Annotated in this window: 52 protein-coding genes (2 of these 52 cut by a window edge); 2 read left to right on the top strand and 50 right to left on the bottom strand. The window is 40.1% G+C overall.

Annotated elements, in window-relative coordinates:
* From hemW to I6N95_RS19940, 14 genes are all read right to left on the bottom strand, one after another.
* A protein-coding gene (gene hemW / locus I6N95_RS20005) for a radical SAM family heme chaperone HemW (protein WP_209531122.1) crosses the window boundary here: on the bottom strand, positions 1-560 show its start. The gene continues 619 nt to the left of window position 1, outside the view; only the first 560 of its 1,179 coding nucleotides appear in the window; the start codon lies at positions 558-560; the stop codon falls past the left edge of the window.
* A gap of 236 nt (positions 561-796) precedes the next feature.
* Positions 797-1,630, bottom strand: a complete 834-nt coding sequence (msrA, locus tag I6N95_RS20000; RefSeq protein ID WP_209531121.1) for a peptide-methionine (S)-S-oxide reductase MsrA — start codon at positions 1,628-1,630, stop codon at positions 797-799.
* 162 nt (positions 1,631-1,792) lie between these two features.
* A complete protein-coding gene (gene ribF / locus I6N95_RS19995; protein ID WP_209531120.1) occupies positions 1,793-2,743 on the bottom strand; it encodes a riboflavin biosynthesis protein RibF in 951 nt (316 codons plus the stop codon).
* Between the two features lie 18 nt (positions 2,744-2,761).
* Positions 2,762-3,673, bottom strand: coding sequence for a tRNA pseudouridine(55) synthase TruB (truB, locus tag I6N95_RS19990; RefSeq protein ID WP_209531119.1), 912 nt, complete (start codon positions 3,671-3,673; stop codon positions 2,762-2,764).
* Positions 3,674-3,853: 180 nt separating this feature from the next.
* Complete coding sequence (locus I6N95_RS19985; protein ID WP_209531118.1) at positions 3,854-5,287, bottom strand: 6-phospho-beta-glucosidase; 1,434 nt, start codon at positions 5,285-5,287, stop codon at positions 3,854-3,856.
* A gap of 18 nt (positions 5,288-5,305) precedes the next feature.
* On the bottom strand, positions 5,306-6,628 hold the full coding sequence (locus I6N95_RS19980) for a PTS sugar transporter subunit IIC (RefSeq protein WP_209531117.1): 1,323 nt from the start codon (positions 6,626-6,628) through the stop codon (positions 5,306-5,308).
* A 152-nt stretch (positions 6,629-6,780) separates the two neighbouring features.
* Complete coding sequence (locus I6N95_RS19975; protein ID WP_209531116.1) at positions 6,781-7,515, bottom strand: MurR/RpiR family transcriptional regulator; 735 nt, start codon at positions 7,513-7,515, stop codon at positions 6,781-6,783.
* Positions 7,516-7,591: 76 nt separating this feature from the next.
* Positions 7,592-7,942, bottom strand: coding sequence for a 30S ribosome-binding factor RbfA (gene rbfA / locus I6N95_RS19970; protein WP_209531115.1), 351 nt, complete (start codon positions 7,940-7,942; stop codon positions 7,592-7,594).
* A 69-nt stretch (positions 7,943-8,011) separates the two neighbouring features.
* On the bottom strand, positions 8,012-10,783 hold the full coding sequence (infB, locus tag I6N95_RS19965; protein ID WP_209531114.1) for a translation initiation factor IF-2: 2,772 nt from the start codon (positions 10,781-10,783) through the stop codon (positions 8,012-8,014).
* A 12-nt stretch (positions 10,784-10,795) separates the two neighbouring features.
* Positions 10,796-11,101, bottom strand: a complete 306-nt coding sequence (locus I6N95_RS19960; protein WP_209531113.1) for a YlxQ-related RNA-binding protein — start codon at positions 11,099-11,101, stop codon at positions 10,796-10,798.
* The gene (gene rnpM / locus I6N95_RS19955) at positions 11,098-11,391 is read right to left on the bottom strand and encodes an RNase P modulator RnpM (protein ID WP_209531112.1); all 294 of its coding nucleotides are present in this window, start codon (positions 11,389-11,391) and stop codon (positions 11,098-11,100) included. The genes I6N95_RS19960 and rnpM overlap by 4 nt, the downstream gene beginning before the upstream one ends.
* Before the next feature lie 19 nt (positions 11,392-11,410).
* Complete coding sequence (gene nusA / locus I6N95_RS19950; RefSeq protein ID WP_209531111.1) at positions 11,411-12,685, bottom strand: transcription termination factor NusA; 1,275 nt, start codon at positions 12,683-12,685, stop codon at positions 11,411-11,413.
* A 27-nt stretch (positions 12,686-12,712) separates the two neighbouring features.
* Entirely contained in the window at positions 12,713-13,186 is a 474-nt protein-coding gene (rimP, locus tag I6N95_RS19945) for a ribosome maturation factor RimP (protein WP_209531110.1), read from the bottom strand.
* Positions 13,187-13,344: 158 nt separating this feature from the next.
* The gene (locus I6N95_RS19940) at positions 13,345-14,286 is read right to left on the bottom strand and encodes an L-lactate dehydrogenase (protein WP_209531109.1); all 942 of its coding nucleotides are present in this window, start codon (positions 14,284-14,286) and stop codon (positions 13,345-13,347) included.
* A 447-nt stretch (positions 14,287-14,733) separates the two neighbouring features.
* Here I6N95_RS19940 and I6N95_RS19935 point away from each other — a divergent pair, with 447 nt between their 5' ends.
* Positions 14,734-15,579, top strand: a complete 846-nt coding sequence (locus I6N95_RS19935; RefSeq protein ID WP_209531108.1) for a metallophosphoesterase — start codon at positions 14,734-14,736, stop codon at positions 15,577-15,579.
* Positions 15,580-15,624: 45 nt separating this feature from the next.
* Here I6N95_RS19935 and I6N95_RS19930 read toward each other — a convergent pair whose 3' ends face one another.
* The 6 genes from I6N95_RS19930 to uppS all read right to left on the bottom strand — a co-directional run bounded on the left by I6N95_RS19930 (position 15,625) and on the right by uppS (position 26,075).
* Positions 15,625-19,962, bottom strand: coding sequence for a PolC-type DNA polymerase III (locus I6N95_RS19930; RefSeq protein ID WP_209531107.1), 4,338 nt, complete (start codon positions 19,960-19,962; stop codon positions 15,625-15,627).
* Positions 19,963-20,153: 191 nt separating this feature from the next.
* Positions 20,154-21,869 (bottom strand): proline--tRNA ligase, encoded by a 1,716-nt coding sequence (locus I6N95_RS19925; RefSeq protein WP_209531106.1) that lies wholly within the window; start codon positions 21,867-21,869, stop codon positions 20,154-20,156.
* Positions 21,870-21,901: 32 nt separating this feature from the next.
* Positions 21,902-23,188 (bottom strand): RIP metalloprotease RseP, encoded by a 1,287-nt coding sequence (gene rseP / locus I6N95_RS19920; protein ID WP_209531105.1) that lies wholly within the window; start codon positions 23,186-23,188, stop codon positions 21,902-21,904.
* Positions 23,185-24,345: a 1-deoxy-D-xylulose-5-phosphate reductoisomerase gene (locus tag I6N95_RS19915; protein ID WP_209531104.1), complete on the bottom strand. Its 1,161-nt coding sequence runs from the start codon at positions 24,343-24,345 to the stop codon at positions 23,185-23,187. The genes rseP and I6N95_RS19915 overlap by 4 nt, the downstream gene beginning before the upstream one ends.
* A gap of 93 nt (positions 24,346-24,438) precedes the next feature.
* Positions 24,439-25,245, bottom strand: coding sequence for a phosphatidate cytidylyltransferase (locus tag I6N95_RS19910; RefSeq protein ID WP_209531103.1), 807 nt, complete (start codon positions 25,243-25,245; stop codon positions 24,439-24,441).
* Between the two features lie 2 nt (positions 25,246-25,247).
* Complete coding sequence (gene uppS / locus I6N95_RS19905) at positions 25,248-26,075, bottom strand: undecaprenyl pyrophosphate synthase (protein ID WP_209531102.1); 828 nt, start codon at positions 26,073-26,075, stop codon at positions 25,248-25,250.
* A gap of 496 nt (positions 26,076-26,571) precedes the next feature.
* Between uppS and I6N95_RS19900 the strand changes: the two genes are divergently transcribed.
* Positions 26,572-26,712 (top strand): hypothetical protein, encoded by a 141-nt coding sequence (locus I6N95_RS19900; protein WP_209531101.1) that lies wholly within the window; start codon positions 26,572-26,574, stop codon positions 26,710-26,712.
* A gap of 90 nt (positions 26,713-26,802) precedes the next feature.
* Here I6N95_RS19900 and frr read toward each other — a convergent pair whose 3' ends face one another.
* The 30 genes from frr to prfB all read right to left on the bottom strand — a co-directional run.
* Positions 26,803-27,360 carry a ribosome recycling factor gene (gene frr / locus I6N95_RS19895; RefSeq protein WP_209531100.1) on the bottom strand — a complete coding sequence of 186 codons (558 nt, stop codon included), beginning with the start codon at positions 27,358-27,360 and terminating at the stop codon, positions 26,803-26,805.
* Between the two features lie 4 nt (positions 27,361-27,364).
* A complete protein-coding gene (pyrH, locus tag I6N95_RS19890) occupies positions 27,365-28,087 on the bottom strand; it encodes a UMP kinase (protein ID WP_209531099.1) in 723 nt (240 codons plus the stop codon).
* A 142-nt stretch (positions 28,088-28,229) separates the two neighbouring features.
* The gene (gene tsf, locus I6N95_RS19885) at positions 28,230-29,108 is read right to left on the bottom strand and encodes a translation elongation factor Ts (RefSeq protein WP_209531098.1); all 879 of its coding nucleotides are present in this window, start codon (positions 29,106-29,108) and stop codon (positions 28,230-28,232) included.
* Between the two features lie 156 nt (positions 29,109-29,264).
* A complete protein-coding gene (gene rpsB, locus I6N95_RS19880; RefSeq protein ID WP_209531097.1) occupies positions 29,265-30,053 on the bottom strand; it encodes a 30S ribosomal protein S2 in 789 nt (262 codons plus the stop codon).
* Positions 30,054-30,302: 249 nt separating this feature from the next.
* A complete protein-coding gene (gene tsaD / locus I6N95_RS19875) occupies positions 30,303-31,334 on the bottom strand; it encodes a tRNA (adenosine(37)-N6)-threonylcarbamoyltransferase complex transferase subunit TsaD (RefSeq protein WP_209531096.1) in 1,032 nt (343 codons plus the stop codon).
* Between the two features lie 20 nt (positions 31,335-31,354).
* The gene (gene rimI, locus I6N95_RS19870; RefSeq protein WP_209531095.1) at positions 31,355-31,804 is read right to left on the bottom strand and encodes a ribosomal protein S18-alanine N-acetyltransferase; all 450 of its coding nucleotides are present in this window, start codon (positions 31,802-31,804) and stop codon (positions 31,355-31,357) included.
* Complete coding sequence (rimI, locus tag I6N95_RS19865) at positions 31,801-32,349, bottom strand: ribosomal protein S18-alanine N-acetyltransferase (protein ID WP_209531094.1); 549 nt, start codon at positions 32,347-32,349, stop codon at positions 31,801-31,803. The genes rimI (I6N95_RS19870) and rimI (I6N95_RS19865) overlap by 4 nt, the downstream gene beginning before the upstream one ends.
* Positions 32,333-33,049, bottom strand: a complete 717-nt coding sequence (gene tsaB / locus I6N95_RS19860) for a tRNA (adenosine(37)-N6)-threonylcarbamoyltransferase complex dimerization subunit type 1 TsaB (RefSeq protein WP_209531093.1) — start codon at positions 33,047-33,049, stop codon at positions 32,333-32,335. The genes rimI (I6N95_RS19865) and tsaB overlap by 17 nt, the downstream gene beginning before the upstream one ends.
* A 119-nt stretch (positions 33,050-33,168) precedes the next feature.
* Positions 33,169-33,732 carry a YdeI/OmpD-associated family protein gene (locus tag I6N95_RS19855; protein WP_209531092.1) on the bottom strand — a complete coding sequence of 188 codons (564 nt, stop codon included), beginning with the start codon at positions 33,730-33,732 and terminating at the stop codon, positions 33,169-33,171.
* A gap of 301 nt (positions 33,733-34,033) precedes the next feature.
* Positions 34,034-35,026, bottom strand: coding sequence for a LacI family DNA-binding transcriptional regulator (locus I6N95_RS19850; protein ID WP_209531170.1), 993 nt, complete (start codon positions 35,024-35,026; stop codon positions 34,034-34,036).
* 29 nt (positions 35,027-35,055) lie between these two features.
* Positions 35,056-36,534 carry a UDP-glucose--hexose-1-phosphate uridylyltransferase gene (gene galT / locus I6N95_RS19845; RefSeq protein WP_209531091.1) on the bottom strand — a complete coding sequence of 493 codons (1,479 nt, stop codon included), beginning with the start codon at positions 36,532-36,534 and terminating at the stop codon, positions 35,056-35,058.
* A 15-nt stretch (positions 36,535-36,549) separates the two neighbouring features.
* Complete coding sequence (gene galE / locus I6N95_RS19840) at positions 36,550-37,539, bottom strand: UDP-glucose 4-epimerase GalE (protein ID WP_209531090.1); 990 nt, start codon at positions 37,537-37,539, stop codon at positions 36,550-36,552.
* 89 nt (positions 37,540-37,628) lie between these two features.
* Positions 37,629-38,792: a galactokinase gene (locus I6N95_RS19835; RefSeq protein WP_209531089.1), complete on the bottom strand. Its 1,164-nt coding sequence runs from the start codon at positions 38,790-38,792 to the stop codon at positions 37,629-37,631.
* A 241-nt stretch (positions 38,793-39,033) separates the two neighbouring features.
* A complete protein-coding gene (locus I6N95_RS19830; RefSeq protein ID WP_209531088.1) occupies positions 39,034-40,284 on the bottom strand; it encodes a sensor histidine kinase in 1,251 nt (416 codons plus the stop codon).
* A gap of 132 nt (positions 40,285-40,416) precedes the next feature.
* Positions 40,417-41,727, bottom strand: a complete 1,311-nt coding sequence (locus I6N95_RS19825) for a hypothetical protein (RefSeq protein WP_209531087.1) — start codon at positions 41,725-41,727, stop codon at positions 40,417-40,419.
* A gap of 283 nt (positions 41,728-42,010) precedes the next feature.
* Positions 42,011-42,721: a glucosamine-6-phosphate deaminase gene (locus tag I6N95_RS19820; RefSeq protein WP_209531086.1), complete on the bottom strand. Its 711-nt coding sequence runs from the start codon at positions 42,719-42,721 to the stop codon at positions 42,011-42,013.
* A gap of 353 nt (positions 42,722-43,074) precedes the next feature.
* A complete protein-coding gene (locus tag I6N95_RS19815; RefSeq protein ID WP_209531085.1) occupies positions 43,075-43,437 on the bottom strand; it encodes a phage holin family protein in 363 nt (120 codons plus the stop codon).
* Positions 43,437-43,775, bottom strand: a complete 339-nt coding sequence (locus I6N95_RS19810) for a PspC domain-containing protein (RefSeq protein WP_209531084.1) — start codon at positions 43,773-43,775, stop codon at positions 43,437-43,439. The genes I6N95_RS19815 and I6N95_RS19810 overlap by 1 nt, the downstream gene beginning before the upstream one ends.
* 90 nt (positions 43,776-43,865) lie before the next feature.
* Entirely contained in the window at positions 43,866-45,488 is a 1,623-nt protein-coding gene (gene liaX, locus I6N95_RS19805) for a daptomycin-sensing surface protein LiaX (protein ID WP_209531083.1), read from the bottom strand.
* A gap of 378 nt (positions 45,489-45,866) precedes the next feature.
* Positions 45,867-47,141: a murein hydrolase activator EnvC family protein gene (locus tag I6N95_RS19800; RefSeq protein ID WP_209531082.1), complete on the bottom strand. Its 1,275-nt coding sequence runs from the start codon at positions 47,139-47,141 to the stop codon at positions 45,867-45,869.
* 341 nt (positions 47,142-47,482) lie between these two features.
* Positions 47,483-48,163 carry a phosphate signaling complex protein PhoU gene (gene phoU / locus I6N95_RS19795; RefSeq protein ID WP_209531081.1) on the bottom strand — a complete coding sequence of 227 codons (681 nt, stop codon included), beginning with the start codon at positions 48,161-48,163 and terminating at the stop codon, positions 47,483-47,485.
* Positions 48,164-48,177: 14 nt separating this feature from the next.
* Positions 48,178-48,963 (bottom strand): phosphate ABC transporter ATP-binding protein PstB, encoded by a 786-nt coding sequence (pstB, locus tag I6N95_RS19790; RefSeq protein ID WP_430727552.1) that lies wholly within the window; start codon positions 48,961-48,963, stop codon positions 48,178-48,180.
* The gene (pstB, locus tag I6N95_RS19785; protein WP_209531079.1) at positions 48,941-49,750 is read right to left on the bottom strand and encodes a phosphate ABC transporter ATP-binding protein PstB; all 810 of its coding nucleotides are present in this window, start codon (positions 49,748-49,750) and stop codon (positions 48,941-48,943) included. Before pstB (I6N95_RS19785) ends, pstB (I6N95_RS19790) begins: the two co-directional genes overlap by 23 nt.
* A 181-nt stretch (positions 49,751-49,931) precedes the next feature.
* The gene (gene pstA / locus I6N95_RS19780; protein ID WP_209531078.1) at positions 49,932-50,816 is read right to left on the bottom strand and encodes a phosphate ABC transporter permease PstA; all 885 of its coding nucleotides are present in this window, start codon (positions 50,814-50,816) and stop codon (positions 49,932-49,934) included.
* Entirely contained in the window at positions 50,816-51,736 is a 921-nt protein-coding gene (gene pstC / locus I6N95_RS19775) for a phosphate ABC transporter permease subunit PstC (RefSeq protein ID WP_209531077.1), read from the bottom strand. Before pstC ends, pstA begins: the two co-directional genes overlap by 1 nt.
* Positions 51,737-51,896: 160 nt before the next feature.
* Positions 51,897-52,748 carry a phosphate ABC transporter substrate-binding protein PstS family protein gene (locus I6N95_RS19770; protein ID WP_209531076.1) on the bottom strand — a complete coding sequence of 284 codons (852 nt, stop codon included), beginning with the start codon at positions 52,746-52,748 and terminating at the stop codon, positions 51,897-51,899.
* A 781-nt stretch (positions 52,749-53,529) separates the two neighbouring features.
* Positions 53,530-54,978 carry a cardiolipin synthase gene (gene cls, locus I6N95_RS19765; RefSeq protein ID WP_209531075.1) on the bottom strand — a complete coding sequence of 483 codons (1,449 nt, stop codon included), beginning with the start codon at positions 54,976-54,978 and terminating at the stop codon, positions 53,530-53,532.
* A gap of 212 nt (positions 54,979-55,190) precedes the next feature.
* Complete coding sequence (ftsX, locus tag I6N95_RS19760; RefSeq protein ID WP_283809001.1) at positions 55,191-56,075, bottom strand: permease-like cell division protein FtsX; 885 nt, start codon at positions 56,073-56,075, stop codon at positions 55,191-55,193.
* Positions 56,068-56,754 (bottom strand): cell division ATP-binding protein FtsE, encoded by a 687-nt coding sequence (gene ftsE, locus I6N95_RS19755; protein ID WP_209531073.1) that lies wholly within the window; start codon positions 56,752-56,754, stop codon positions 56,068-56,070. Before ftsE ends, ftsX begins: the two co-directional genes overlap by 8 nt.
* 169 nt (positions 56,755-56,923) lie before the next feature.
* Positions 56,924-57,671, bottom strand: a protein-coding gene (prfB, locus tag I6N95_RS19750; protein WP_209531072.1) for a peptide chain release factor 2 (it continues 375 nt past the right edge of the window). Within the gene, positions 56,924-57,671 belong to an annotated coding region that runs on past the window's edge; the region does not span the whole gene.

Below are 57,671 nucleotides of genomic sequence, written 5' to 3'. Positions count from 1 at the left end.
GCTTTTTCTAAGGTGTCTTGAAAGCTCTCCATACTTTGGCCTGGTAAAGCATAGATCAAATCAATGCTCACATTATCCATGCCCCCTTGTTCCACTAACCGCATGGTCTCAAAGACATCTTCAGCGGAATGCTTGCGACCAATTTTCTTCAACAAACGATCATCAAAGGACTGAACCCCCATTGATAGACGATTGACGCCATGATTTTTAAGGACCTTAATTTTATCGAGAGTTAAATCACCAGGATTGGCTTCAACGGTGAATTCATTTTCTGGATTAAATGGCAACTCCTGACGAATCCCTGCTAGTAACACATCAAGCTGATTAGCTGACAAAGAGGTCGGTGTCCCCCCGCCAATGTAAATCGTCGGCGTATCATCTGATGGGTACTGTTCTTTTGTTAAACGAATTTCTTTAATCAACCCTTGAATGTAATCATCTACAGGCTGACCTTGAATAAAAACTTTATTAAAATCGCAGTAAAAGCAAATGTGCTCACAAAAGGGAATGTGAATATAAGCACCAATTTTACCCGTACTGGTCGTTTTCTTATTTATCATTTCTTACGTTCCTTTCAAAATACAAAGCAGACCATCTGATCGACCAGATGTCTGATTATCTACAATAACTAAATTGCCATCTCAAAGATCAAAGTCACTTTTTCAACGCTCTCTAACAGCAGTCTCAAAAACAACAATCAGCGGCAGCGCTTGACTCACACCGCAGAATCGCCTTAACTATTTTAACATAGTCCACCATCATCTCCTACTCGAGTCACTTTTTCAGATCAGCTAACTTACTTTTTAGGCTTGGGTTTTCTTAATGGCACTTTATCTTTCAAGCTTTGAAACCTCACCAATTGTTGACGCGCTCGCTTAATGCGGCGATATCTCTTCGGCTGTTTCTGATAAAATTGCTGATGGTAATTTTCAGCTGGCCAAAATGGACTGGCTAAACGAATCTCCGTAACAATAGGCCGAGTGTACTTACCAGAAGCGATGACTTGCGCTTTGGCTTGTTCTGCCACCTGCTTTTGACTCTCATTTTGAACAAAAATAATGGAACGATATTGACTTCCTCTATCTTGAAATTGACCAAACGCGTCTGTTGGATCAATCAGCTGCCAGTATAGTGCCAACAATTGAGCGTAACTTACTAAACGAGTGTCGAAAATTATTTCGACTGCTTCAACATGGTTTGTATAACCGCCACTGACTTGGTCATAAGTGGGCGAAGCTAGCTCTCCGCCAGTATAACCTGATAATACGGAAATAATCCCTGGCCGTTTTTCAAAAGGCTCCACCATACACCAAAAACAACCGCCAGCAAAAATAGCTCGTTCTTGATTTTTCAGGTCACTTAGGAGGTGTTTCTCGAAATCAAAGGCAATGTGGCCTTCTGGTTCGTCCTTAATTTTTAAATAAAAATCCGCTACATCCGGTGTTAAATTATTTCTACTAGCTAAAGGCCGTAATTGAGCCTCTAGAATGGCGAGTTGCTCCTTGAGCTTCCCACCACTCTCAACAGCCTCTTTGGTTGTGTTTAACTGTCCCCGTTCCCACTCTCTGGTACCTTTATTTAATAGTAAGTTATAGAGCTCTCCTAAGACCTCTTCTTGATCTAACTTCATCTTACACCACCTTCTATTTCCCCTAAAGTCAGCAAATTACCAATGTCAAAAACCACCTAAAACTTACCATACTCTCTCTGAAATAGCCAGTGACTGAAATCACCATTTGTGATAAAAATCCAAGGACCCTCAGTTAGAAAGGGTCCTTGGATTGTTCTGTTATTAATCGTCTGACTTTTCCTTAAAATAGTCTAAAGTATCTTGCTGATCTTGCTTAAGTTGAGCAATTAAGCCTTCAACACCTGTAAACTTAACTTCATCTCTCAAGTAATGATGCCATTCGACCGCAACTTGCTCGCCATAAATATCTTGATTGAACGCTAAGATATTCACTTCCACTGTTACATCTCGACCTGGTTCGAAGGTAATGTTACGGCCGATTTGAGCCATTCCTAAATACCAAGTTTTCGCAACTTTAATTTTAACCGCATAAACTCCTTTGCGAGGCAGACGGACGCTAGATGGCACTTTAATATTAGCCGTTGGAAAACCTAAAGTTCGTCCGCGAGCGTCACCATGAACCACGGTTCCTTCAATTTCATAAACGTAGCCTAAATAACTGGCGACTTCTTCCATCGCACCGGCTGCCATTAATTCACGAATCTCACTGGAACTGATTTTCTTATCGTTCGTCATTTGTTTCGGCACCGTTATAATCTCCACACGATTGCGAGTATACTTGGGCAAATTCGCCATTGTCGCGATTTCCCTTGGACCATAGGTATAGTCAAATCCCGCTACCGCTACTTTCCCGTGAAGCCCCACAATGTACTGATCAACAAACTCTTGCGGAGCTAAACTAGCAAATGCCGATGTAAACTCAACAATGTACAAATAATCAACGCCTAGGTCAGCCATTCGCCGCTCTTTTTGTTCAATCGTGGTCAGATATTTCATCGTCTCAGGTTGAATTTTTTGAAAGACGATCGAAGGGTGTTGATTAAAGGTCATCACAGCTAATTTTAGGCCTCTTTTCTCAGCTTCAGCTTTCCCTCGACGGATAACTTCCTGATGGCCACAATGGACACCATCAAAAAAACCTAAGACTAATACCACGTCTTCTTGAGGAATTTGCTCTAATTTATAAGGATGATGAATTTCAATTACTTTCATTGGTAAACTTCCTTTTCTCTAGTCGTTTCGTAACACTTTGACTGGTTTTAAAAATGCTTGTTTCGTTGGGTGTTGGGCATAAATACTGATCAGACGCTCTTGATAAAATAAAGCAATCATGCCTGATTCATCTGTTACCTCTAATTCATCTAAAGCTAAAAAACCGCCATTGCGAACAATTTGATACTGTTGATCACTGATGTCCAAACGTTCGAACATGGTGACTGATCGTTCAATTGGCAACAGAAAAGAATGGTCAGCTTTTTCCATTAATTCCGCTACCTCTTGCAACGTGACGCATTCATTCGCTGTAAACCCAGCACTGCCAGTTCGCGTTAAATCCGACATATGCGCCTGATACCCTAGTTTAGCGCCAGTATCGACTGCCAGTGTTCTAACATAAGTCCCTTTGCCACAGCCCACTTCAAAAGTCCACGATAAAGTGCCAGCTTGTTTGACCACCGGTTCAGATGTTCGTTTAAAATAGTGAATCTCCGCCTGTCGCTTAGGTCGCTCGACTGCCAGTCCTTCCCGAGCATATTCATAAAGACGCTTGCCATTCACTTTAACCGCTGAATACATCGGCGGAACCTGAGTGATCGTCCCAACCATTTGTTCCATTATTTCATCGATTTCTGCCAGTGTCGGTGCTGTTTCAACAACTGATTGAGCCACTATTTCACCGCTGGCATCTTCTGTCGTCGTAGAAAAACCTAAGGTAATCTCACCGACATAAGTCTTGCCACTATCTTGTAAATATTCAATTATTTTAGTGCCTTTGCCAATACAAATCGGCAATACGCCATCAACATCAGGATCTAATGTCCCCCCATGGCCTACTTTTTTTGTATGTAAAATTTTACGCAACTTAAAGACACAGTCATGACTGGTCATTCCACGTTCTTTCCACAATGGTAAAATACCGTCCATCCTCTTACCTCTCATTCATAAGATAACTTGTACATTATAGCATATTACTGCCATCTTTTCTGTTTATTGACTCAAAAAGTTCTATCATAAACTTGACTGCTCATTTTCTTCACTTAACCTAACTGACTGGACTCAATTGAAAAGAAAAAAGACTAGGTTTCCCTAATCTCTTTTACTTGATTATTTATTAGATAAACTGCCACCATTGGTCGCGATCACTTCTTGATACCAAGCAAATGATTTCTTTTTGCTTCTAGCCAAGGTCCCCTTGCCTTGATTGTCTTTATCCACATAGATAAAGCCGTACCGTTTTTCCATTTCACCGGTCCCAAAACTAACAATATCGATAATTCCCCACGGGGTATAACCAATTAAATTCACACCATCCTCATTAATTGCCAGGGCCATTTGCTTAATGTGTTCTGTTAAATAATTAATTCGGTAATCATCGTTGATACTGCCATCTTCTTCCAGAGTGTCATAAGCACCAAAACCATTTTCAACAATCATCATTGGCAGATTATAGCGTTGTTCCAATACATTTAAAACGTAGCGCAAGCCAACTGGATCAATTGGCCAGCCCCAATCACTTGCTTTGATATACTCATTTTGAGTAATCTTAAGCCCATCACCAATTAGATGTCCCTCAACTTCCGGATTCGCCGTAACAGTTCCAGACATGTAGTAACTAAACCCGATAAAATCTACCGTTCCAGCTTTTAACGCTGCCAGATCTTCCGCTGTGTATTCGATCTCATAACCCTTGCGTTGCCACTCGTTCAAAGTATAAGCAGGAATTTCACCTCGTGCATGAACATCATTGTAGAAAAAGCGTAAGTTCATTCCTTTAACAGAAGCCATCATATCTACTGGATTGCAAGAGTAAGGATAAACCGGAACATACGCCATCATACATCCGATTTGAAGGTTACTGTTAATTTGATGACCTAAGGCAACTACTTTGGCGCTTGCAATTAATTCATACAGGGAGGCTTGATAAATAATTTCTTCGGCATTTTCACCTTCGGCAACGATAACCCCTGAATTCGTCCAATTGTGTAATGCCTCATGGCCGCCCGCTTGATTATTGATCTCATTAAAGGTCATCCAATACGTCACCTTTTTTTGATAACGCGTCATGACAACTTCAGCAAAGTTCACAAAAAAATCAATCAGTTTTTTATTTTTAAAACCACCATATGCCTCGTGAAGATGATAAGGCATTTCAAAATGAGATAAGGTAATAATCGGCTCAATGCCATGTTTCAACAATTCATCAAATAAATCATCGTAAAACTGCAAACCAGCTTCATTTGGTTCCTTTTCATCGCCTTTTGGAAAAATACGACTCCAAGCAATCGACGTCCTAAAAGCCTTTAATCCCATCTCAGCTAACAGGGCAATATCCTCTGGGTAACGATGATAAAAATCGATTGCTTCGTGATTCGGGTAATTTTTACCCGGAATAACTCCGGCAGTAATCTCTCTGGCAACACCATTGGCGCCAGCAGTCATTACGTCGGCAATACTAACTCCCTTGCCTCCTTGATCCCAGCCCCCTTCAATCTGGTGAGCAGCAACAGCGCCCCCCCATAAAAAATCGGATTTAAACATATTTTTACCTTCTTTCTTTTATTGTGCTTGTCGCTCTTTTTCAGCCGCTTTATTTGCCGCTATAACAAATGGTAAGTAGATCAAAATAGAAATTCCTAAACAGACAAAACCGATGATTAACGCTAAGAAATTACCGCCTGTTCCAAGGAAAGGAATCAAAGGTCCTGGTGTTGTCCAAGGCACACCGATCGCTGGCGAAGGAATAATCTTGAGAACGATCGTCGCAAAGTAACCAACCATTATATTAACCATTGGCGTAAGCACAAAGGGCACCACTAATATCGGATTTAAGACAATAGGTAAGCCAAAAATTAACGGTTCGTTAATATTGAACAAGCCAGGAATAAAGGACATTTTAGCGATTTCTTTATATTCCGGTCGCCGTGAAGCAATAAAAATGGCGATGATTAACCCCAAAGTCATACCACTTCCACCCATATTAGCAAAAGCGTCATTTAGCATTCCCCAAGTCTCTGGATAAGGAATATCACTCAGACTTCCAGTATCATTTATATGAGCCAAATTCGCCATGTCAGGCTCTGTAAAAATCGCAGCACGAACAGCGTTTAGTGTATTTGGTCCGTGAATACCGATCGCCCACAATAAATTTTGCGTAAAGGCAATCATTAGAACTCCAAATAAATTACCGCCGATATTTCGTAATGGGGTTTGAATGGTATTGTAGATCACCTCATTAATCCCATTAGGGGCAAATAAGGAGATAGCATAGCTGAGGATCGACGCCAACATAATCATGATCACAATCGGAATCAAACCTGAAAATGAACGCGAAACCGCCGGCGGTACCATTTCTGGCATGTTGATTTTTAAGCGCTCATTCTTAAAGAGCTTAGGTAAAAATTCACCGATTAAACACCCAACTAACATGGCAACAAATAGCCCTTGGGCACCTAGATAGGTGGTTTCCATGACGTTCGGTCCGTTTTTCAAACCAAATGGTGCCGGATACAATATGACAAAACAGGCAATACTCGTCAATCCCGCTAACATATCATCCGCTTTAAAATGTTTTGCTAGTAAACTTGCCACTAAAAAAGCAATAAAAATCGACATAATGTTAATCGTTCCATTAGCAGCTGAAGCCAAGACTTTTTGAGCCGATTCTAAGTTAGGGAAAAACTTTGGTAAAAAAAGAATTTTAGCTAAAAATCCTTCTTTCGAAAAAATTAAATTATTCAATAATATCACGATTGACGATGCCATGGTCAAAGGGAAAATAAACATAAAAGCATCCCGAATTGCCGCCACATGTCGTTGATTATTCAGTTTTGTTGCGACCGGCACCAACGTTCTTTCCATAAAAGCATTAAACTTATCCATCTCTAATCTCCTTGCACATTTTAGTCTTTTTCATCTATCAGTTATCACTACCTTAGTATAACGATATCCAAGACAAAATATGCATCTGTTAATGAAAATGGTCCGTATGCCATAAAAAAGAAACAAGCACCTTGACGGTACACTATGTACCATCAAGCTTGTTTCGCTCTAATACGATTAATAATCAACTCCAAAATAAACACACAAGGGATTTGGCTGGATAGATCATGATACACATGCGATCGATCACTGTGACTCACATAATCCACGTAATGATCCGCCTTGCAAGCTAAGGGACTAGTTGAATCGCTGGTGATCACCACTACTTTTGTACGATCATCAGGTCTCATCTGATGGATCACATCTAACATCTCCACGGTATTTCCTGAAACACTTAAAATAAACATGACATTTTGCTTATCTGAGCTAAGACGAGTCTTAAAAGGATAAGTCCGATCGGTTAACGAAAAAGAATTAAACCCCAGATTAGCAATTTTGCGACTGGCATAACTGCCGATTGCACCAGAAGCACCGATCCCCATAAAAATACTAGTACCAGCTTCCATGATGAGGTCCGCACACAAATCAATTTTAAGTTCTAAATCATTTTTAAAATTTTTTCGATTTAAAATATCAAAATAGTCATCTAAAGCACTTTCGCCGTAGGGTTGTTTTGTTACCATTTGCTTAATCGCCAACTTAAACTCAGGAAAAGAATCGTAGCCACTCTTTCGGATAAAGCGCATGACAGAAGTCGGCGATGTATGAGACCCTTCAGCAATATCGCGAACGCGCATAAATGCAATTTTATCGTCATTGGCTAAAATGAAATGATAAATCGCCATCTCAACTTCAGATAACTCACTAAAATCTTGACCATTAAACATCACTGCCCCTCCATTCTCCACTTATTATATCACAGCGCAAAAAGAGGAAACAACCATTGGTCATTTCCTCTAATGCTTAATCTTTTTTATTCAAATTACGAATCAATTCATCAATATGACTGCCATAAGCAACAGAGGCGTCACGTTCAAAGATTAATTCTGGTGTTTTATAAATTTGAAGTCTCTGGCCTAATTCACTACGAATCAATCCAGTTGCTTTCTCCAATCCAGCTTGCGCCTTCGCAACATCAGAGGCGTTTTCAGACAAGGTACTATAATAAATCGTTGCTTGCTGCAAATCACCTGTCACACGAACATCTGTGATAGTAATGTCTTGAACACGAGGATCACGAACGCGTTTTTGGAGAATATCATTCACTTCACGCTGAACTTCTTGTGCCACACGGCGGTCACGAAATTTTGCCATGATATTTCCTCACTTTCTATTGATAGCCAGCAACAGTTCGAGCTTTTGCTCAAACTGTTGCCTCAAAACTTATTTTCGTTTGATTTCAACCATTTCAAAGCCTTCAATCACATCGTCCACTTTAATGTCATTATAATTTTCAATGGTAGCACCACATTCAAATCCCATTTTAACTTCTTTAGCGTCATCTTTAAAGCGTTTCAAGCTTGAAAGCTTGCCTTCGTGAATGACGATATTATCACGAATCAGACGAATGCCGCTATCTCGTTTAATAGAACCTTCAGTAACATAACAACCAGCAATGGTACCGACTTTAGAAACCGTATATGTTTCACGAATCATCATTTGACCTGTGATTTTTTCTTCGAATTCAGGATCTAACATCCCCTTCATCGCAGTCTCAATCTCATCAATGGCATTATAAATAATACGGTGTAGACGGATATCTACTTCTTCGGCATCTGCTTGTTGTTTTGCTTGAACTGTTGGACGAACGTTAAAGCCAATCACAATCGCGTTACTTGCTGCGGCCAAAGTGATATCACTTTCGTTGATTGCACCAACTGCAGAGTGAACGATTTTAACTCGAACACCTTCAACTTCAATTTTCTGTAAACTGGCCGCCAAAGCTTCGGCAGACCCTTGTACATCGGCTTTAATGATCACATTAACTTCTTTCAATTCGCCTTCTTTCAAGCTCTCGAATAAGTTATCCAATGTGACACGGCTACCGAGAGCACGATGCTCTAACAAGGCGCGTTTTGCACGCTCTTCACCTGCAGCACGAGCTGTTTTCTCATCTTCCAAGACAACAAAACGATCACCAGCTTGTGGCACATCATTTAATCCAGTAATCTCAACTGGAGTTGCTGGACCAGCTTCTTTATCGCGACGACCGATGTCATTGGTCATCACACGAACACGCCCAAAGGTATTCCCAACAACAATTGGATCGCCAACACGAAGGGTTCCTTGTTGGACAAGCAGGGTTGCCACAGGTCCTTTTCCTTTATCTAGACGAGCTTCAATCACGCTACCGATAGCATTTTGAGTTGGATCTGCTTTTAACTCTTGAACTTCAGAAACTAAGATGATCATTTCTAGTAAATCATCAATGTTCTGTCCAAACTTGGCTGAGATAGGCACAAAGATCGTGTCACCACCCCAGTCCTCTGGAATTAGTCCTTGTTCACTCAATTGTTGCATCACATGATCTGGATTTGCACCTGGTTTATCGATTTTATTAACCGCCACAATAATTGGCACATCAGCCGCTTTCGCATGGTTGATCGCTTCAATCGTTTGCGGCATCACCCCATCATCCGCTGCCACAACTAAAATTGTCACATCAGTAATACTGGCGCCACGAGCACGCATGCTCGTAAAGGCCGCATGTCCTGGAGTATCGAGGAAAGTAATCGTTTTGTCATTCACTTCAATTTGATACGCCCCAATATGCTGGGTAATCCCACCAGCTTCACCTAAAGAGACTTTGGTATTTCTCAATGTATCCAATAAGGTTGTTTTACCATGGTCAACGTGTCCCATGATCGTAACAACTGGCGGACGAGTGACCAAGTTTTCTTCTACGATGGCTTCTTCTTCAAAGAATTTATCGATATCAGCAACGTCCACTTGAATTTTCTCTTCAGCACCAATGCCATAATCAGCTGCTAAAAGTTCAATCGTATCTTTATCAAGGGCTTGGTTTTGGTTAACCATCACACCCATCATAAAGAGTTTTTTAATAATTTCCGCTGGCTCACGGAAGATTTTTTTAGAAATTTCAGCTACGTTCATGCCTTCAGAATAAACTAAGACTTCTGGTAGCTCCTTAAACTTACGTGGTGGCACCGCAGGTTTAGTTGACTCTGGGTATCGTTTGCCCTTCTTACCACGTTTGTTAAACCTGTTTCTATTTTGATTGTTGTAGCCACCCTGTTGGTTACCACGGTAATTACTGTTGCTGCGGTTTTGATTGCCTCCTTGGCTTGTACCACCGCGATTAGCGGCTGTAGTAGACCCTTGGCTTTGGCCTTGTGGACGATTGCCCTGGCTTTGCCCTTGCGGACGGTTGCCCTGGCTTTGACCTTGCGGACGATTGCCTTGACTTTGACCTTGCGGACGATTGCCTTGGCTCTGACCTTGTGGACGATTGCCTTGGCTTTGACCTTGCGGACGATTGCCCTGGCTTTGGCCTTGCGGACGATTGCCCTGGCTTTGGCCTTGCGGACGGTTGCCTTGGCCTTGACCTTGCGGACGGTTGCCCTGGCTTTGACCTTGTGGACGATTGCCTTGGCTTTGACCTTGTGGACGATTGCCCTGGCTTTGACCTTGTGGACGATTGCCCTGGCTTTGGCCTTGCGGACGGTTGCCTTGGCTTTGATTACTTTGGCCCTGCGGGCGTTGTTTTGATGTGTTTTGTGGACGACTTGCGCCACTTTGGTTTGTTTGCGTATTTCCATTTGTAGGTTTATTTGTCATATTTTTAGTTTGGTTTTCAGTACCGCCTGATTGCTGCGATGTCGTACTTCCTTTTCTTTTATCTAGATTTTTTTGTTGTGTTTGTGGTTTATTTCCAACAGTTTGTGGCCGCTGGTTGCCATTTTGACTAGGCTTTGATGCCACATATTTATTTTGGGCTGGCTTGTTGGACTGCGCTGGCTGCGAGCTTGTCTTTGGCTGACCTCCGAATGCACTACGTAATTTGGTTTCTTGATCAGCACTAATAGAGCCCATATGATTTTTTACGTCAATGCCAAGAGAATGTGCCCGATCAATTACCGCCTTGCTTGGTTGATCGATTTCCTTGGCTAATTCATAAATTCTTTTGTTACCCATGCAATCACCTTCCTAACTTGATAATAATTCTTGCAATTTCTTCGCAAATCCCTTATCACGAACCCCAATAATCATCCGGCTTCGGCCAATCGCATGGCTAAGTTCCGCCTGACTAAACTCAGTCAAACAGGGAACATGATAATAGGAACTTTTATCTTGAATCTTTTTTATGGTATTTTCGCTAGCATCCGTTGCCACAAAGACAAGGTTAACTTTCTGAGCGCGAATGTCGGCAATGGTCAGTTCTTCACCAGAAATGAGTTTCCCCGCACGCATTGCCATACCTAATAAGTTGAGCGCCTTCTGTCGATTCATCATTTACCAAGCAATTCCTGTCTGGCTTTTTGATGTGTCACATAGTCCAAAAGCTCTTGGTAAAACTGATCCGTCAAGCTAGCGTCCAAGACTCGATTCAAGGTTTGTTTATCCCAAGCTTTTTGCACCACTGCTGGCTCAATAGAAACATACGCTCCACGACCTGGCATCTTACCTGACGGATCAATGGCCACCTCGCCTTCTTTCGAGCGAACAACACGGATCATTTCTTTTTTAGGTTTCATCTCACCTGAAACCACACATTTTCTTAAAGGAATTTTTCGCTGTTTCATCTCTATTGCCTCCTAGGATTTAGTCGTCTTCGTTGGTAATATCTTCCGCAACCTGATCAGCAGATTCATAAAGGTCAGTATCAACCTCTTCTTCATACTCTTGTTCTTCTTCGATTGCTTCCGTAATATTATCACCATCTAAAACCAATTCTTCATTGTACTGATCAACAACGTAATCGTCAGCGAGATACTCGTCAGTCATCACATCGTCAACCAATTCATCAGACACCAAGTCTTCTTCAGGCATTTGGCTACGAATCGCTTCCATATCTGATTCAGACTTAATATCAATTTTATAATTTGTTAATTTTGCAGCTAAACGGGCATTTTGCCCCCGTTTTCCAATCGCCAGTGATAATTGATAATCAGGTACCACAACCGTACATGATTTTTCATTTTCAACAAAAAAGACATCAACGACTTGAGCTGGATTTAAGGCATTGGCGATAAAGATCGCTGGATCTTCACTCCATTCCACAATATCCATATTTTCCCCTTTTAATTCGTTAACAATTGCTTGCACACGTTGACCTCGGGGGCCGACACAAGTACCGACTGGGTCAACGTTCTCATCACGAGAGCGGACTGCTACTTTTGCACGGTCGCCTGCTTCACGAGCAATGCTGACAATCTCAACAATCCCATCGTAAACCTCTGGAATCTCTTGTTCAAATAATCGTTTTAGTAAATCAGGATGGCTACGACTAACGAAAACTTGTGGACCCTTCGAAGTATTTTCGACTTTCGATACATAAACTTTAATTCGATCATGAGGTTGGTAAACTTCATTAGGAATTTGATCTTGACGAGAGAGAACCGCTTCGATTTTCCCAAGGTTGACATAAATATAACGATTATCTTGACGCTCGACAATGCCTTGCATGATGTCATTTTCATAAGCACTGAATTCGTTATAAATGATTGTTCTCTCAGCCTCACGTACACGTTGCAAGATAACTTGCTTAGCTGTTTGAGCGGCAATCCGTCCAAAATCTTTAGGAGTTACCTCAAAGCGAATTTTATCCCCTAATTCATATGCCCCATTCAGTTGTAAAGCCTCTTTCAGACTAACCTCTAATTGGGAGTCCATGACTTCCTCTGTCACTTCTTTAACCGCGTAAACATGAATATTGCCTTTTTTGTGATCAAAATCTACTTCCACGTTTTGAGCTTGTCCGTAGTGACGTTTATAAGCAGAGACTAAAGCTGCTTCCAAGGCGTCGATGACGATTTCTTTCGAAATGCCTTTTTCTACTTCCAATGCTTCTAGGGCATTCAACATTTCTTTACTCATTTTTACTATGCCTCCGTTTGTCTTTATCTAGAACTGAATTGCTAATCTTGCCTTGGCAATATTTTTCCGTTCGAATGTAATATCTTTTACTCTTGTTTTAATTTTAACTGTTAAGGTCAATTCGTCGGCTGTTAATTCTTTCAGCGTACCGTTGAATTGTTTTTCCTTTTCAACCATTGAATATAAAGAGATATGAATGTATTCGCCAAGGGCGTTTTCATAATCTTCTTCTTTCTTTAATGGCCGTTCAGCTCCAGGAGAAGAGACTTCTAAGAAGTAAGCTTGTGGGATCGGATCAGGATTCAGCTCATCCATCGCATCACTTAACTTTTCACTAACTAACGCACATTCTTCGATATCAATGCCATTCGGTTTGTCAATAAAGACACGTAGAAACCAGTTTTTACCTTCCTTCACGAATTCTAGATCTACTAACTCTAAGTTTTGCTCTTCTAAGATTGGCGTGACAACCTTCGTAACAGTTTCCACTACACTACTCAATCCATTCGCCTCCTTCACGGGAATCTGTTTCTCCATCAAAAAGAGTGAGCGTTGTGCGCTCACTCTCTCATCAGGTATCAATCTTTGAATATTATATCATGTTTTTTCTGAAAACTCAACCAAAGTATGATTCTAGCAACTTTTTTCTCGTATTTGACTTAAAATGTGTGAATTTTTGCAAAATTTGTCCGAATTATCGCACATGATCGTTCAAAATCAGCTTGTTCACCTTCTGATAATTGCCATTCAAGCAATCCTTCCACACCTCTTTTACCAATAATAGCTGGCACTGAAGCAAAAATCCCTTCCTGCCCATACTGACCATCCAAATAAACTGAAACAGGTAGTATTTTCCGCTCATCATGAAACAAACTTTTAATCACTTCAACTAAAGCGGTAGCAATGCCAAACTCTGTCGCCCCCTTGCCCAACAAGACCTGGTAACCTCCGTCCTTGGTTTCTTGCAGCAACTGTTCATAATTGAGCGGTCCGAGGTCTTGAGCCGCTAAATAAGACACTAAAGGTTGACCACTAATAGTTACATGAGACCATGGTATCATGGCTGAAAAACCATGTTCTCCTAAACAAAATGCATTAAGCGACTGACGGTTTATTTTCAACATGTTAGCTAATTGACTCTGCAAGCGTGCAGAGTCCAGAACACAGCCCGTACTAAAAATGCGTTCTTGGGGATAATCCAAGTATTCTTGAATGTAGGTCGTAATAACATCCGCTGGATTGGATATATTAATAATAAAGCCTTTAAAGCCACTCTCTTGCAACTTAGGTAAGACATCATCTAATACGCCGACGAGCTCTTCTAATTCATCTAAGCGGTCCTCACTTGGCCCTGAGGGTGGTCCGACACAAATAACCACACAATCAGCATCTACCAACTCTTGATACTCACCAGCAGAGGCCTTCACATGATGAGGCAAATAGCTAACAGCATCCTCAATATCCAACGCCTGAGCCCGCGCTTTTTCTTGGTCGCAATCAATCAAGACTAATTCATCCACTTCACCCTGAGTCGCCAGAGCAAACCCAACGTGAGATCCGACATGACCTGCACCAATAATACCAATTTTTCTTACCTTCATTTTTGCAGCACTCCTTCTACTTAATGGTCCGTTGTCCTTTATCTCTATGCGGTAAACCGCTAAGAATAAAGGCTCTCCTTCTACTTAATGGTCCGTTGTCCTTTATCTCTATGCGGTAAACCGCTAAAAATAAAGGCTCTCCTTCTACTTAATGATTCGCTATCTTAAGTGAATCATCGTAAATACATGATAATCATACTTTTTCGACTTTTTCTATCACTTGACAAGGATCAGCTAGTTACTGTTAATCATACACCATGTCGCAGATCTTTTAAACTCTCATCTATCGGGAGCCCCCCATGAATAAATGTTTTTTGTTAGCTACCTTAACCGCTTGGATGCTTTGACCATATTTATTAATAATCATATAAATTTCACCCAAAAGAATTGGTAAATTAGCAATTACTCGCTATAATAGTTTTTTACTGACTGAAAGAAGGACCCATTATGAAAACTATTTTAATTCTCATCCCATGTATGATGTTATTGTTTTGCCTCTTAGGCTACTGGACAAATCGTCAACTTGAGGTGACTAAAGAGAACTTGAGTATTGACAATTTACCTAACGCCCTTAATAATACGCGGATTTTACATGTCTCTGATATTCATTACGAACGGCTTCGAGTCCCTCTAAAGAAACTTTTGACTGCAGCAGAAAAAGAACAACCTGATGTTATATTTGTCACTGGCGACACGGTCGATCGCACCGAAGATGTCACACAATCGCACATTCAGGAACTGATAAATGACTTAGCTGCTATCGCCCCCACTTATGTTATCGAAGGAAATCACGAAAGGACTAGTGGTCAATATGAGGAGTGGCGCGAATTAATGCTGAACTCCAAGGCGACGCTGTTAGAAAATTCCGTGATAACGATCCAATTGAAAGGTCAGCCCATTACTTTAGTAGGTTTAAAAAACGGTGTGACTGATTTGCCTTTTGAAGAAAAAACTAAAATTAATAAAAGCTATCCAGCTTTTATTTTAGCTCATCATCCTGAAACATTTAGCTTGTACATTGAACACTTTTTTAATTATCCCATTAAAGCTATCTTTTCTGGGCATGCTCACGGTGGTCAAATAAGACTTCCTTTTATTGATGGCTTATTATCACCCAATCAAGGCTTTTTCCCTGAATATACAAACGGTCCCTACTTACTTGCTGAAAAGCCGGAAACAACGCTCTTCGTAAGTCGTGGTTTAGCCAACAGTAGCTTCCCATTTCGAATTAATAATCACCCTCACCTGATTAGTCTAAGCTTAAGTGACAGTACTCCTTTAACATCAGAATGACCAAAAAAAGAGATGCCTGGCAATAATCAGGCACCTCTTTTTTTCTTATAACATGTCAAACAAGGAAAGTTGATTTTCGTCTGGTAAACCATCTAATACACCATTATCAGTCATGTACTCGATCAATGTTTTCGAAACTTTACCACGTGTTGCCAAGTCTTCTTTAGATAAAAATTCTCTTTCTTCCCGAGCAATCATGATTTGTTTTGCTACGTTTCCACCTAAACTGGGAACTGCTCTGAAAGGAGCAATTAGGGTATTTCCCTCAATCACAAAATTTTCTGCATCAGATTTATATAAATCGATCATGCCAAAGTTATAGCCTCGCTCAATCATCTCATTACACAACTCTAGAACTGTTAAGAGGTTTTTCTCTTTGGTTGATGCCTCTAACCCTTTGTCTGTGATTTCTTTCATCCGCGCTTTCACCGCTTCTTTTCCTTGAGCCATGGCGACTAAATCAAAATCGTCGGCACGGACGGAAAAATAAGCAGCATAATACAGGATTGGGTAATAGACTTTAAAGTAAGCCACCCGCAGAGCCATCAACACATAGGCAGCCGCATGAGCTTTTGGAAACATGTACTTGATTTTCAAGCAAGAATCAATGTACCACTCTTGAATTCCTGCAGCACGCATATCAACTTGCCAATCATCGGGAATCCCTTTCCCCTTACGGACGCTCTCCATAATTTTAAAAGCCAGACCGTCTTCCAAGCCATTGTGAATCAAATAAACCATGATGTCATCTCGACAACCGATTACTTGAGCTAGGGTTTGTTTTCCCTGACGAATTAGTTCTTCTGCATTTCCTAACCACACATCTGTCCCGTGAGACAAACCAGAAATCTGTAGCAATTCAGCAAAGGTCGTCGGATGGGTTTGTTCTAACATCCCCCGTACAAACTTAGTCCCAAATTCGGGAATTCCAAGGGACCCTGTCTTGGAGTATATTTGATCTGGTTCAACGCCTAAGACTTGCGGACCTGAAAAAATCCGCATAACTTCTGGATCATCCGTCGGAATGGTTTTAGGATCAATTCCAGACAAATCTTGTAACATCCGAATTACCGTTGGATCATCATGACCCAAAATATCAAGTTTTAGGACATTATCATGAATGGAGTGAAAATCAAAGTGTGTCGTCTTCCAATCAGCAGATTGATCGTCGGCTGGGTATTGAATCGGTGTAAAATCATAGACATCCATATAATCAGGAATAACTATGATCCCCCCTGGATGTTGTCCAGTCGTCCGCTTAACGCCTGTGGAACCTTTGGCCAAACGATCGATTTCAGCATTTCGCAAGTTCATGTTATTGTCGCGCTCATACCCCTTAACAAAACCATAAGCAGTCTTATCCGCTACGGTGCCAATGGTACCTGCTTTATAGACATACTCGTCACCAAACAAATCTTTGGTATATTCATGGGCTTTCGCCTGATAGTCACCAGAAAAGTTCAAATCAATATCAGGGACTTTATCCCCATGGAATCCTAAGAAGGTCTCAAAAGGAATGTCGTGACCATCTTTAAAGAGCCGAACATCACAAGACGGGCATTGTTTTTCTGGTAAATCAAACCCAGAACCAATTGAGCCATCCTCGAAAAACTCCGTATACTGGCACTTAGGGCAACGATAGTGAGGTGCCAAGGGATTTACTTCCGTGATCCCCGTCATAGTCGCCACAAAACTAGAACCGACCGAGCCACGTGACCCAACCAAATACCCATTTTCCAAACTCTTATGAACAAGCTTTTGTGAAATCAAATAAATAACAGAGAACCCATTGCCGATAATACTGTCCAACTCTTTTTTCAAGCGCTTCTCGACGATATCTGGCAGTGGTTCCCCATATAACCGCTTCGCCTCGTTATAACTCAAATCCGTAATCTCTTGCTCGGCCCCTTCAATCTTAGGCGTATAAAGATCGGTTTTAACTGGCGTAATTTCGTCAAACCAATTGGCAATCAGCTGACTGTTCTCAACCACCACTTTTTTTGCCAAGTCACTGCCGAGGAATTGAAAGTCATTCAACATTTCATCGGTTGTTCTAAAATGAACGTCAGGTAAGGAATGACGATTTAAAGGATTGGCTCCTCCCATGGAATTAACCAAAATCTTTCGGTAAATCGCATCCGTTTTGTCAATGTAATGAACATTTCCCGTGGCTACCACTGGCTTATCCAATTCATCCCCAATCTTCACCAAATTACGAATGATCTCTTCCAAGTCATGTTCATTCTTAACTAACTCTTGTTCAAGCAAATGAGAATAGACCGGCTTGGGCATAATTTCAATATAGTCATAAAACTTTGCTCGTTTTTTAGCCTCTTCAATCCCCTTTTGCATCATAGCTTCAAAAATTTCTCCCCCACTACAAGCAGAACCAATAACCAACCCCTCTCGGAGCTTGCTTAACTGTGAACGCGGAATTCGTGGAATCCGGTAATAAAAATCAATGTTAGACATGGAGATTAATTTGAACAAGTTTTTTAAACCCGCTTGTGTTGTCGCCATGACGGTTGCGTGAAAAGGACGGGCCCGTTTATACGAATCCCCTTCCCCGACATGCTCATTAAACTCATCGTGAAAGTGAATATTATGTTCTTCCTTGGCTTTTTTTAAGAAGATCCAACAAAGATGGCCTGTCGTCTCAGAATCGTATACAGCCCTGTGATGTTGCTCTAAGCCAACCCCATATTTTTTCGCAATGGTGTTCAAGCGATGACTTTTCCAATCTGGATGTAAAAAACGGGATAATTCTAAAGTATCGATAACTGAATTTGGTGCCTCTGGAATATCATATTTTTCGTAACTGGTATTTAAGAAGCCCATATCAAAACTGGCATTATGGGCCACTAAAATATCTTCTCCACAAAACTCCCGAAACATCTTCAAGACTTCTTCTTCTGATTTCGAATTACGAACCATGTCATCGGTAATTCCCGTCAAATTGATGGTGGTTTGTGACAAGGGATGGCCAGGATTAATAAACTGCTCAAAGGTCTCAATCACATTCCCTTTGTGCATCTTGACTGCCGCTAGTTCAATGATTGTGTCATAAACGGCAGACAAACCCGTGGTCTCCACGTCAAAAACGACATAGGTCGCATCAGTTAACTCAATATGTCGAGAGTTATAAGCGATTGGCACCCCGTCATCCACCACATTGGCTTCAATGCCGTACAAGATTTTAATGCCGTGTTTTTTGCCTGCGCTATGCGCATCAGGGAACGCTTGAGCACCAGCATGATCCGTAATTGCAACAGCAGGCATCCCCCATTTAGCAGCTTGAGCCACTAAATCTGTGGCACTTTTTACAGCATCCATGGTACTCATATTTGTATGAAGGTGTAACTCCACCCGCTTTTCGCCTTCTGGTGCTAGGTCTTTTCGGCCAGCTTTTTTAACTTCCATCAAGTCCCGACCATTCATCACCAAATCTTTCATAAAGGTATCCTCTTGGACACTCCCGCGTACACGGAGCCAACTGCCTTTTTTGATGGCAGCAAAAACGGCTTCGTCTTGAGCACCATTAGAGAATTTCTTGACTGCAAAAGAAGAGGTATAATCCGTTAATTTAACCACTAAAATTTGGCGACCGGATCGTAAATCTCGAACCTCCACATCGAAAACAAACCCCTCAATAACCACGCTTCGTTCTTCATCAATAATCGCACTCATCGGCATGATCGGTTCATCATTATTAATTTGACGGCCCATTTGAACAGGCCCCTCAAGAGCAGGCGCCTCGGTCTTCTTCTTCTCTTTTAACTGTTCATTTTTCTCAATAGCGGCGGCGGCTTCTTCCATCATCTTCGCTTGTTGTTCTTGTTGACGAGCGGCAAAGGCCTGACGATTTTCTTCTGCTTTTTCCTCATTAACTCGAGGATCGATTCTAAAACGAGGAAAACCGAAATCTTGATAGGCTGTTTCGACAGCAGGTAGATATTGCTGCTTTAAATAGCCCAGCACCCCTTCATTGTCAACCAAAATGACAATTCGATCTTCATCTATAAATGGCAACTGATCCTTGAGAGCCCCGTTAACAATCGCTTTATTACATTGAGCATTATTAACACCTAGCGCCCAGTAATCTTTCAATTGCTCATCTGTATATGCAGACTCTGTCGCAATAATGTGCATGCGAATAGTGGCAATGGATTCAAAAGCCATTGTCAGTTTTTGGCTAAGTAGCGAATAAACGTTAATCGGCAAGATTTCTGGAAAGCGTAAATAAAACTCCCAAACGCGGCTTTGTTTATGGACAATCACCTTTTCAACTTGGCCCTCGCGGACTAAAGAATCACTGCGCATTGTCTCATCTAAATTCATCTGGTCAACTAATTTAGCAAATAATTCTTGCGGATTTAATGACACACTATAACCTCCTTGAAAACTTTTTTTAAGCCAGTGTCAGATCAAACAACTGCCCATTCTCAGTAAGTAATATCAGCTAAATTTAAAGCTGACAAACTCCTTTAAACGAAAGAGACACTCAACAAAAGATTTGCTGAGATGCCTCTTTTACATTTCTATTATACTCTTTTTTGAGCTAGTTTTCCAATCAACTAGCCGTTGCTCTCAGGATTTAATAAAATACTCAAGGTGCTAGTTAATTCGTCTTTGCGCACTTCGAGGGTTTCCCCTGTTTGACGAATCTTAACTTCCACGATTCCATCAACAGCTTTTTTACCGATAGTGATTCTAATCGGTAAACCGATCAAATCCGCATCCTTAAATTTAACCCCTGGGCGTTCTTTTCGATCGTCAACCAAGACATCGTAACCTGCTTGAAGCATCGCTTCTTCAATTTCTTTTGTTAAGCTCTGTTGGTAAGAATCAGCTAGATTAATCGGTACTAAATGCAAATCAAATGGCGCGATCCCTTTAGGCCAGTTCATACCACTTTCATCAGCATTTTGCTCGACGATAGCCGATATTAAACGACTAACACCAATCCCGTAGCTTCCCATGATAACTGGAATATCACGGCCATTTTCATCTAAAACTGTGGCGCCCATCGTGTCACTATAACGAGTGCCTAGTTTAAAGATATGACCAATTTCAATCCCTTGCGTAAATTGCAAGACTCCTTCACCATCCGGCGACGGATCTCCCGCTTGCACAAAACGTAAGTCTTCATAAACTACTGGTTCAAAATCACGACCTGGATTGACATTGATCAAATGAAAACCCGTTTCATTGGCGCCAGCAATGGCATTTTGCATATCTTGTACATACAAATCAGCAACTAATTTCACACCCTCAGGTAAATCAACTGGCCCAATGGAACCAAACTCTGCCCCAAAGACCATGGCAGCCTCTTCTGGTGTGGCTGGCTCCAAGAAATTCGCCTTCAAAAAGTTCTTTAATTTAACGTCATTCACTTCATGATCGCCTCTGACAAGAACCATCACCAATTCGTCATCAGCTGTAAACAGCACTGATTTAATAGTTTGTTGAGCCTCTTGATTGAAGAACGCCACCACTTGTTCAATCGTCTCCACATTAGGTGTTGCGACCTTTTCTTTGGCTAAAAGTGAAACATGAGTATTTGGTGGTGTGTAGAGACTTGTTGCCATTTCCAAATTAGCTGCATAGTCACTTTCAGATGAGTAGCAGATCGTATCTTCACCCACATCTGCCACCGCCATAAATTCTTTAGAATCACTACCTCCCATAGCACCACCATCACCAATAATCCCACGAAAATTCAAGCCACAACGTTCAAAAATACGCGTATAAGCTTTATCGTATAAACGATACCCCTCATCTAAACTCTCATAAGTTGCATGAAAGGAATAACCATCTTTCATGATAAATTCCCGCCCACGTAACAAACCATACCGAGGTCGTTTTTCATCTCGGTATTTAGTTTGAATTTGATACAAAGATAAAGGCAAACGTTTATAAGACGCTATTTCATTTTTTATCAACTCTGCAAAGGTTTCTTCATGAGTAGGTGCCATAATAAATTCCCGTTGATGACGATCTTTCAATTTCATCAACAATGGTCCATAGGTTTCATAACGGCCAGATTTCTCCCAGAGTTCAGCAGGCACGATCGCTGGCATTAACATTTCCACCGCTTCAATCGCCTCAAATTCTTCCCGCATAATCTGCTTAATCTTTTCCAAAACACGATTAGCCAACGGCAAGTAACTGTAAACCCCACTTGTTACCTGACGAATATACCCCGCTCTAAGTAACATCTGATGGCTGACAACTTCTGCATCATTTGGAACTTCCCGCAATGTAGGAATCAACATCTTTGACTGTTTCATTAACAAAAATCTCCTTTTCCAACTCTAACTTTTTACCTAAAGAAAAAACGCATGATATCGTTCCAAGTAACTAACACCATTAAAATCATGATGAAGGCAAACCCAACAATTGTAATCTTTCCTTCACTTTCAGGACTTAATGGTTTTCGGCGAATTCCTTCGACAATGTTTAACACTAATTTCCCACCATCTAAAGCTGGGATTGGCAATAAATTCATAATCCCCAAATTGATGCTTAGCATGGCCATAAAATTCAAAATCGTGATAAACCCTTCGTTGGCAACTTGTGAAGATATTTGGAAAATCATCACAGGCCCACCTAACTTATTTAAACTAAAGCCAAAAATCAAGTCTTTGACTGCCACAATTAATACCGTCGCACTGGCAATGGTTTTAGCCACTGCCGCTTGAACTTTCCCGGCAAAACTTAACTCCGTAAATTTACTGCCGCTTTGAATGCCAATTCTAACAGACGAACTGCCATCTTCTAATTCCTCACTTTTAGGCGTCATGCTCAAGGTCTTTTTTTGCCCCTCACGCTCCACCACTACTTCGATTTTTTTGTCTTTGTTTGCTTCGACGGAAGAAACAATCTCCTCAAATGTCGTGATTTTTTCACCCTCAATTTCGATAATGCGATCGCCAGGCTTGACTCCCGCTTCATCCGCGATGCCACCTTCAGCCACTCCGCCAATCACACTACTAGCATCAGGCTCCGTCAACCCACCTTGGGCAAATATCACGATTGTAAAAATAACAAAGGTTAAAATAAAATTGAACAGTGGTCCAGCAAAATTAGTCAAAAATCGTTTGTATAACTTCGCTGATTGAAATTGAACGTCTTTCGGAGCGATTCTGACTTCTGTTCCATCACTTTCAATAATCGACGCATCGTGATCCACGCTGTAACGGGTCTCTTGATTTTCGTCTCCATTGATATACCCCGTCAGATAAAGTTCCTCTTCTAAGTCAAACTTAATCACCTCAATAGGAACACTATTTGGAAGCTGTACTTTATGACTCGTATTAATTCTGGTAACCACTTGCTGATCATTTAACTCCAATGAAACCGGCTGTCCAGGCGTGATCTCCACCTCTTCTTCGCCAACTCCAGCCATTCTGACATAACCACCAATTGGCAATAAGCGCAATGTGTATGTGGTGCCATCTTTCCCTCGATGAGCAAATAACTTAGGACCCATCCCGATTGAAAACTCACGTACTAGAATACCTGACCATTTTGCAAAAAGAAAGTGACCTAGCTCATGGACAATGACGATGACACAAAAAACAAATATAAATGTTAAAATTGTTTTCATCTGCGCGCTCCTTCCTTTATTTTCTCGTTTACATATTGTCTTACTCGTTGATCTTCTGCTAACAATTGTTCCAAACTCTCCACTGCTTGGACCTGATAATCGGCCACTGCCTGCTGAACATAGTATTCAATTTCCAAATATGAAATACGCCCCTCCAAAAAGGCAGCTACAGCTATTTCATTGGCACCATTTAATGCTGTGGGCATCGTCCCGCCTATTTCTCCTACCTCAAAAGCAAGTTTTAGTAGCGGAAACCGCACAACATCCAATTCTTCGAATTGCAACGTTCCTATCGCAGCAAGATCAAATTTTTTAGGCTCTTTGATCGGCAAGCGTTCTGGATAGGTTAAGGCATATTGAATTGGTTCGCGCATGTCGCTTGCCCCTAATTGAGCCAGGTAAGCACCATCGCTCATGATAACCATTGAATGAATAATGCTTTGACGATGTAAAACAACTTTTATTTTATCATAATTTAGGCCAAACAGCCATCTTGCTTCAATAACTTCTAGTCCTTTATTCATCATTGTCGCTGAATCAATGGTTATTTTTGGCCCCATCACCCAATTGGGGTGGTTCAAAGCTGCTTCAACTGTGACTCCTTTTAGCTGTTCCCGTGTATAATCGCGAAAACTCCCACCAGAAGCGGTAATTAACAACTCAGAGACATCCTCTCTCCGTTGACCTGCCAAACATTGAAAAATGGCAGAATGCTCACTGTCAACAGGTAAAATACGAACCTTCTGTTTAGCTGCCGCAGCCATCACTAACTCGCCACCCATTACCAAGGTTTCTTTATTGGCCAAAGCAATCTCTTTTCGAGCTTCAATAGCAGCTAACGTTGGCTCTAAGCCAACACTTCCCGTGAGTCCTGTCAAAACCAGATCCACTTCAGAAAGAGTCGCTGCCTCAATTAATCCTTTAATGCCATAGCCAAAACTCACATGAGGAAACTCTTTCTGCAACATAACTGCCATTTTATCAGTACCAACTGCCACATAAAGGGGTGCAAACTGATCGATAATTTGACGGCCAAGCGTGATATTCTGGTTAAAAGAAAAGGAAACTAAACGAAATCGGTTAGAATAAGCCTTGATTATTTCAAGAGCATTCGTGCCAATTGACCCAGTAGCACCTAATAAACATATATTTTTCATCATCATCCCTCTAATCAATCCTTAATTCTTAAACAAAAATAAAGAAGGCCGGAACAAAAGGTTCCCGCCTTCTGATTGACAAAAACAACTGGCTTAGAAGATCCCTAAAAGATGCATCACTGGAAAAACAAACAGCATGCTGTCAAAACGATCTAGGATGCCGCCGTGGCCCGGTAAGATCGTTCCTGAATCTTTGACGCCGTAATGACGTTTAAAGGCAGATTCGACTAAATCGCCCATTTGCCCAACCATCGAAAAAATCACAGTGAATAATAACATCACCCACAGCTCATAACCAAAGTACTTTTGCGCCGGATAAAATGTAAAGAAAATCGCGGCAACCACTACGGCACAAACCACGCCACCTAAAGAACCTTCTAGCGTTTTATTAGGGGAAATCGCTGGTGCCAACTTGCGTTTGCCGATTTGACGACCAATCATGTAAGCCCCAATATCTGTGCTCCAAACCACTAATAAACCATACATTAGAATAGTCAGATCTGCGGTTGTTCCACGAGCCAATAAGAAACTTTTAAAGCCCATCCCCACATACAAACTGACTAACACTGGAAAAGCCGCTTCATCAAAAGTATAGGTGTTTTTTGAAAAAACTGCCGCTGTTAGCAAGACCATCATCAAAACATAAAATAAGATATAAGTATCAGCTTTCTCCGGTAAAAAGAAAAACCAAACATCTCGTGGCAAAACTAGTGCGACAGCTCCTAAGGCTGCCAAAATCCCTTCAAAACTAACCAATTGGAGACCCTTCATTTTAAATAATTCATAGACTCCAACAACAGCTAAAGCTGCTGCTGTTAACTGAATGGCAATGCCGCCATAAATAATAACTGGAATAAATAATGCCAGAGCGACAACTGCTGTAATAACACGTTGCTTCATAACTAACTTTCTCCTTCTTTCGGTGTAACATTTTCGTTTTCCGCGGTTTCAGCTAATCCACCAAAACGCCGATTACGATGCTGGTATGAAGCTAAAGCCTGCTCCAAATGATCTTCGTCAAAATCAGGCCAAAGTGCATCAGTAAAGAACAGCTCACTGTAGGCAATCTGCCACAATAAAAAATTACTTATTCGTTCTTCACCACTGGTTCGAATCAACAAATCAGGATCTTGTAACTCGCTACCAAGGGAAGCTGTCATCAACCGCTCAGAAAATTGTTCTTCTGTCACCTCATCTACAGGCAGCTCTCCGGCAGCAGCTTGTTTGACTAAGGTATTCACAGCAGTTAAAATCTCAGCGCGACTGCCGTAATTTAAAGCAAAATTTAATATCATGCCAGTGTTTTCTTTAGTTTGTGCCATCGCATCATCAACAGCTTTTTTGGTGTGTTCAGGTAAAAACTCAACATATCCCATCACATTGACTTTCACATTTTCAGCTATCAACTCTGGGACAAAGGCATCAAAAAATTCCACGGGCAACTGCATTAAGTAATCAACCTCATCTGTTGGCCGTTTCCAATTCTCTGTTGAAAAAGCATAAAGCGTTAGCACTTTCACTCCCAGACGACTGGCTTTCTTAGTTATTTTTTTTACATTGTTCATGCCCTCTTTATGGCCAGCAATCCGCGGTAGGCGTCGATTTTGCGCCCAACGGCCATTGCCATCCATAATAACTGCCACATGAGCTGGAATGTCTCCTTCGTGATCAAGAGTCCATTCAGTATTAGCATTGATGTACTTTTCTTTTTGAGGAAATAGACGAAACATCACAAGCCTCCCTTTACAATCTTTCTAGTCTTTCTCATTGTAGCAAAATAAACGACAAAATCCTATTAAAAGAGCGAATTATCGCCGATTTCTCTCTAATTAACGGGGAAATTTAAACAATATTTTAACTTCTCCTTTAAATAAAAGGAAGAGTTGACAAATAAACCGTTTTCTTGATACACTGTTGGTATTATGAATGTGCCATAAGGAGGCTTTAGAAAGTTGATTATTAAGACTGTTCTTTCCAATCAAACTAAATAATTGATTATAGCTCCCCCTACATGGGTGAAGTTTGCGGAAAACATCTTAATTCGACAGTTTCTTTAGCGTGGAAATTAGCTAGTCTAGTCTGAAGGTCTACCACCTTTGTTAGCTATCTGTTCCAACTTGCCAATGTCGAAAATTCAGGCACATCATGTTTGAGTGGTTCAACCACTCCATCACTTCCTGCCTCTCTCTTGTAATTAGCTATAATCATATGAAAGGAAACCTTTGTATGAGTAAGCTAAACATGAATAGACAACGCAATCGTAAGCAAGTGATTGCCACGACTACCTATCAATCGAAACAAGCTCAGTCTATCAAAAACGTTAAAAAACTACAATCTGACTTCATTCGTAAAATGACGAAAAAATAACCATTCTAGATAGACCTAAAAAGCCCTACGGATCAATAGAGATCTTTAGGGCTTTTATCACGATATAGAAAGATGTCAAATTTTATTTAATTAAACATCTAGTAGTTCTGTTTCTTTTGCTACGGTAATCTTATCAATCGATTTTGTGCTAGTATCCGTTAAGTCTTGCACTTCTTTTTCTAAGGTACGTAACTCATCTTCAGATATTTCTTTCGCTTTTTCTTTTTTCTTCAACTCATCAATTGCATCACGACGGATGTTTCGCACCGCTACTTTAGCACTCTCCGCGTATTTGCCAACTTCTTTAGCTAAATCTTTACGACGTTCTTCAGTTAATTGTGGAATCACCAAGCGAATCACATTTCCATCATTAGCTGGTGTAATCCCGATATCGCTTTGATTAATCGCTTTTTCAATATCTTCGATTGAATTTTTATCAAAAGGTGTAATCATTAACACTCGAGCTTCTGGAATCGTAATAGAAGCTAAGGCGTTTAACGGCGTCGGAGCACCATAGTATAATACTTGTACGCGGTCTAATAGACTTGCATTGGCTCGACCAGCTCTTATTTGACCTAACTCACGACTTAAGCTCTCTTCTGCTTTTACCATTCTTTCTTTAGTTGACGCTAAAATTTCCTTGACCATTATCTTATTTCCCCCTTACTGTTGTCCCGATATTCTCGCCTAAGCAAACACGTTTGATATTGCCATGTTCGTTCAAGTTGAAAACAACTAACGGAATATCATTGTCCATACTTAAAGAACTCGCTGTTGAATCCATAACAGCCAAACCTTTTGAAATGACATCTAAATGAGTTAGTTCTGTGAATTTAGTCGCATCTGCGTTGTGTTTAGGATCTGATGAATACACTCCATCCACATTGTTTTTGGCCATTAAAATAACATCAGCATTAATCTCTGCAGCCCTTAAAGCTGCTGTTGTATCCGTAGAGAAGTACGGGTTACCAGTACCTGCTGCGAAGATAACGACACGCCCTTTTTCTAGATGACGAACCGCACGACGACGAATGTATGGTTCAGCAATTTGACGCATATCTATTGACGTTTGAACTCGAGTTGGCACACCTAGATTTTCCAAAGTATCTTGTAACGCTAAGGCGTTCATCACGGTTGCTAACATCCCCATGTAATCTGCTTGTGCACGTTCCATGCCCATTTCAGCGCCAATTGTGCCACGCCAAATGTTTCCTCCACCAACAACAATTGCTATTTCAATCCCTAATTCATGTACTTCCTTAATCTCTTTGCCAATTTCTTCAATTGTTGGGGGCTTAATGCCAAAGCCAGTATCACCGGCAAGTGCTTCACCGCTTACTTTTAAAATAACTCGTTTATATTTAGGTTCAACCATCAATATTACCTCCGTTTTCCTACTATCCTATTTTATCACAGTTTATTGATTCCGAACATCTTATACCCAAAATTGCCTAAAAAAAGGGAGCGCAAACCATTACAGTTGCGTCCCCAACTGTCTACAAAATTCGACAGTTATTTTATTTCATTTGGCTCTTCACTTCATCAGCAAAGTTTTCTTCACGTTTTTCGATACCTTCGCCAACTTCAAAACGAACGAATGATTTAACCGTTGCGTTTTTAGTTGCTACGTATTTCGCAACTGTTGTATCAGGATCTTTAACGAATGGCTGGTCAACCAAACTAATTTCAGCTAAGAATTTTTGTAAGCGTCCGCCTACCATTTTCTCAACGATGTTAGCTGGTTTGCCTTCGTTTAACGCTTGTTCTGTTAAGACAGTTTTTTCATGCTCAAGAACTTCAGCAGGAACATCTTCACGAGTGACAAAACGAGGATTGATTGCCGCAACGTGCATCGCAACATCTTTCGCCATTGCTTCGTCAGTTGTCCCATCTAATGTTACTAAAGCAACGATTGTGCCACCGTTATGTAAGTAAGCACCAAAGGCTTGGTTATCAGTTTTTTCAGCAACTTCGAAACGACGGAAACTAATTCTTTCGCCAATTTTAGTCGTCGCTTCTAAGACGATATTTTCAACTGTGCCTTTAGGTGTTTCAATCGCTAGTGCTTCTTCCATGTTAGCAGGTTTGTTTTCAGCCACTAATTGAGCGATTTCTTTAACTAATTCTTGGAACATGTCGTTTTTCGCAACGAAATCTGTTTCAGAGTTAACTTCAACAATAGCAGCCACGTTACCGTCGATATAAACATTTGCTAAACCTTCAGCAGCGATACGGTCGCCTTTTTTAGCCGCTTTTGCCATACCGTTTTCTCTTAAGTAGTCAACCGCTTTGTCCATGTCTCCATCTACTTCAACTAAAGCGCGTTTAGCATCCATCATTCCAACGCCTGTTGCGTCACGTAATTCTTTTACCATAGCAGCACTAATTTTTGCCATTATCTTGTTACCTCCTAATTATTATATACCTATTGATATGTGGTATTATCCATGTATTTTAGTTATTTCTTTAAAAAAACTGCCTCAAAGGAGGTCTAGGCTACTTAGTTTCGCCAACGGATCAATAGCCTTTGAGACAGTTTCAGTTTTTAGTAATTATTCAGCGTTGTCGCCTTCAACAACTTCAACGATTTCTTCGATTGAAGTAGCTTCTTCTGCAACAACTTCTTCCGCTACAAATGTTTCTTCCACAACTTCATCTTCACCTTGACGGCCTTCGATGATAGCGTCAGCCATTTTACCAGCGATTAATTTCACGGCACGAATAGCATCATCATTTGATGGGATAACAACATCGATCTCATCTGGATCACAGTTAGTATCAACCATCGCAACGATTGGAATATTTAATTTATGCGCTTCTTGGACTGCAATACGCTCTTTACGAGGGTCAACAATAAAGATTACGTCTGGAATTCTAGGCATATCAGCGATACCGCCTAAGAATTTTTCAAGACGGTCGCGTTGTTTGTTTAAACCGGCAACCTCTTTTTTAGGAAGAACATCAAAGACGCCATCTTCTTCCATTTTGTTGATTTCTTTCAAACGAGCAATACGTTTTTGGATAGTGTCCCAGTTAGTTAAAGTTCCACCTAACCAACGGTGGTTTACATAGTATTGACCAGCGCGGATTGCTTCATCTTTAATCGCTTCTTGAGCTTGTTTTTTAGTTCCTACGAATAAAGCAACTCCGCCATCTTCAGCGACGTTCTTCATGTAGTTATAGGCATCATCAGCTAGACGTACAGTTTTTTGTAGGTCGATGATGTAGATACCGTTTCTTTCTGTGAAGATGTATTTCTTCATTTTCGGGTTCCAGCGACGAGTTTGGTGTCCGAAATGTACACCAGCTTCTAATAGCTGTTTCATTGAGATTACTGCCATGTTGTGTTTCCTCCAGTTTGGTTTGTATTTTCCTCTCTTAAGTTCTACTGTGTGAAGAACTCTAGTCAACTAGAGCACCGCTCCACGCATCCCTTAAGATGTGGTTTAGTTGGTTGGTAACTAGTCGTTTGTCACAACTAGATAGGCAACCTTTAATAGTATAATACATCGAGTGAAATAATTCAAGTACGTTCGATTGATTATTTTGAAATCCCCGCTCATGTCTTATGGTCATCGGCCATTTATACCTTAAACACCTAAAGTCAAACTCGGATCTGCGTTTAAAGCTAAATCACCTACTAGCCCTTTTTCCGCTGCCACAAAAGCAGCCGCGCCAATCATAGCAGCATTGTCTCCACATAGCCGCAGGGGGGGCACAATTAGTTCGACATCTGTTAATTCCTCAGCCACTGCCTCGGCCATCGCTTTTCGCAGCCCTTGATTAGCAGCCACCCCGCCTGCAACGATTAACTGTTTGACATCGTATTGCTGACAAGCGCGAATCGTTTTCGTGACTAATACTTCGACGACACTGGCTTGAAAACTCGCCGCTAGATCCAAACGATCTAATTCTTCACCCTTTTGCTCTGCGTTATGAACACGGTTGATAAAGGCACTCTTTAAGCCACTAAAACTAAAATCAAAATTATCTTCGCGGATCATGGCACGAGGAAATTGGAAGGTATCTTGCCCTAGATGAGCTAACTCATCTAGCTCTTTACCACTAGGATAAGCCAATCCCAGAACCCGTCCGACTTTGTCATAAGCTTCGCCAGCAGCATCGTCACGGGTTTCACCAATGATTTCAAAGGAACCATGTTCTTTCATATGAACCAATTCCGTGTGTCCACCACTGACAAGTAACGCCATCAACGGGAATGTCATTGGTTTGACAAAACTGGCGGCATAAATATGCCCCGCCATATGATTGACAGGGATCAATGGCAAATCATGGGCCCAGGCATAAGCTTTCGCCGCTGTAATTCCAATTAATAAGGCTCCAACTAACCCTGGTCCTTCGGTCACCGCCACTGCGCTAAGCTCCTCTGTCGTCACCGCCGCTTCACTCAGGGCCTCTTCCATACACAAGGTAATCTGTTCCACATGGTGGCGACTGGCAACTTCCGGCACCACCCCACCAAAGCGTTTATGACTCAATATTTGCGACGCCACGATATTCGATAAAATCTTTTGACCGTCTTCGATAACCGCCACACTGGTTTCATCGCAACTGCTTTCAATCGCCAAAATTAATTTGCGTTCTTTCTTAAATAGACTCATCACTAAACTCCCTATTACCGCTAATTTGTTTGCCAACGCATCACCAGACCATCTTCTTCAGGATGGTGATAATACGCTTTTCGTCGGCCAATTTCTTCAAACCCTACTTTTAAATACAACCCTTTGGCGGAATCATTCGTTTCACGCACTTCTAAAAAAACCTGTTGCACATTCTCGCCAATTTCCTTTAAACCGTATTCCAATAATTCCTGAGCCACTTTTTTGCCTTTAAATTCAGGTAAAACGGCAATATTAATCACCTCGGCCTCATCTAACACTTGGTGAAAGACCACATACCCGATGACCTTCTCTACCTTCTCAACGAGGACATAGTGACTCACAGGATTGTTGATATCTGCGAGAAATTGATCGACGTTCCAAGGAGAGCCGTAGTCAAAGGATGCTTGGCTGATTTGCCATAGTCTTTGGGCCAATTCCTCTTTACCGTATTCTTCTTTATGTTTAATCATCGCTCTTCCTCAAAACGATAAAACATGTCTAACGCATCTTCATTATTACTATGATAATACCGTTTTTTTACCGAACGAGCGACAAAGCCGAATTTGCGATACAAGCGCTGAGCGTCCATATTGCTAACTCTAACTTCTAAGGACAGCGACTCATATCCGGCCTTTCGAGCCGTTTCTTTGACTTCATTTAGCAAAGTTGTGGCAACTCCTCGCCCTTGAAATTCTTTAGAAACAGCAATATTCGTAATGTGACCATCTTCCTCGTCAAAGCGAGTTCCAATAAAGCCAACCACTTCTTGATCGCATTCCACGAGTAAATAGAGGACTGCTTGAGGCCCATTTAACTCAGATAAAAAAGCGGTTTTCCCCCAAGGGACTTCCCCTTCGTAGACTTCTTTTTCAATAGCAATCAAATGCCTGATATCCGTGTATTTCACTTCACGTATCAAAAATAGCTCACCTAAATCGACTTCTTTCGGCAGATAGACAATTTGCTTGGTAAATAAGACCCGAACTTTATCAAAAAAGTTAGATTTTTTCGACATAACTTTCCCTCTGTTCATCATGATTAGCTAGCCAATTTTCTTCTGCCTCGACTAATTTTAAGTATTTAGGAACAAACGTTTCTGCTTCCACAGGCGTCTTCTCAACTCCTAAACATGCCAAACTAACAGCACTGACATGATTGATTAACGGCTCCTGGCTGAGACTAGCTGGAAAAACAGCTAATATCTCTTCTTTAAAGACCGCCACATCTTCGCCAACAAAACGCACGTCACCAGCCAATTGTTGCAACTCCACTAACCAGTGTTCTAAGCTGATGTGTTGATCGGCTACAATTGACACCAATTCCCCCTCTTGCCACTGATAAACCCCAGTGTAAACATTTTGGCGACGAGCATTAAAAATCGGTACAATAAATCCTGAATAGCCAACAGAATTAGCCGCTATAGCGGCTAAACTAGAGACACCCACTAATTCTATTCCCAAAGTCCAAGCCAAAGTTTTTGCCGTTGTGACGCCAATTCTTAAACCAGTGTAAGACCCTGGTCCTTCAGCTACTACTATTCGCTCTAAATCTGTCGGTTGGACATTATTTTCTTTCATTAAAAAGTCGATGGCCGGCATTAGTACCAAACTATGATTGCGATTGGCCGTGCCTAAATAGTGTCCAATGACTTGATTATTCTCATAAATTGCCACTGCTAACCCTTGGTTAGATGTGTCGATGGCTAATACTTTCATTTATCCCATTCCTTCACTATGAATTCTAGCTTATTGTAGCACATTCTAAGGAAACAGTAAAAAGCCATTAGTTATTAATCACCAAAGGCCCTCTCACTAGAATAATTTAATAAAACTGATTAATAATCTATTAATCGCCCCTCGTCATGCCAAGTACCGTACATATTATTAGCACGAGTCTGTTCGACTAACTTAGTTAAACGCTTTTCAAAAAGGTCTAAATCATTCCGATAATATTGAATAGTATCAATTCTTATTCTTTGATACAGAGGTGGAAAAGTCAAAAAAGTTTGGTATAGTTGCTCTGACTTCAAGCGCTTTTCAATAATTGGATCAATGACAAAGGCTGCTACTTCCATTTCAGGCAAAACAGCTTCACCTTCAGCTGTCATAAGTCCTAGTTTTCTTAACCGTCTCACCCGCTCTTTATTTAATTCCGTCCAGCGGCTTCGTCTTCCTCGAGGTGATAACCTTTGAAATACTTGCCCATCGACCTTCTTCTTGGTACTGTCAATCCAACCGAAGCACAGCGCTTCATCAACCACATCTAAATAACGCAATAGCCCCGCTTGCTCCTTAACACTCGTCGCCACCCAGCACTCTTTTTTTATCTCCCCATACTCACTTAACCACGCTCGCAAAGCACTGCGAGTCTTAATAGTTAAAACATTCGTCATCTCCATTTGTCATCCCACCCGATTTTCTACATTCACCCTTAGTTTAACACGACAAACACTATTCGGTTAATCTTCAGCTAACTATTTTCTGAAACAAAAAGAACAGGACAGGACCTAAGCCCCCCCTGTCTCAGGTTCACAAGTATGACGGGAGACAGACATGTCAACCACTCTGTCCTCGCCAACTCTCAAGCATCGTCACTCCTAGTCTCTGGTTGCTACTAAATTTTATCAATTTGCTGAACAGAGCAAGTCGTCACAAGCTAGGCTTCCTATATGTATCGCATGATCCCAGCGTTCCTATGGATTATAGACGTTGTACAGATTGACGTTCGACTAATTCAGAGGCAATCGTGATTTTTTTAGGGACAGGGGCATCTTGTTGTAAAGAATCCAAAATAGTTTGGACCGCTAATTCACCCATCCACTCAGTATAAACTTTGACAGTTGTTAAGGCGGGGGATAAATACTTCGCTACGCTAATGTCATTAAACCCAATGATACTAATATCTTCTGGAACCCGTTTACCTGCCTCTTGAAGCGCTCGAATGACACCGATTGCCATGGCGTCATTTGATACAAAGAGCGCCGTCGGTAATTCCCGATTTACAGCAAGAAGCTCCCTCATGGTTTGAAATCCTCCATCTACAGAAAAATCACTTTCCCAGACAAAGTTTTCCTGGTACAAATTTTCTTGTAACAATCTTTCACGAAAATGAGCTAATCGTTTATCAGGAATGGTTTCATTTTCCGACTTCGTTCGCTCAACACCTGATAAAATGCCAATCTGGCGATGTCCCTCAGACAGTAGTAAATCGATTGCGGCTGTAACCCCTTGGTTAAAATCGACAACCAATGAATCAAACCCGTACCCCATAGCATCAAAATCAACAAACAACAATTTATCTGTTTGTTTACCAAAAAGGGTAACCTCTTTAGATGAGAATTTACCCAGGGCCAATAAACCGTCTGCCTCTTGAACCTCCGTCAAAGAATCCAGTGTTACTTTCAAAATCTCAATTCCTAGCTCGGTGGCTTTTTTCTCAATCCCCATTCGAACTGCCAAGTAATACAAATCTTCCAGTTCTTCTTGGTCATCATACCATTGAATCAACGCCAATCTGCCTGAATACAACTTAGGTTGACGTTTATGCTTGGTGTAATCCAATGCCTCGGCTGCCTCAAAAATCCGCTTTTTAGTTCCATCACTAACAGAAAGTTCACTATCATAGTTCAAGACACGAGAAACTGTAGCGGGTGAGACTTTGGCACGCTCCGCTATATCTTTGATTGTCGCTATTTTACTCACCCTCTCCATTTCAACTTATCTTACAATCCGTCAGTAAATTTACGAAAACCAGCTTGACCGGCTTGATCTCGCTTGAAGACGCCCGCATCTTCTAACACTCGTGCGAATATTAAGCCCACTTCCTCTTGAACTTGTTGATGCACGGTTTCTTCTTTAATCAGCAAACGTTTTTTTAAGTCTTCTGCCCACGCTAAATGATAATCAGCTATTTCATTATCCAAGCCTAATAGATAACGTTCCACTTCCAATAGCTCATCTTTAAGCCGTGGTGGTAAAACTGCTAATCCCATGACTTCAATTAGCCCAATATTTTCTTTTTTGATATGCTGAACATCGCGATGAGGATGAAAAATACCTTCAGGATGCTCTTCAGAGACATTATTATCCCGCAAAACTAAATCCATTTCGTATAAATCAGCCACTCGACGTGCTATCGGGGTAATCGTATGATGAGGCGTCCCATCAGCTGACAAAGCCTGAATTTCTAGACTTACATCAGAATACTGTTTCCACTGCTCTAAAATATAATAAGACGCTTGAATCAATTGTTGTTGATTTTTACTTTGCAAACGGATTACAGACATCGGCCACTTAACGATGCCGCCACTGACCTCTTTGAAAAGTGGCAAATCAATCGCCGTTTCAATCGGCGCTTTGGCCATTGCAAACGTATGACGCCCTCCTTGGTAATGGTCATGAGACAAAATCGACCCACCTACTATCGGTAAATCAGCATTGGAACCTACAAAATAGTGAGGAAATATCTCCACAATGCTCAACAAACGCTTAAAAGTCTCTTGACTAATGGCCATTGGCCGATGCTCTTCTGCTAAGAAGATACAGTGTTCATTGTAATAAGCATAAGGTGAATATTGTAATCCCCAGCTTTCGCCATTAAGATTCATGCGAATCAATCGATGATTAGTTCGCGCCGGATAATTCAACCGCCCCTCGTAACCTTCATTTTCCATACAAAGCAAACATTTTGGATACTTAGCTGGTGGAGCAGTTTTCTCCAATGCAATCTGTTTTGGATCCTTTTCAGGTTTGGACAAGTTAATCGTAATTTCTAATTCACCGTACTCTGTTTTAACAGGAAAGACGATATTATTAGCAATTTCTCGCGTCTTAATGTAATTGTTTTGGCGACTAATCTCAAAAAAATAATCCGTTGCATCCACCGGGTTTTTATCATAGCGCTCAGCAAATAATGCATTCATAACAGAAGGCGGTGGCGTTAATAAATCGCCAATCTTACTTTCTAAGATATCCCGTTCAGGAATAGACCGACCAGTTACGCGGTTGTTAATGCCGATCTCTACCAAGCCGTCCAACAATGCTAATCCTGACCTTGGTTCAACTGATTCCGCTCCTAAAAATTCACTTTCACCAATTAAACTTAACAAACGATTCCGTAAGTATAGACGATCCATTTCCATCCAGCCACCAGAACGAATGGCAAGCGTTGTGTATTCTTCAACTAATTGACTAACAGACAATCGACTCTCCCCTTCCTAGTCACCGTACCCAACTGGATGGGCTTGATGCCAGTTCCAGGCAGATTCAAAAATGGTATCTACATTGGTGTAAACAGGCTCCCAGCCCAATAGCTCGTGAGCTTTAGCAGCTGATGCAACCAAGCTGGCAGGATCACCTGCACGACGGGGGCCAATTTTAGCAGGAATTGCTTTACCAGTCACTTTACGAGCCGCTTCAATCATCTGTTTAACAGAAAAGCCTTCACTGCTACCTAAATTGAAGATATTGCTCGTCTCTTCTTTAGCTAAATATTCCAAGGCTAAAATATGAGCGTTACATAGATCGACTACATGAACATAGTCGCGAATATTGGTCCCATCTGGTGTATCATAATCTTCACCAAAAACGGTGATTTCCGTCCGTTGACCCAAAGCCGTCTGTAAAATAATCGGCACCAAATGAGTTTCTGGTTGATGGTCCTCACCGATACTGCCATCGAGCTTAGCACCCGCTACATTAAAATAGCGTAAGGCAACATATTTAATACCATGAGCCAGATCTGTCCACTTCATCATCTTTTCCATCATCAGTTTAGTTTCGCCATAGGGACTTTCCGGATTGGTCGGTGTTGTTTCTTTGATCGGATTCTCTTTGGTTTCACCATAAGTCGCGGCAGAAGACGAGAAGACGATTTTTTTAACAGCAAATTCAGCCATGACTTCAAGTAATATTTGTGTCCCATAAACATTGTTGTTAAAATATTTTAAGGGATTTTCCACAGATTCTCCCACCAGAGAACTGGCCGCAAAATGGATGACCCCCTCGATGGTTTCCTTGGTAAAAACCTCTTGCATAAATGCCTTATCACGGATATCCCCTTCATAAAAACGCGCCTTGGGATGAATAGCCGTTTTATGACCTGTCAACAAATTATCGATTACCACCACATCGTAGTCTTTTTCAATTAATTGATCCACAGCATGAGAGCCGATATAACCGGCTCCACCTAATACCAAAATTGTCATTAATATCCCACTTTCTATGTATCAGTCATTTTATTCAATAAGAAACTTCTTATTTCCTCATTCATTCTACCAAATTAATTGCCAAATAACTATGACAGTTTTCCAGCACCATTGTGAATCAATGCTTTATAAAAATCTGCTTGATAACCGATCGCTTCTTCATACACTTTGCCAACTTCATGAATAAAATTGTCCAACTCACTCTCTTTAACCAAGGCAATACTACAGCCCCCAAAACCAGCACCTGTCATACGAGCTCCTAAGACACCTGGCTGTTTTTGAGCGGCATAAACCAACGTATCCAGTTCAAGACCTGTCACTTCATAATCATGGGCTAAAGACTCATGAGAAGCATTGAGCAATAAGCCAAACTCTTCTAGACGATTGGCCTCTAAAGCCGCTTTCGCTTTCAGCGTGCGTTGATTTTCTGTAACTGCATGACGGGCACGCTTAATTAAGGTTGGATCCCCGATTAAATCAGTATGCGCTTCAAACGTTTGATTGTCTAACTCCCCTAAGGCTTGAATAGCTAAACCTTTTTGCAAGCGAGCCAAGGCCTCTTCACATTCACTTCGACGCTCATTATATTTTGAATCCGCTAATTCACGACGTTTATTGGTGTTCATAATGGCAATCACATATTCTCCTAATTTGACTGGCACCATCTCATAAATCAGGGTGTTAGTATCAAGTAAAATTGCCATGTCTTTTTGTCCCATGCCAATTGCAAACTGATCCATAATACCAGAATTGACACCGATAAATTCATTTTCAACCTGCTTACCAATCTTGACTAGTTCTAACATTTCCATGTCCAGTTTCATCAAGTCACGAACAATCACACCTGTTAATAGTTCGATTGAGGCTGATGAAGATAGGCCCGCTCCGTTCGGTATATTTCCATAGTAATAAACATCAAAACCGGAGTCAATAGAATAGCCAGCTTCTTGAAGATACTTTATCATTCCCTTAGGGTAATTGGCCCAGTTATCCTCTTTATTGTAAGCTAATTCGTCTAAACTAAATTGAATAATCCCTTTCTCAGGTATATTCTCTGAGAATAAACGAACCAAACGATCCTCACGTTTCCGTACTATGCCATATGTCCCCATAGAAATCGAACAAGGAAAAACATTACCTCCGTTGTAATCAGTGTGTTCCCCAATTAAGTTAATTCGTCCTGGGGCAAAAAAAGCGCCTTCACTGGTTGCTTCAAATGTTTCCTTAAATGCTGCTTTCAATCTGTTCAACATTTTAGTAAACCTCCTGGTAAATTATTTAGTAAATTCATTATAAAACATTTTTTAACATTATTCAAGTCACAATCATTTCACCCCCTTTTGGCCGTATAATTTCCAATCAAAAACTGAGCGCTTAAAAAGTCGCTCAGCCGTTTTCCTCCTATCACTATTTATCGGTTCAAGACTTCACCGGCATAGTCCACGTTACGGCGAATACCAATGCCTTCTTAGTCTACGTTTGAAGAATTCGGTTCTAGGAGGCTATTTTCATAATTTGCGTAAAGTAATTGTTTTCAATCCTCGTTTTCTTTATAACATTCTGATACTTATCAACAATGTTTTGATAACTAGTCAACCCTAATCCGCGATTTTCTCCTTTTGTCGAATACCCCGTTTGCCAGATTTCGTCAGTCGGAACGGTGTGATTCAACGCGTTCTGCACCACAATCAACAGCCCGTCGTCAGCCTGATTTAAACGCAAGTCAATCATCGGCTGTGGCGTATCTTCAACGGCCTCTATAGCATTATCAAGCAATATCCCCAAACAACGGACTAAATCGGTTATCTGAATATCACAATGTTGAATTGGAGCATTAACCACCAAACTAAATTCAATATTCCGTTTTTCCATTTCTAATAACTTGCTTAAAACGATGCCACGAATTTCCATAATTCTAATGTCCGTTAGCTGAGTTTCTTCTTTAAGCGCATTAACCAGCCCTTCATCAGCTTGCTTCAAACTCGCGCCTAGTTTATCTTTCATTTCTGAGTTGCCAGATGTAAAGTAAGTAGCAGTTAAAATATTTTGATAGTCGTGCTGCAACAACCTCATCTCTTTTTGAATACTTTCTAATTTTTTTACGTAGACTTCTTGTTGTAATATGGTCATTTCATGAGAAATTAGTTGTTTCTTTTGATAATGAGTATTAGAGAATCCTGTCATTAACATGATCAGCACCACGTAAAAACTGACATTATAAGTATACAAAACTATTCTTGACGTAATTTCGCTCCACATCAGAACATCCGTTAAATAAAAATGTAGAAATGGTGGGATTTGGGTATAAACATAATAAGCTATAATAGACCCAATATAGATCGCACTACTTTCACTAACCAATTTAACTTTTCTTAAAAAAGAGGGAAACTTTTTAACAAGAACCACTGCCATCAAACACGCCATTAAACATTGTGGCCCCAATAAAAGGATTGAAGCAGCTATATTCCCAAGGTCATTCAACGCCGTCACTCTAATTGTCCCGGTAATATTATCAAGGATAGAGAAAAAAATTAGAAGCATGCAGATGATTCCATAAATTCGAGTAATTCCTTGCTTAAAGTAACGACGCAATACCACTATATAAACCACTGGTTCTAACACAATCATCAAAAATAGCCGAGTTATCGTAATCACCGGATAACGCAGATCTGTTAACAAGCTCCACAATAGAGCAAGTCCACATGACATGACACATATTAACGAAAGAGCTTTTTTTATTGACAATCTCTCCCCCATTAGGTGTGATAGTAAAAAAACTAATGGCATAAATTGGCAAATACTTGATATAAGATTTAATATAAACAGTTCGCCTAACGACACCCCCATTTTAGCTCTCCTATCCATAAATTATTTTAGTTAACTCAATTTCAATACTTGGAGCAGCTTCCCTTCCTCAAACAAGGTACGCCTTACCGCTTTGTGGTACTTTTTTATTATTTGATCATACTCTTGAGGCATCTTAGATTGACTCCCTTCAATCGTTTGATATTTCACAATAATAGTCAACACCTTAGCTTCTTGCAATATCACCAAATCTATTTTAGGTTTTTCTAACTGAGTGATTTCCCTAACTGCTTCAGTCATTAACAAGTCCAAACATCGCATTAAATCCGCCACATTAACTGGGCAAACTGACACTGGAGAATGAACTTCCAAATTAAACGCAATTTGATTGGTTGCCAACTCATCAATTTTACCTAAGATAAAGCTGCGGATGTCTATTAGTTCAATTGCGGATAATTGATTTAACAAGCGAATATTATCAACAATATTCTGATCGAAACTTGCCAACTTCTCGTTGAGGTATAATTGACCTTCCTCAAGGTTAACACCTGACTCATCCAAATAAGCACTAGCTAAGATATTCTTATAATCATGGCGTAATAACCGCATCTCTTTTTGAATACTTTCTAATCGTTTAATATACATCTCTTGTTGTAAAATCGTCATGTGGTGGTCTTTTAGAATCTGCTTCTGGCTCAGGCTATTAGCAAATAAATTGACCAATGAATAAAGAGATACAGCAATTAAAAACAAATAGACGTTGATAACAATTAGACTTACACTAGGCTCGAGCTCCAAATACTGTTGCAATACATCGTCAACGATTATCGGCAGTAATGCATAACTAGTCACTCCTAATACCGTAAAAAAAATCATCGATTTCATTTGAAACACATCATAAACCTTTAATAAAAAACCAGGCTGATGCCATACCAATATGATGATTACCACCATCGCTATCAAGCCGTAAATCGCAATACAGATTACTTCAGCAGAAAGGGTGCTTAAGTCCCTTAAATATATTACTCTGATAATGGCTACTATACCTCCCACCATATGAAAAAACACCTTATAAAAACTAACAAGTCCCAAATAAGTCATTGCAGGCTTTCGAATAAATATTCGACACAAGATAACTTGAACTACGAAAAATAAGACCTCTGCTAATAACTGACTTCGGAAAGACATTGAAGGGAGTGAAATATCTGTTAATAATGAATTGATTAACCAATAACTAAGGCTAAGCAAAAGAATTAAGCCCAATTTGCATCGCCACGAATATTTTTCTCTAAGGGTAAAAAACGCCAGAGCAGCCACTGGCCCTATTTCTATGAAAGAACTAAAAAAATTAAAGATATAAACCTCTACTACCGTTACCCCCATTCTAATCCGCCTTTCTGTGCTTGTAAAATAACGATTCTATTTCATAATAAAGGTTTGTTAAATGATAAACAAGTGTTTTCCGAATATTTCGACAATACCATTTCTCTCCTCTTTTAATTACGGTTAATTCTTATTGCCCTTCCGATTTAAGCCCTCATCAAGGACAAACCGTCTTTGTTACGTCATCAGTAATAAAAACAATGACGAGTTGTCAAGAGCTGATCTCATGACAAAAAAACTCTCTTACTCATCTAAGATGATAAGTAAGAAAGTCTTAAGAAAGTTATTTAGATAATTTTGACAAGGCTGCTTCATCAGCAATTACGTAAATATTAGCATGATCTTGTAACGCGCTGGCAGGACAATCTTCGGTTTTAGGTCCCTCAATCATTCCTTTAAGTGCGTCAGCCTTAGCTTCACCATAAGCAATTAGAATGATCTCTTTAGCTTTTAAAATTGAGCCGATCCCCATTGAATAAGCTTGCGTTGGCACATCCTCTTTTTTCTCAAAGAAACGTTTATTTGATTCAATCGTAGACTCTACCAAATCAACTTTGCGAGTGGTTGAATCAAAGGGCGCACCAGGTTCATTAAACCCAATATGACCATTAGTTCCAATACCTAACACTTGAATGTCAATTGGATTGTTCGCAATGATTTGATCATAGCGAGCGCACTCAGCATCTGCATCTGCCGCCATACCGTCTGGTACATAAGATTCTTTGAACGGTTTAGCATTAAATAAATGCTCATTCATAAATGTCCGGTAGCTTTGACTGTCTGTCTCCTTTAAGCCAACGTATTCATCTAAGTTAATCGCGATTAAATGACTACAATCTAAATCACTTTTCACCATCTCTTCATATAAAGTCACAGGGGTACTTCCTGTTGCTAACCCTAACACACGGGCGTTATTTCCTTCAATTCCTTGACGGATTAATTCGAAAGCTTTTTTTCCACCTTCTACTTGGTCCTTAACTGCGATAATATTCATCATTGACTTCTCCATTCTGCTATTTGGTATAGTCCAATTATAAAATATTATCTCTGGAAATACAAGTCCAAGAACTGATATTATTCAGGAAAAATAAACAATTCTTCGATCGGTGTCTTGACAACACGTAAGATAGCGACGGCTAATTACAACGATGGCTTGCGCCTTTTACTAATCGCAGAATTGTCTCTCGCCGAACGCCTACTAAATTGGCCAATTCTTCCTGACCATTTTGTTGTTCCACAAAATGGTGTTAACTGTCAACTGGCACTCGATAATCTCTCCAACAAAAAAGAACGCCCTCTTTCCAAATGGAATCTAGGCGTTCTCAAGCTAATTTTTTTCTTTCAAGCTTATTCATAACGATCTGATGTATTATGATTAATTACCACCGAATTGACAAATGACATAATCATCGCCACCAAAATAGCTGTCCAGAAACTGGAAAAACCAAAATTTGATTGACCAATCAGGTTAGAGGTCATTGTCAGCATCAACGCATTAATGACAAAACTGAATAATCCGAGGGTAATAATCGTGATTGGCAGTGACAGCAGTAATAATATCGGTTTAACAAAACCATTTAAAATCGATAAAATAAAACTTGCCATCACCGCTATCAAAAAACTATTAACATGAAACATATCGTCAGGTAGCAAGACTGAGAGTGAGATAAATGTCAACGTATTAACAATTAAACGTTGAAAATACGACATTAGAAATCGCTCCAATCATCATCGCTCACTTTTTCAGCTTCTTTACGTTTTGTAGCTTTTTGCTCCTTACCGTAACCGTGATAGCTCTGATAGCGATCGCGATTTTGTTGATTTTGATTATAAGGCCCATTATAGCTATTCGCATTACTGCGATCGCTCGGCATAATAATCATTAAAACAATATATAACATGAAACCTGGAAATCCTGCTGTGAACAGCGATAGTATGATGTATACAACACGAATGATTGTCGGGTCAATACCGATAAACTCACTGATACCACCTAGCACACCAGAGACGACAACGTTATTTCTTGATTTAGTTAATTTCTTTTTCATATCTCTCTCACCTCTTCTGACATTATCTTTCAGCTTAGGTACCAGAAGAAGCTAATGCTTCTTCCGTACCTATCTGTTTAATACTTGTTATTACTGATCTGCGTCTTTCAAGTAAACACTACCTGTTGTGGTACTCAAACGAATGTAGACTGTTTGCTCCTCATTATAACGACGGAATTGTAACATTTGATTGGTTTTTTCTTTTTTCTCACGGATCACTTCAAATTCACCAATCCGATTTTTAATACTACCTAAACTAGTTTTTGCAAGAGCTTCGATGCCAACTTCTTTTGGTATGGCCACTTTAATCGCCCCGTTAACCACTTTAGCTTCAATCTTTTTCAAGTTTTCTTTTTGCGCTGTCACCTTGATATCGCCGTTAACATTGGAGATATTCGCATTTTCAATTTTAGATTGAACCACAAAATCACCATTAACAGATTCCGCTAAGAAGTCCATGATATCACTATCACTCACTGTAACATCGCCATTGACCCCTTCAACTTCTAACATTGTAGCAGTTAAATTCTTAAAGGTCATATCGCCATTTGTGCTCTTCATAAACACATCTTTCGCTTCTAAAGTTTCCACATTAACATCACCATTCAATAGTTTAACTGAAATGTGATCATAGACCCGTGTTGGTAAATAGAAATGTAAATCTGCACGAATTCTCTTATTTGGAATTTGGAAGGAGATCGTTTCATCATCTACATCAATTTGACTTCTTTCTAAGAACGCTTCAAAAGGCGTGTCCGCATCCATTTTCCCGTACAATTTGATGTCAGCCACCACTTTTAAGTCTGCTGATTCCCATGTACTAAAGGTTACTTCACCATTAGCAACTTTAACATCAATTAAAGATGCCGCTGTTTCAGGATAATAAAATTCATGTTGGAAACTGTTAGTCGCAACACCTGGAACTTTAATGTTAATGTCTTTCCAATCCACGTTATCATTGACTGTTTCCGTCACTGTTTTAATGGTATCTTTAAAGAAACGTCCAAGTTGGTTGCCAGCTTCGCCCATCTTACGACCAAACTGCGTGCCAGCCTCACCCATTTTTTGACCAAAGTCAGTAAATGATTCTTCCCAATCACTAGGAATTTCAAATTTCTTAGACCATTGTTCGCGAGTACCTTCTTTTTGTTCTTTACGAATGGTTTTCAATTTCTCTTCAAACGCTTCTTTTTCAACTTCTAGTTGAGTTTTATTAGCATTTAGATCGCTTAATTCTTCTTCGATCTTAGTACGTTCAGCCACTTTATCTTCAGCTAACTCATCCAGTTCTTCAATTGTATTAAGAACCATTAATTGTTCTTCTTTTTCTTTAATTTCGGCTTCAATTCCTTGAATCTCAACATTTACTTCATCTAGCTCAGCAGATGTTTTATTTGCTTCTGTTGCCAATTCATCTAAAATCTTTTCAAGACGTTGACGATCTTCAGCCTCATTGGCAGCAAATTTTTGAAAGGCTTCTTCTTCGGCCTCTTCTAAATCTTTTTCGGGACCAAATAGATCACTTTCATCAAACGGTTTGTCTTCAGGGCTCTCTGTACTTGTTTTGGTTGGACCTTTTTTGACGTCCTGGGCTTCTTTTTTGACAATCTTTTCGTCTTTTTCAGTTGCCATATTTTCTAACAAGACCAAAGCCTCTTCAGTAGTGATAATACCTTGTTTAACTAATTCAAATACGCGTTCTCTTTCTTTCATAACTATATAGCCTCCTTAGCTAATTACCTTCATATAAAAGAAGTATTCCTTCTTACATACTTATTATGCCTTGTTTCGCTTCAATTGTCATAGGACTTAAGATGGATTTATTCTTCATTTGATAGTCTTACGTCCTCTTAAGACCAAGAACAATCGTCAAACTTAAATCGTCCCGACGGCCCTCCTTTGCATCAGTTTCCTTATGATTAGTGTACCTCAGATTACCGCCAGTCTCAATCCTCATCACTTAATTCACAGATGTTTCACAATTTTTTGGCTACTAGCTACGAATAATTCTCTATTTAGGGTATTCTTCTAAAAAAATTCTGAAAAAAAAGAAGCTATCGCAATGATAACTTCTTCTATAATTAAGTTGAATTAGTAAAGACCTAAGTATGGACCTGGATCAACAAAACCTGACCAAGAACCTGTGGTCGCAATACCAAAATGTAAATGGACCCCAGTTGAGTTACCAGTTGTTCCCATCAGACCAACCACTTGGCCAGCACCGACAGTCCCACCTGAAACTGAAATTGAATTTAAGTGTAAATAGTAAGTGAAGTAGCCATTATCATGTTGAATAATAACGTAGTTCCCTGCACTACCATCAAATCCAGATGATACGACTGTACCACCACGGCTTGCATAAACTGGATCATTCAAGTTTCCAGCAAAATCAATACCGTCATGACCATTTCCTGACACACCATTTGGATCAGGACGATTCCCATAACCACTAGTCATAATTAGACTTGGCAGTGGATGTTGGAAATCACCAGAGCCTTGAGTCGGACGGTTCGTCGGTTGATTTTCTGTATCATCTGGCATTACTTGTGTGTTGATCGTACTTATCTCTTGAGCAATCGCAACGTTTGTTTTAGCTGCTTCTTCCTCACGTTTCTTCTGTTCAGCTGCCAATTTCGCTGCTGCCTCAGCTTCTTTTTTAGCCTGTTCTTTCGCTAGACGTTCGGCTTCGGCTTTACGCTTTTCAGCCTCTTCTTTTTCTTTTAACAAACTAGCTTTTTTAGACTCTTCTGTCGTTAAACTAGCCGCAACTTCTTTAGCTAAAATGGCTTGATCGTATTGTTTAGCGGTCATTTCTTCTTGCTTAACTTTCAATTGTTCCGTAAGAGCATTAACTTCAACAATTTTCCCGTCAACCACAACTTTTTTATCAGCTAATTCTTGTTTGTCTTCTTGTTGAGCTGTCATAATATCGTTATTAGCTGAAACCAGTTTGGAATAAGCCCACGAACGTGTAATGGCGTCAGAAATACTGTCTGACTCTAACACAACGTTTAAGTAGCTATTGCTAGACGTATTAACTTGAGCCGAACGAGCTTGCTCTTTAATTTTGACCGTCCGCTTCTCAATGGCATGTTCCAATTTAGTAATTTCAGTGTTTAAGTTATTTAATTCTTGTTCAAGCTCTCCTTTTTTATCTAAAGTCTCTTGAACTTGTGCTTCAAGATTAGCAACTTCAGTATTTAAGGCCTCAAGAGTGGCTTCAGCTTCAGCCTTTTGCCCCTTAAGTGTTTCTATTTTATTTGTTGCATTATTAATCTCATTGTCAATCGTATCAGCGGCAGCCATTAATGGTGAAGAGGCGCCGATAACCAGTACTGATAAAAGTGTGATATATTTATTCTTCATATAATTAGTATACCTCTTTATTATTTTTTCCTACTATAAGACTATAACATAAAATGCCAAGATACAAAATTACAGTTCTATTACAAGTTTTTACCTATCGATTAACATTATGACAGGTTTTTATAGGTAAAATTCTTGTCTGAGGATTAACCCTAGTATAATACAAAATAAACCGAAACGAGTGTCAATATTCCATCATAATTCACCCAAAGATTGACATTTATTCCGCTTCTAACTTTGTGAAATACCAAGCGGTCGAAAATACAGTATAACCGAAACAACCAAAGAGTACAAGAAAAAAGAGCAAATTGGGGCTCAATCTGCTCTTTCTTAGGTTTTGTCTAACTGATTAAATCATCGCGATTGGAATTCAATTCTAAAATTTTACCTGTCTTCAAGTAAACAATCCATTCGCAAATATTGGTTACATAATCACCAATTCGCTCAAGAAAACCAGCAACTTGCAAATAATCAGTGCCGCCAACAACCGTTTCTGGATTCTCTTTCATCTCTTTGATACACATGTCGTAAATTTCATTAAAATAGTCATTCACTTTGGTATCACTTTGAGCAATTGCTTTCGCCTGTTCCAAGTCACCATTGATATAAGCATCTTTGACACTATCAACCATGATCTTAACTGCATCAGCCATATCTGAGATTTTTTCTTCAACTTCTAAAATGCGCTCATTCCCTTTAACACGGATGGTTGACTTAGCAATCGACACAGCATGGTCACCCATTCTTTCCAAATCAGAACTTGCCTTCATAACTGTAATGATAATTCGCAAATCCGTTGTGACAGGCTGTTGCAACGCAATCATCTCAAGACTCTTTTTCTCTAATTGAACTTCTAATTCATTAATTTTCACATCATTTTCAATCACATTATAAGCAATTTCTTTATCATGTTTAATAAAGGCCTTCACTGATTTGTATACAGCATCACTCACTTCTTGGGCCATAGTTGAAAATTGAGTGTGTAAGTTTTGTAAATCTTCTTCAAATTGTGTCCGTAACATAATGCTACTCCTCCCTACCCGAATTTACCGGTAATATAGTCTTCTGTTTCTTGTTTGGATGGATTCAAAAATATTTTCTTAGTCTTATCGTACTCTATAAGATCACCATTCAAAAAGAAGGCAGTTTTATCTGATATTCTCGACGCTTGTTGCATATTGTGCGTCACCATTATCATTGTATAATGTTCTTTCAACTCAAACAACATGTTTTCAATTTTCCCGCTTGAAACAGGATCCAATGCACTAGTCGGCTCATCTAGTAAGATGATCTCGGGTTTAACCGCCAACACTCTAGCAATACAGACTCGCTGTTGCTGTCCACCAGACAAGGAAAGAGCGCTTTTGTTCAACTTATCTTTCACATCATCCCAGACGGCGGCAGCCTTCAAGCTACTTTCAACGGCCTCGTCCAAGGCTTGTTTATCCACATTACCAGCTAATCTCAAGCCATAAATCACGTTTTCATAGACTGAAAAGGGAAAAGGATTGGGCTGTTGAAAAACCATTCCTATTTGCTTGCGCAACTCCACAGTATCAGTTTTTGGGCTATAAATGTTCTTCTCTTTAAATAACACATTTCCAGTAATTGTCACATCTGGAATCAAATCATTCATTCGATTTAACGTTCTCAAATAGGTCGACTTACCACAGCCTGACGGTCCGATTAAGGCGGTAATTTCACCCTTTTCGAAGCTCATATCAATCCCTTTTAACGCCTCTTTTTTACCATAAAACAAATGCAGCTGTTTCGATTCAATTATCGTCATAGTCGTCTCCTTAACCAAAGTGTCCTGAGACATAGTCATCAGTTGCTTGAATTTTCGGACGGGTAAATATTTTAGCCGTTTGATCGTACTCTAAAACTTTCCCCATGTAGAAAAATGCTGTATAGTCGCTAATCCGAGCGGCTTGTTGCATATTGTGTGTCACAATCGCAATTGTGTAGTTTTCTTTTAAATTAACCAAAGTTTCTTCCACCTTACTAGTGGAAATAGGATCTAAGGCACTTGCGGGCTCATCTAAGAGCAATACATCTGGTTTCAAAGCAATTGCTCGAGCAATACAAAGTCGTTGCTGTTGGCCCCCAGACAAAGCATGAGCACTTTTATCCAAATTATCCTTTACTTGGTCCCAAAGAGCCGCCTGCTTTAGACTAGTCTCAACAATTTCATCTAATTGTTTTTTATCATGCAAACCATGTTGTTTAAGGGCAAAGGTGATATTGCCATAAATTGACTTACTAAAAGGATTTGGCCGCTGAAACACCATGCCAATGTGCTTACGCATTTCATAAACGTCGATTTGTTTTGAGTTAATATTGGTCTGCTCATACATAATCTCACCCGTTACTTTAGTGCCAGCAATTTCATCGTTCATGCGGTTCAGTGAACGCAAGTACGTGGACTTACCACAGCCTGATGGCCCGATAAGAGACGTAATTTTATTTTTTTCAAACTCCAGCGAAACCCCTTTAATCGCTTCATTTTGACCGTACCAAACATGAAGATCATTAGTCGTCAAGGCGATATCTTGTACTTTAGGGTTAAACTTTGTAATGTGTGTGTCGTTTAAATCATACTCTTTCATGATATAAGCTCCTTATTGAAAAACTATACAGACGTCTGTCAAAGATCTATCTGATTGATCCTCTTTTGGTCAAAATAGATGAATTGAGAGATTGGTTGGACAGTTCAGACTGACCAACATGATCCCAACTCTTCTTAAACCAAGGGTATGAATCTCATAATTGATATAGTTAACTCACTAACTATGCTGACGTAATTTTTTTGTGAAGTCTTTTGCCTAAAAATCGAGCAATCAAGTTGAACATTAATACTGCGATGATCAAGACAGCTGAAGCTCCCGCCGAAACTTGAACACCATCAGGCATCGTTCCTTCACTATTAACCTTCCAGATGTGGACTGCTAGCGTTTCTGCTTGTCGGAAAATATTTAATGGACTGGAAATACTCATTGGGTTCCAGTTTGAGAAATCCAAGGCCGGTGCACTTTGCCCGGCAGTATAAATCAACGCAGCCGCTTCACCAAAAATCCGACCTGCCCCCAAAATAATTCCCGTCAAAATTCCCGGTAACGCTTCAGGTACTACCACTCTAATCACGGTTTCCCAACGAGACAAGCCTAATGCCAAGCCAGCTTCTCGTTGCGTAAAATGAACAGCTTTAAGCGATTCTTCTACATTACGAGTCAACAAAGGTAAATTAAAAAAAGTTAAGGCTAAGGCGCCAGAAATAATCGAGAAACCAAGACCTGCTTGTACCACAAAAACAAGGAAACCAAATAAACCAACGACGACAGAAGGCAATGAACTTAAAATCTCAATAGCCGTTCTAATTAAATCAGTTAACCAATTCTTTTTAGCATACTCTGATAAATAAATACCCGCTCCTAAAGAAATCGGAATACTGATGACCATTGTAATTAACAATAGGTAAAAGGAATTAAACAATTGAATGCCAATTCCGCCTCCTACTTGAAAGGTTTTTGAGCGTGCTGTCAAAAATTCCCAGCTGATATGCGGTAACCCTCGAGCGAGAATATAAATCAAGAGACTGGCGAGAATCAACACGATGATACCCGAAATGGCATAGAGAACGCCTGTTGCGATTTTATCTGCTTTTTTTGGAGTCATTATTTAATTGCTCCTTTCTTGCCGATGAAGCGAATTAAAATGTTAAACAAAAGTGACATCGTTAAAAGAATTAATGCTAAGGACCACAAAACATTGTTTTCCAACGTCCCCATAATGGTATTTCCGATTCCCATCGTCAAAATACTCGTCAGAGTTGACGCTGGCGTTGTTAAGCTTGTTGGCATTAAAGCCGCATTACCGATAACCATCTGAATCGCTAAAGCTTCACCAAAAGCACGAGCCATGCCGAAAACGACAGCTGTTAGAATCCCCGGCACAGCCGAGCGTAGCACGACTTTATAAATGGTTTGCCAACGAGTGGCACCCAAGGCTAGGGACGCCTCGCGATAGTGACGAGGGACAGCTTTCAAGGCATCTGTTGTCATTGACGTAACCGTCGGCAAAATCATAACGAATAAAACAAACGTCCCGGCCAAAATACCGAAACCACTGCCACCAAAAACAGAACGAACAGCTGGAACAATGACTGACAAACCGATAAACCCATAAACCACTGAAGGAATACCGACTAATAACTCAATGACCGGCTGTAAAACCTTGGTCCCTAATTTGGGGGAGATTTCCGTCATAAACACCGCTGCTCCGATAGCAAACGGTGTTGCGACCAACGCTGATAATAACGTCACAACAAACGAACCAACTATCATTGGCAAAGCCCCAACTAATGGTTTACCATTCTCCCCGACATTTCCAGGACTCCAATCAGTTCCAAACAAAAAATCAAAAACATTAATGCCATCTTTAAAAAATGTCGCTAATCCCTTGCTAGCAACAAAATAAAAAATAGCAACAACGACTAGTACAATAAACGTGATACAAAGGAAACTGATGGTCTTCCCAACTTGTTCCAACTTTGCTTTTTTGGATTTTTTTAATAAATTACTTCGGACATCTTCCAAGACGTACCCTCCTAGTGAGTTGAACTAAGCATCACGGACGATGGTCATAATCACCGCCATCTACTTGTTGCCCATTACTATTCATGTAACTTTCAAACTATTTACAAATCATTTTTCTATTCAATTTTCATTTTTAGTAACCGTAAGGCTTCGAATACCTTTAGTCAGTTAACAAGTTACCTTCAGCATCTCGCTCAACTTCCATACTCGAAACAGGGATATATCCTAACTGTGGCACAATTTCATCTTGCACTTCTGGAGAGAACATATAATCCAAGAACTCTTTCGTTAAGCCGGTAGGCTCACCTTTAGTGTACATATGTTGGTAAGACCAAATGGGCCACTTATTCGTCATCACATTGTCATCTGTTGGTTGAACATTATCAATGGCTAACGGATGAACATCCTCATTGACATAAGAAAAAGCCACATAACTAATCGCACCTGGCGTGGTGCTGACGATTTGTCTCACCATTCCTGTTGATTCTTGTTCTTGAGCTTTTTTAGCTGTTTCACCATCTAAAACCCAGTGCTCAAAAGTATAACGACTCCCACTTCCGGTTGCGCGGTTCAAAAGGACAACCTCTAAATCACTACCACCAATTTCTTTCCAGTTGGTAATTTCCCCTGTGAAGACTTTCTTTAAATCATCCATCGAAATATTAGTTAATCCGACTTCTTTGTTAACGATTGGCGTTGTACCTACGACAGCCACTTTGTGATCCACAAGTTGACTCACATCAATACCTGATTTTTCTTCAGCAAATAGATCTGAATTACCAATATCAACCGCCCCCGATTGAACTTGGCTCAAACCAGTCCCACTACCACCGCCTTGAACATTAATGAATTTTCCGACATGTTTTCCACTATATTGTTCGCCAGCCGCCTCAACTAAAGGCTGCATTGCTGATGAACCAACTGCCATGACAGATTCGCCTCGGTCGATTTTACAAGCCGACAACGCCAAAACTGCAAGCAATATATAGCTGAGTTGTAAGAATTTTTTCACTTTTGATCCTCCCTAATTTTAGCGAAAAGTTCTGAAAAATAGGCCATTCATTTAACAGTCTGACGACGGTCAAATAACATATTTTTCGATGACAACTTCTCTTTATTAAACATATAGGTTCCCTGAAGAAAAAGCAAGTATTTTTAATTCAAAAACGCAAATAAAAAAAGCGTTATTTTATCAAAGGGCAAATCACTACTCTTCTGTATAATAAACGTGTGTTTATTTGAAATATAAAGTTATTTATCAATAAAAATCACAATTTTCTAACAATTTATAATAACAATATGCTATAATATGTACGAAATCTATTTTTGACGATTTAGTTTGATGGAGTATTCATATAGCTATTACAGTAACTTCCCCAATCCCTACTGTGGTGACTAAATAATGTTCTTTACTTACACAGTCCAAAAACATCGGTTAAATTGTTCTTTAATGGTTTCTAATTCTCATGTTGGTTAATTCCCCATAATCACCCAACATAGAGAAAATATTTATCATCCCTTATAAAAGAAAAAGAGTATTCCTAACGGAATGCTCTTTTTCTTTTTTCTTTATAGGAAAGTATGAAACTTTCTCTATATCGTCGTTTCGATCCAGCTTTAAGAGGCAGCTCTACGCTTCGATCTCAACAAACTCTAAGCGCTCTTCGACCTTCATTCAGCGTATAGCAATTGATGAGATCGGAACGCAGTATAGTGTCCCTAGTTAATGGGTAGAGTTAAGGGACAACAAAGGAAAGCAATAATAGCAACGGCAACGCCTTGTTCAGCTTTTCTTAAAGCAGCGGAGAAATCAGTCGAGCCAGCCCTTCTTTGAACTTAATGACCAACCCGCGATTGTGATATTTTTCAGCCGTCAACACTGTTGATTGTTTGGAATCTTCAAAAAAAGCTTTCCTTACTTCTTGAGCCAATGGAATGTCATAAACAATGGCATTCACTTCAAAATCTAAACGAAATGACCGATTATCGAAATTAGCAGACCCAATTGAAACCACTTCTCCATCAATAATAACCGTTTTAGAATGCATAAAACCTGCTTCATACGTTTCGATTGTCGCCCCTAACGCAATTAATTCAGCAGCAAAAGAGTACGTTGCCCAATAGACCATCATATGGTCAGGTTTATTAGGTATTTGCAAATGAACCGTCACTCCTGATAACAGAGCCAATCGCAGCGCTTCATGTATCGATTCGTCAGGAATGTAGTAAGGTGTTTGAATTAGAATCTCTTTTTTAGCAATATTGATCATTTTAAGATAAACCATTTTAATTTGTTCATGAGTTGAGTCTGGACCACTTGTAATGATTTGAACATCTTGCTCACCTGTCGGCGTAATGACTGGAAAAAAATCTGGTTGGAAATGGGTTTTGGCATCGTGTTGAGAATTCCAATCCATTAAAAAACGACTTTGTAGCGAATAGACAGCCTCTCCATAGATTCGTAAATGATTATCACGCCAATACCCAAATTTTTTGGCTTTTCCCAAGTACTCATCCCCTACATTAAAACCACCTGTATAGCCAACTTTCCCATCGACAACTAATATTTTACGATGATTGCGATATTGTAATCGAGGGTTAATATATGGTAAAAATAAAGGAAAAAACTCTTCCACAGAACCGCCAGCATCGATTAGTGACCGAAAAAAACCTTTGCCGATTCGCCAAGAACCCCAAGCATCGATCAAGACTCTCACCTTAACACCTCGCTTAGCTGCCGTGATCAGTTCATCTCTAAGGCGCTGGCCTAAGTCATCATTTCGATAAATATAATACTGAACATGTATGTGATTTTCAGCAGCACGGATATCTCTGATGACAGAATCAAATTTCTCCTCACCGTCAGTAAACAGCTGAATGTCGTTGTTAATCGTAAACAGCGCATCATCATAGACTAACATCATGTAAATTAATTCAGCCGCGTCCACTGTTTCCGTATGAGGAACAGGAAAAACACCGTTTTCCAAATCAGATATTTGTTTTGCCAGGATTTTTTCCAAGCCGACTTTTTCTTGCATTCGCATATCAAATATTTTTTCTTTTGATAAACCCCTGCCTAAAAAAATATATAAAACAAAGCCTAAGATGGGAATAAACGTCAATACTAGTAACCAAGCCCATGTTTGAGCTGTATCTTTTCTCTCTAGAAATACAATAGCGAAAGCCAAAATAACGTTTAATATTAAGATAACTGTCGTCATGTTGTTTAAAATATAAGTCAATTACATCACTTCTCTCACTGTAAAATAACTACCATTTAACAGTACCTAAAATAAGAGGAAATGTAAAGGTTGAGACCATCATTCTCTCTTTTCTTTCCAATGGTAAAAAGAACGAATTTTCACAAACTTGACTTATTCACCCTAGTCTCTCCATTCTACTCTTCAAAAAAAAGCAACTGACAGGCCAACAGCGACCATCAATTGCTTTCTCATTAAATTTTTAGGAAACGTCTCATTGAGAGAATTGATCCGATAGAGCCGATTAAAACACCAATTAACAACATTAATAAATTAACTTGCATCACAATGCTATCTGGGCTCAACAGCGAATAACCTGAACGAATTAGGTTCGGATTAACTAAATAATAAACTTGCATGTAACCGAATGTCATTAAAATAATCGGAACAGCGGCACCTAAAACACCGATCCAAGCCCCTTCAAAGAAGAAAGGCCAACGGATAAAGCCATTTTTAGCTCCAACTAGACGCATGATTTGAATTTCACGTTTTCGTGAAATAATCGTGATTCTAATCGTATTCGAAATCAAGAACACCGCAACAAAAATCAATAATCCTGTCGCTAAAATTCCCCACTTACGAACGCCTTTAGAGATCGATAAAATCTTATCAGATGAAACCCCACCATAATCAGCGCGATCAACATTCTTTAATTGTTCAGCAGCCTTTTGGACCTTTTTGATATCCTGGGGACTCTCAGCACTGACAACAAACACATCATAAAGTGGGTTTTCGTCGCCACTAAATAACTTCCAAGTGTCTCCCATCGTCTCCACCAAACGCTTGTATTCATCTTGATTACTGGAGAACTTAACCTTTTTAACAGAAGGCAGTGCTTTTAATTCATCTTCCAGTTGGCTTAATTCTGGCTCTTTAGTGCCGATTTCAACGAAAACAGAAACATCGACAGCGTCGCCCACATCTTTCGCTAACTTAGAGACATTTAGAATAACTGATAAAAACACACCAACTAAAACTAATGTAACCGTCACAGCGCTGACTGATGCCAAAGTCATCCAACCATTCCGTTTTAAACTCTTTAAACTCTCGCCTACATGACGGAAAAAATTTCTAATCATCGTAGCCATACTCCCCTTCATGCTGGTCACGAATAATCCGACCATTTTCCACTGCTAGAACGCGATGACGAATCGTATTAACGATGGTACTATTGTGTGTTGCCATCACAACCGTCGTTCCTTGAGTGTTGATTTTATCCAATAATTTCATGATTTCCCATGAATTTTCTGGATCCAAGTTTCCTGTTGGTTCATCAGCAATCAGTACTTTCGGCGTGTTGACAATGGCTCTCGCAATTGCGACACGTTGTTGCTCACCACCAGATAACTCACTTGGAAAAACACGAACTTTATGGCGTAAACCGACCAAGTCCAGCACTTCCATAACCCGACGCTTAATTTCCCGAGGGCGTTTGCCAATTACTTGCATGGCATAAGCAACATTTTCATAAATGGTTTTCTTTGGCAGTAACTTGTAATCTTGGAACACAATTCCAATTTCACGACGTAAAAGTGGAACATTTTTGTTCTTTATTTTAATTAAGTCGTAGCCGACAACATTCAACATGCCTTTTGTCGCCTTTTCTTCACGATACATTAATTTGATAAATGTTGATTTCCCAGCACCACTTGGCCCGACAACATAGACAAACTCTCCTTGCTCAATTTTAACGGAGATATTTCTGATCGCTGTTGTACCATTTGAATACTTCTTCATAACATCTTTCATTTCAATCATTTAACATTCCCCTATCTTTCAATAGTCACTCGTAGCTTTTTTAGCCCAATGCCTTAACATGATAATGGATTGAACACTAGCAAGTTTTATTTAACATAAGCAAGACTCCATTTATTATATCACTTGATTATTGTAATTCATCTAACATTTAATTACAAATATATTTCATTTATAACTCAGGGTCTTCTTTATGGGACAAACTTAAGCGCAAATAGGCATCAATAAACCCATCAATATCGCCATCCATCACGGCCTGGGTATTGCCCACTTCATAGTTAGTTCGGTGATCCTTAACCATTGAATACGGGTGAAACACATAGGATCGAATTTGCGATCCCCAACCAATTTCCAACTGTTCCCCTCGCAAAGCCGCAGCTTCTTGCTCTTTCTTCTCAACTTCTAGTTGATATAATTTTGCCCGTAACATACTCATTGCTTGTTCCCTATTTTTTAATTGAGAACGTTGCGCCTGGCTTGAAACAACAAATCCTGTAGGAATATGAGTCAAACGAACAGCCGAATCGGTCTTGTTGACATGTTGTCCACCGGCGCCGCTAGCTCTAAACGTGTCCATCTTAATGTCATCATTGTTGATCTCGACTTCGATATCGCCAGCTAGTTCAGGCATAACATCCACTGAACAGAAGGAAGTGTGGCGTCGACTAGCTGAATCAAAAGGCGAAATTCTGACCAATCGATGGACCCCTTTTTCAGACTTTAAATAGCCATAAGCATTGTGCCCTTTAATCAAAATCGTCGCACTTTTAATCCCAGCCTCATCACCACCGTTATAATCTAAATACTCTAAAGTAAACTGATGATTGTTTGCCCAACGAGTGTACATTCTCAAGAGCATATCCCCCCAGTCTTGAGACTCCGTGCCTCCTGCGCCAGGGTGCAACTCTAAAATCGCATTA

This window comes from Vagococcus allomyrinae (assembly GCF_017829975.1).
In the GTDB taxonomy this organism is placed as follows: Bacteria; Bacillota; Bacilli; order Lactobacillales; family Vagococcaceae; genus Vagococcus_D; species Vagococcus_D allomyrinae.
This window is presented reverse-complemented; position numbering and strand designations above follow the sequence as displayed.

What these genes read in the sequence shown, in the direction of transcription:
- I6N95_RS19825 (WP_209531087.1), bottom strand. Translation starts at nt 41,727, where the DNA reads ATGGGGGTAACGGTAGTAGAGGTTTATATCTTTAATTTTTTTAGTTCT.
- rimI (WP_209531095.1), bottom strand. Translation starts at nt 31,804, where the DNA reads ATGATTAAACATAAAGAAGAATACGGTAAAGAGGAATTGGCCCAAAGA.
- pstB (WP_209531079.1), bottom strand. Translation starts at nt 49,750, where the DNA reads ATGAAAGAGTATGATTTAAACGACACACACATTACAAAGTTTAACCCT.
- ftsE (WP_209531073.1), bottom strand. Translation starts at nt 56,754, where the DNA reads ATGATTGAAATGAAAGATGTTATGAAGAAGTATTCAAATGGTACAACA.
- tsaB (WP_209531093.1), bottom strand. Translation starts at nt 33,049, where the DNA reads ATGAAAGTATTAGCCATCGACACATCTAACCAAGGGTTAGCAGTGGCA.
- I6N95_RS19985 (WP_209531118.1), bottom strand. Translation starts at nt 5,287, where the DNA reads ATGTTTAAATCCGATTTTTTATGGGGGGGCGCTGTTGCTGCTCACCAG.
- I6N95_RS19925 (WP_209531106.1), bottom strand. Translation starts at nt 21,869, where the DNA reads ATGAAACAGTCAAAGATGTTGATTCCTACATTGCGGGAAGTTCCAAAT.
- truB (WP_209531119.1), bottom strand. Translation starts at nt 3,673, where the DNA reads ATGGACGGTATTTTACCATTGTGGAAAGAACGTGGAATGACCAGTCAT.
- ftsX (WP_283809001.1), bottom strand. Translation starts at nt 56,075, where the DNA reads ATGATTAGAAATTTTTTCCGTCATGTAGGCGAGAGTTTAAAGAGTTTA.
- I6N95_RS19855 (WP_209531092.1), bottom strand. Translation starts at nt 33,732, where the DNA reads ATGGAGATGACGAATGTTTTAACTATTAAGACTCGCAGTGCTTTGCGA.
- tsf (WP_209531098.1), bottom strand. Translation starts at nt 29,108, where the DNA reads ATGGCAAAAATTAGTGCTGCTATGGTAAAAGAATTACGTGACGCAACA.
- I6N95_RS19980 (WP_209531117.1), bottom strand. Translation starts at nt 6,628, where the DNA reads ATGGATAAGTTTAATGCTTTTATGGAAAGAACGTTGGTGCCGGTCGCA.
- I6N95_RS19810 (WP_209531084.1), bottom strand. Translation starts at nt 43,775, where the DNA reads ATGAAAAAGAAATTAACTAAATCAAGAAATAACGTTGTCGTCTCTGGT.
- I6N95_RS19915 (WP_209531104.1), bottom strand. Translation starts at nt 24,345, where the DNA reads ATGAAAAATATATGTTTATTAGGTGCTACTGGGTCAATTGGCACGAAT.
- rpsB (WP_209531097.1), bottom strand. Translation starts at nt 30,053, where the DNA reads ATGGCAGTAATCTCAATGAAACAGCTATTAGAAGCTGGTGTACATTTC.
- phoU (WP_209531081.1), bottom strand. Translation starts at nt 48,163, where the DNA reads ATGTTACGGACACAATTTGAAGAAGATTTACAAAACTTACACACTCAA.
- pstB (WP_430727552.1), bottom strand. Translation starts at nt 48,963, where the DNA reads ATGTCTCAGGACACTTTGGTTAAGGAGACGACTATGACGATAATTGAA.
- tsaD (WP_209531096.1), bottom strand. Translation starts at nt 31,334, where the DNA reads ATGAGTCTATTTAAGAAAGAACGCAAATTAATTTTGGCGATTGAAAGC.
- I6N95_RS19820 (WP_209531086.1), bottom strand. Translation starts at nt 42,721, where the DNA reads ATGAATATTATCGCAGTTAAGGACCAAGTAGAAGGTGGAAAAAAAGCT.
- I6N95_RS19910 (WP_209531103.1), bottom strand. Translation starts at nt 25,245, where the DNA reads ATGAAGCAACGTGTTATTACAGCAGTTGTCGCTCTGGCATTATTTATT.
- rnpM (WP_209531112.1), bottom strand. Translation starts at nt 11,391, where the DNA reads ATGAAACAGCGAAAAATTCCTTTAAGAAAATGTGTGGTTTCAGGTGAG.
- msrA (WP_209531121.1), bottom strand. Translation starts at nt 1,630, where the DNA reads ATGAAGTTAGATCAAGAAGAGGTCTTAGGAGAGCTCTATAACTTACTA.
- pyrH (WP_209531099.1), bottom strand. Translation starts at nt 28,087, where the DNA reads ATGGTTGAACCTAAATATAAACGAGTTATTTTAAAAGTAAGCGGTGAA.
- I6N95_RS19960 (WP_209531113.1), bottom strand. Translation starts at nt 11,101, where the DNA reads ATGATGAATCGACAGAAGGCGCTCAACTTATTAGGTATGGCAATGCGT.
- I6N95_RS19815 (WP_209531085.1), bottom strand. Translation starts at nt 43,437, where the DNA reads ATGTCGTATTTTCAACGTTTAATTGTTAATACGTTGACATTTATCTCA.
- frr (WP_209531100.1), bottom strand. Translation starts at nt 27,360, where the DNA reads ATGGTCAAGGAAATTTTAGCGTCAACTAAAGAAAGAATGGTAAAAGCA.
- rseP (WP_209531105.1), bottom strand. Translation starts at nt 23,188, where the DNA reads ATGAAAACAATTTTAACATTTATATTTGTTTTTTGTGTCATCGTCATT.
- nusA (WP_209531111.1), bottom strand. Translation starts at nt 12,685, where the DNA reads ATGAGTAAAGAAATGTTGAATGCCCTAGAAGCATTGGAAGTAGAAAAA.
- I6N95_RS19975 (WP_209531116.1), bottom strand. Translation starts at nt 7,515, where the DNA reads ATGTTTAATGGTCAAGATTTTAGTGAGTTATCTGAAGTTGAGATGGCG.
- uppS (WP_209531102.1), bottom strand. Translation starts at nt 26,075, where the DNA reads ATGTTTCGTCTATTTCCTCAAAAAGAAAAGTACATCAATGCTAATACT.
- I6N95_RS19900 (WP_209531101.1), top strand. Translation starts at nt 26,572, where the DNA reads ATGAGTAAGCTAAACATGAATAGACAACGCAATCGTAAGCAAGTGATT.
- galE (WP_209531090.1), bottom strand. Translation starts at nt 37,539, where the DNA reads ATGACAATTTTGGTATTAGGTGGAGCCGGTTATATCGGCTCTCATGCT.
- rimI (WP_209531094.1), bottom strand. Translation starts at nt 32,349, where the DNA reads ATGTCGAAAAAATCTAACTTTTTTGATAAAGTTCGGGTCTTATTTACC.
- I6N95_RS19940 (WP_209531109.1), bottom strand. Translation starts at nt 14,286, where the DNA reads ATGAAGGTAAGAAAAATTGGTATTATTGGTGCAGGTCATGTCGGATCT.
- infB (WP_209531114.1), bottom strand. Translation starts at nt 10,783, where the DNA reads ATGGGTAACAAAAGAATTTATGAATTAGCCAAGGAAATCGATCAACCA.
- pstA (WP_209531078.1), bottom strand. Translation starts at nt 50,816, where the DNA reads ATGACTCCAAAAAAAGCAGATAAAATCGCAACAGGCGTTCTCTATGCC.
- ribF (WP_209531120.1), bottom strand. Translation starts at nt 2,743, where the DNA reads ATGAAAGTAATTGAAATTCATCATCCTTATAAATTAGAGCAAATTCCT.
- I6N95_RS19935 (WP_209531108.1), top strand. Translation starts at nt 14,734, where the DNA reads ATGAAAACTATTTTAATTCTCATCCCATGTATGATGTTATTGTTTTGC.
- I6N95_RS19800 (WP_209531082.1), bottom strand. Translation starts at nt 47,141, where the DNA reads ATGAAGAATAAATATATCACACTTTTATCAGTACTGGTTATCGGCGCC.
- rbfA (WP_209531115.1), bottom strand. Translation starts at nt 7,942, where the DNA reads ATGGCAAAATTTCGTGACCGCCGTGTGGCACAAGAAGTTCAGCGTGAA.
- liaX (WP_209531083.1), bottom strand. Translation starts at nt 45,488, where the DNA reads ATGAAAGAAAGAGAACGCGTATTTGAATTAGTTAAACAAGGTATTATC.
- I6N95_RS19835 (WP_209531089.1), bottom strand. Translation starts at nt 38,792, where the DNA reads ATGTTGAACAGATTGAAAGCAGCATTTAAGGAAACATTTGAAGCAACC.